41 protein-coding genes and 8 pseudogenes (1 of these 49 cut by a window edge) are annotated in these 49,257 nt (G+C 68.8%); 31 read left to right on the forward strand and 18 right to left on the reverse strand.

Going from position 1 to position 49,257, the window contains the following annotated elements; translation table 11 throughout:
* A protein-coding gene (locus ACF073_RS35620) for a helix-turn-helix domain-containing protein (protein WP_392075629.1) crosses the window boundary here: on the reverse strand, positions 1 to 560 show its 5' portion. It extends 418 nt beyond the left edge of the window; only the first 560 of its 978 coding nucleotides appear in the window; it begins with the start codon at positions 558 to 560; its stop codon lies beyond the left edge, outside the window.
* Between the two features lie 847 nt (positions 561 to 1,407).
* Between ACF073_RS35620 and ACF073_RS35625 the strand changes: the two genes are divergently transcribed.
* A complete protein-coding gene (locus tag ACF073_RS35625; RefSeq protein ID WP_392075630.1) occupies positions 1,408 to 1,905 on the forward strand; it encodes a hypothetical protein in 498 nt (165 codons plus the stop codon).
* 72 nt (positions 1,906 to 1,977) lie between these two features.
* The gene (locus ACF073_RS35630; RefSeq protein WP_392075631.1) at positions 1,978 to 2,667 is read left to right on the forward strand and encodes a hypothetical protein; all 690 of its coding nucleotides are present in this window, start codon (positions 1,978 to 1,980) and stop codon (positions 2,665 to 2,667) included.
* A 52-nt stretch (positions 2,668 to 2,719) separates the two neighbouring features.
* On the opposite strand, the gene ACF073_RS35635 is transcribed toward ACF073_RS35630, so the two are convergent.
* Positions 2,720 to 3,910, reverse strand: coding sequence for a cytochrome P450 (locus tag ACF073_RS35635; RefSeq protein WP_392075632.1), 1,191 nt, complete (start codon positions 3,908 to 3,910; stop codon positions 2,720 to 2,722).
* A gap of 335 nt (positions 3,911 to 4,245) precedes the next feature.
* Between ACF073_RS35635 and ACF073_RS35640 the strand changes: the two genes are divergently transcribed.
* From ACF073_RS35640 to ACF073_RS35665, 6 genes and pseudogenes are all read left to right on the forward strand, one after another.
* Positions 4,246 to 5,046, forward strand: a complete 801-nt coding sequence (locus tag ACF073_RS35640; protein ID WP_392075633.1) for a hypothetical protein — start codon at positions 4,246 to 4,248, stop codon at positions 5,044 to 5,046.
* A gap of 63 nt (positions 5,047 to 5,109) precedes the next feature.
* Positions 5,110 to 5,301 (forward strand): annotated as a pseudogene (locus tag ACF073_RS35645) (IS5/IS1182 family transposase); the annotation flags it as partial.
* Between the two features lie 2,211 nt (positions 5,302 to 7,512).
* Positions 7,513 to 8,793: a helix-turn-helix domain-containing protein gene (locus ACF073_RS35650; RefSeq protein ID WP_392075634.1), complete on the forward strand. Its 1,281-nt coding sequence runs from the start codon at positions 7,513 to 7,515 to the stop codon at positions 8,791 to 8,793.
* Between the two features lie 445 nt (positions 8,794 to 9,238).
* Positions 9,239 to 9,565 (forward strand): PadR family transcriptional regulator, encoded by a 327-nt coding sequence (locus ACF073_RS35655; protein ID WP_383863300.1) that lies wholly within the window; start codon positions 9,239 to 9,241, stop codon positions 9,563 to 9,565.
* Positions 9,562 to 9,918, forward strand: coding sequence for a DUF1048 domain-containing protein (locus ACF073_RS35660; protein ID WP_392075635.1), 357 nt, complete (start codon positions 9,562 to 9,564; stop codon positions 9,916 to 9,918). Before ACF073_RS35655 ends, ACF073_RS35660 begins: the two co-directional genes overlap by 4 nt.
* Position 9,919: 1 nt before the next feature.
* Positions 9,920 to 10,246 (forward strand): DUF1048 domain-containing protein, encoded by a 327-nt coding sequence (locus ACF073_RS35665; RefSeq protein WP_392075636.1) that lies wholly within the window; start codon positions 9,920 to 9,922, stop codon positions 10,244 to 10,246.
* 138 nt (positions 10,247 to 10,384) lie between these two features.
* Here the strand turns inward: ACF073_RS35665 and ACF073_RS35670 are convergent, their stop codons facing one another.
* Positions 10,385 to 10,945, reverse strand: a complete 561-nt coding sequence (locus tag ACF073_RS35670; protein ID WP_392075637.1) for a DUF6924 domain-containing protein — start codon at positions 10,943 to 10,945, stop codon at positions 10,385 to 10,387.
* 719 nt (positions 10,946 to 11,664) lie between these two features.
* On the opposite strand from ACF073_RS35670, the gene ACF073_RS35675 reads away from it, so the two are divergent.
* The 11 genes and pseudogenes from ACF073_RS35675 to ACF073_RS35725 form a co-directional block, all read left to right on the forward strand.
* Positions 11,665 to 12,930 (forward strand): ParA family protein, encoded by a 1,266-nt coding sequence (locus ACF073_RS35675; protein WP_392075638.1) that lies wholly within the window; start codon positions 11,665 to 11,667, stop codon positions 12,928 to 12,930.
* Positions 12,927 to 14,213 carry a ParB/RepB/Spo0J family partition protein gene (locus tag ACF073_RS35680; protein WP_392075639.1) on the forward strand — a complete coding sequence of 429 codons (1,287 nt, stop codon included), beginning with the start codon at positions 12,927 to 12,929 and terminating at the stop codon, positions 14,211 to 14,213. The genes ACF073_RS35675 and ACF073_RS35680 overlap by 4 nt, the downstream gene beginning before the upstream one ends.
* A 1,560-nt stretch (positions 14,214 to 15,773) precedes the next feature.
* A complete protein-coding gene (locus ACF073_RS35685) occupies positions 15,774 to 16,805 on the forward strand; it encodes a bifunctional DNA primase/polymerase (protein WP_392075668.1) in 1,032 nt (343 codons plus the stop codon).
* Positions 16,802 to 18,343 carry a phage/plasmid primase, P4 family gene (locus tag ACF073_RS35690; protein ID WP_392075640.1) on the forward strand — a complete coding sequence of 514 codons (1,542 nt, stop codon included), beginning with the start codon at positions 16,802 to 16,804 and terminating at the stop codon, positions 18,341 to 18,343. The genes ACF073_RS35685 and ACF073_RS35690 overlap by 4 nt, the downstream gene beginning before the upstream one ends.
* Before the next feature lie 199 nt (positions 18,344 to 18,542).
* Positions 18,543 to 18,920: a DUF6009 family protein gene (locus ACF073_RS35695; protein ID WP_392075641.1), complete on the forward strand. Its 378-nt coding sequence runs from the start codon at positions 18,543 to 18,545 to the stop codon at positions 18,918 to 18,920.
* Positions 18,921 to 19,010: 90 nt separating this feature from the next.
* Entirely contained in the window at positions 19,011 to 21,278 is a 2,268-nt protein-coding gene (gene tap / locus ACF073_RS35700; protein WP_392075642.1) for a telomere-associated protein Tap, read from the forward strand.
* A gap of 3 nt (positions 21,279 to 21,281) precedes the next feature.
* Positions 21,282 to 21,839 carry a telomere-protecting terminal protein Tpg gene (gene tpg, locus ACF073_RS35705; protein WP_392075643.1) on the forward strand — a complete coding sequence of 186 codons (558 nt, stop codon included), beginning with the start codon at positions 21,282 to 21,284 and terminating at the stop codon, positions 21,837 to 21,839.
* Between the two features lie 656 nt (positions 21,840 to 22,495).
* The gene (locus ACF073_RS35710) at positions 22,496 to 22,834 is read left to right on the forward strand and encodes a hypothetical protein (protein WP_392075644.1); all 339 of its coding nucleotides are present in this window, start codon (positions 22,496 to 22,498) and stop codon (positions 22,832 to 22,834) included.
* Between the two features lie 837 nt (positions 22,835 to 23,671).
* Positions 23,672 to 24,196, forward strand: coding sequence for a hypothetical protein (locus tag ACF073_RS35715; protein ID WP_392075645.1), 525 nt, complete (start codon positions 23,672 to 23,674; stop codon positions 24,194 to 24,196).
* Between the two features lie 801 nt (positions 24,197 to 24,997).
* A pseudogene (locus ACF073_RS35720) lies at positions 24,998 to 25,171 on the forward strand (hypothetical protein); the annotation flags it as partial.
* 46 nt (positions 25,172 to 25,217) lie between these two features.
* Positions 25,218 to 25,495 (forward strand): annotated as a pseudogene (locus ACF073_RS35725) (IS5/IS1182 family transposase); the annotation flags it as partial.
* On the opposite strand, the pseudogene ACF073_RS35730 reads toward ACF073_RS35725, so the two are convergent.
* From ACF073_RS35730 to ACF073_RS35780, 11 genes and pseudogenes are all read right to left on the reverse strand, one after another.
* A pseudogene (locus ACF073_RS35730) lies at positions 25,434 to 25,811 on the reverse strand (hypothetical protein); the annotation flags it as partial. The pseudogenes ACF073_RS35725 and ACF073_RS35730 sit on opposite strands and share 62 nt — an antisense overlap.
* Positions 25,812 to 26,173: 362 nt before the next feature.
* A complete protein-coding gene (locus ACF073_RS35735; protein ID WP_392075646.1) occupies positions 26,174 to 27,412 on the reverse strand; it encodes an MFS transporter in 1,239 nt (412 codons plus the stop codon).
* Positions 27,413 to 27,432: 20 nt separating this feature from the next.
* Complete coding sequence (locus ACF073_RS35740; protein ID WP_392075647.1) at positions 27,433 to 27,876, reverse strand: hypothetical protein; 444 nt, start codon at positions 27,874 to 27,876, stop codon at positions 27,433 to 27,435.
* A 512-nt stretch (positions 27,877 to 28,388) separates the two neighbouring features.
* Positions 28,389 to 29,047: pseudogene (locus tag ACF073_RS35745) on the reverse strand (M15 family metallopeptidase).
* Positions 29,044 to 29,529, reverse strand: a complete 486-nt coding sequence (locus ACF073_RS35750; RefSeq protein ID WP_392075648.1) for an NUDIX domain-containing protein — start codon at positions 29,527 to 29,529, stop codon at positions 29,044 to 29,046. The pseudogene ACF073_RS35745 and the gene ACF073_RS35750 overlap by 4 nt, the downstream one beginning before the upstream one ends.
* Positions 29,530 to 30,090 carry a GNAT family N-acetyltransferase gene (locus tag ACF073_RS35755; protein WP_392075649.1) on the reverse strand — a complete coding sequence of 187 codons (561 nt, stop codon included), beginning with the start codon at positions 30,088 to 30,090 and terminating at the stop codon, positions 29,530 to 29,532.
* Positions 30,087 to 31,796, reverse strand: coding sequence for a phosphotransferase (locus tag ACF073_RS35760; protein WP_392075650.1), 1,710 nt, complete (start codon positions 31,794 to 31,796; stop codon positions 30,087 to 30,089). Before ACF073_RS35760 ends, ACF073_RS35755 begins: the two co-directional genes overlap by 4 nt.
* Positions 31,793 to 33,277 (reverse strand): NUDIX domain-containing protein, encoded by a 1,485-nt coding sequence (locus tag ACF073_RS35765; protein ID WP_392075651.1) that lies wholly within the window; start codon positions 33,275 to 33,277, stop codon positions 31,793 to 31,795. The genes ACF073_RS35760 and ACF073_RS35765 overlap by 4 nt, the downstream gene beginning before the upstream one ends.
* Before the next feature lie 95 nt (positions 33,278 to 33,372).
* Positions 33,373 to 35,235 (reverse strand): ABC transporter ATP-binding protein, encoded by a 1,863-nt coding sequence (locus tag ACF073_RS35770; RefSeq protein ID WP_392075669.1) that lies wholly within the window; start codon positions 35,233 to 35,235, stop codon positions 33,373 to 33,375.
* A 513-nt stretch (positions 35,236 to 35,748) separates the two neighbouring features.
* A complete protein-coding gene (locus ACF073_RS35775; protein ID WP_392075652.1) occupies positions 35,749 to 36,876 on the reverse strand; it encodes a hypothetical protein in 1,128 nt (375 codons plus the stop codon).
* Positions 36,877 to 37,044: 168 nt separating this feature from the next.
* Complete coding sequence (locus ACF073_RS35780; protein ID WP_392075653.1) at positions 37,045 to 37,803, reverse strand: TauD/TfdA dioxygenase family protein; 759 nt, start codon at positions 37,801 to 37,803, stop codon at positions 37,045 to 37,047.
* Positions 37,804 to 38,537: 734 nt separating this feature from the next.
* On the opposite strand from ACF073_RS35780, the pseudogene ACF073_RS35785 reads away from it, so the two are divergent.
* The 4 genes and pseudogenes from ACF073_RS35785 to ACF073_RS35800 form a co-directional block, all read left to right on the forward strand.
* Positions 38,538 to 38,846 (forward strand): annotated as a pseudogene (locus ACF073_RS35785) (fatty acid desaturase); the annotation flags it as partial.
* Between the two features lie 130 nt (positions 38,847 to 38,976).
* A pseudogene (locus ACF073_RS35790) lies at positions 38,977 to 39,237 on the forward strand (fatty acid desaturase); the annotation flags it as partial.
* 307 nt (positions 39,238 to 39,544) lie between these two features.
* The gene (locus ACF073_RS35795; RefSeq protein ID WP_392075654.1) at positions 39,545 to 39,802 is read left to right on the forward strand and encodes an acyl carrier protein; all 258 of its coding nucleotides are present in this window, start codon (positions 39,545 to 39,547) and stop codon (positions 39,800 to 39,802) included.
* Positions 39,803 to 39,815: 13 nt separating this feature from the next.
* Complete coding sequence (locus ACF073_RS35800; protein WP_392075655.1) at positions 39,816 to 40,565, forward strand: thioesterase II family protein; 750 nt, start codon at positions 39,816 to 39,818, stop codon at positions 40,563 to 40,565.
* Here the strand turns inward: ACF073_RS35800 and ACF073_RS35805 are convergent.
* Positions 40,479 to 41,141 carry a TetR/AcrR family transcriptional regulator gene (locus ACF073_RS35805; RefSeq protein WP_392075656.1) on the reverse strand — a complete coding sequence of 221 codons (663 nt, stop codon included), beginning with the start codon at positions 41,139 to 41,141 and terminating at the stop codon, positions 40,479 to 40,481. The two genes, ACF073_RS35800 and ACF073_RS35805, sit on opposite strands and share 87 nt — an antisense overlap.
* Before the next feature lie 186 nt (positions 41,142 to 41,327).
* Between ACF073_RS35805 and ACF073_RS35810 the strand changes: the two genes are divergently transcribed.
* On the forward strand, positions 41,328 to 42,836 hold the full coding sequence (locus ACF073_RS35810) for an MFS transporter (RefSeq protein ID WP_392075657.1): 1,509 nt from the start codon (positions 41,328 to 41,330) through the stop codon (positions 42,834 to 42,836).
* 92 nt (positions 42,837 to 42,928) lie between these two features.
* Here ACF073_RS35810 and ACF073_RS35815 read toward each other — a convergent pair whose 3' ends face one another.
* Positions 42,929 to 43,528 carry a beta-ketoacyl reductase gene (locus ACF073_RS35815; protein ID WP_392075658.1) on the reverse strand — a complete coding sequence of 200 codons (600 nt, stop codon included), beginning with the start codon at positions 43,526 to 43,528 and terminating at the stop codon, positions 42,929 to 42,931.
* A gap of 255 nt (positions 43,529 to 43,783) precedes the next feature.
* Here ACF073_RS35815 and ACF073_RS35820 point away from each other — a divergent pair, with 255 nt between their 5' ends.
* Positions 43,784 to 44,290: a hypothetical protein gene (locus ACF073_RS35820; RefSeq protein ID WP_392075660.1), complete on the forward strand. Its 507-nt coding sequence runs from the start codon at positions 43,784 to 43,786 to the stop codon at positions 44,288 to 44,290.
* An 81-nt stretch (positions 44,291 to 44,371) separates the two neighbouring features.
* Positions 44,372 to 45,013 carry a DUF6461 domain-containing protein gene (locus ACF073_RS35825; protein WP_392075661.1) on the forward strand — a complete coding sequence of 214 codons (642 nt, stop codon included), beginning with the start codon at positions 44,372 to 44,374 and terminating at the stop codon, positions 45,011 to 45,013.
* A 135-nt stretch (positions 45,014 to 45,148) separates the two neighbouring features.
* On the opposite strand, the pseudogene ACF073_RS35830 reads toward ACF073_RS35825, so the two are convergent.
* Positions 45,149 to 45,499, reverse strand: a pseudogene (locus tag ACF073_RS35830) (hypothetical protein).
* Positions 45,496 to 46,005, reverse strand: a complete 510-nt coding sequence (locus ACF073_RS35835) for a hypothetical protein (protein ID WP_392075662.1) — start codon at positions 46,003 to 46,005, stop codon at positions 45,496 to 45,498. Before ACF073_RS35835 ends, ACF073_RS35830 begins: the two are co-directional and overlap by 4 nt.
* A 440-nt stretch (positions 46,006 to 46,445) precedes the next feature.
* On the opposite strand from ACF073_RS35835, the gene ACF073_RS35840 reads away from it, so the two are divergent.
* The 5 genes from ACF073_RS35840 to ACF073_RS35860 all read left to right on the forward strand — a co-directional run.
* Positions 46,446 to 46,796, forward strand: coding sequence for a hypothetical protein (locus tag ACF073_RS35840; protein ID WP_392075670.1), 351 nt, complete (start codon positions 46,446 to 46,448; stop codon positions 46,794 to 46,796).
* A gap of 171 nt (positions 46,797 to 46,967) precedes the next feature.
* Positions 46,968 to 47,630 (forward strand): hypothetical protein, encoded by a 663-nt coding sequence (locus tag ACF073_RS35845; RefSeq protein WP_392075663.1) that lies wholly within the window; start codon positions 46,968 to 46,970, stop codon positions 47,628 to 47,630.
* 95 nt (positions 47,631 to 47,725) lie between these two features.
* Complete coding sequence (locus ACF073_RS35850) at positions 47,726 to 48,025, forward strand: YrhB domain-containing protein (RefSeq protein ID WP_392075664.1); 300 nt, start codon at positions 47,726 to 47,728, stop codon at positions 48,023 to 48,025.
* 62 nt (positions 48,026 to 48,087) lie between these two features.
* Positions 48,088 to 48,972 carry an HNH endonuclease signature motif containing protein gene (locus ACF073_RS35855; protein WP_392075665.1) on the forward strand — a complete coding sequence of 295 codons (885 nt, stop codon included), beginning with the start codon at positions 48,088 to 48,090 and terminating at the stop codon, positions 48,970 to 48,972.
* On the forward strand, positions 48,957 to 49,257 hold a 301-nt coding region (locus ACF073_RS35860; RefSeq protein WP_392075666.1), incomplete at its 3' end, for a transposase. The genes ACF073_RS35855 and ACF073_RS35860, both read left to right, overlap by 16 nt.

Consider the following 49,257-nt stretch of genomic DNA (forward strand, 5'->3'; position numbering starts at 1 on the left):
AGGTGATCGGTCAGCACGGAAGGGGCATCTGGATGGAACAGGCCGAATCGCAGGAAGTTGCACGCGGGCATCGCAGTGGGATGAGGCCGGACGTCTCGGAACAGATCTTGGTAGGCGGCGTTCGCCATCTTGACGTCCCAGCGCTGGTCGATGACCAAGGTGGGCAGTGACAGCGCGTCCAACATGACGGTGTAGTCACCGACGAAGGCATCCACGGATGGATCTTGCGGTTCGGGCCGCCGGAACCTGGCCCGCACATCAGGCTGCGGCGCTCGACCGACGGCATACAGAAACAGGCGGGCACTGTGGTACTCGGACATTTCGAGAGCCTCGGCGAGCGCGTACAGCTTCTCGTCCGTCCACTCCTTGACGTGACCCCGCTCCCAGTTGCCGTAGGCGCGTTCACTGATGCCCAATCGCTCGGCGACCTGGACCTGGCGGAGGCCGAGGTGCTCGCGCCGGCCCCTGAGGAAGCTCTGCAGACGATGCGCCTGCATCTCCGCCGCCGCGCCCTCTTCGGTCCTCTCCCTGTATAGGGCACGGTTTGTTTTCCCGTGCATGTATATTCTCCCCCTCGTTGAATGCGGGCTCGTATTGGCCAAGGCGGGCCCGGCCTTGGCGACCCCACCGTCCAAGAGGAGCTCGAATCCCGGGCCGCGCGCAGCGCCGGATCCGCGACTGGCCCGGTCGACCAGGCGCAGGAGATCGACCGTGAGTGCCGCGTTCCCTCGGTACGACCAGACCGCCCAGCAACGTCCTGCTGCCCTCGCCAGAAGAGTGCGGACAGATGACCGCCAAGCGCGTTGGCCTCAGACCGTGTTGACTCGCGATCCGCTGGGCACGGAGCATGGCTGAGAACCTCGACTGGATGTGAGGAGACTATGCAGCGGGCTGTTTCTCGCTCACCGGTGCTACTGCCCACGAGGTCATGCACGAGTCCTTCGAAGACGCGTCGGCAGATGCGGTCCGGTTCGGTTGCACACCGGCCCGCCCTCGTACGGGCGCTGCGCTGCGCCGTCAACCACCCCCGCTCCCCCTGACCGATGTCCCGTCTGCGCACCTGTCGGGGCTGCGACGAAGCATCGGCCATGCAGTCCCTCCGGCAATCGCTTCCAGAAGTGGGAGGTTGCCGCGTGGCGGCTCCCGAGAGATCGTTCCCCCTGCGGCTTCGCAGGCGTTCCTCACTCCACGCGCACAATGCGGAGCGCAGGGTTGCGATCGCGCTTGCGATCCTGCCCGGCGCTCCCCAGCGTGTCAACTAAAGTACACACAGCATGCTGCGGTCAGACCGAAAGACGAGGTTGTGAACAGACACGAGGTGGACCACGTCCGGGTCATGCCCGGTTGCCGTGGCCTGCGGTGAGTCGCGGCGGCCGTCCCTCCCTGGCGGAGAAGCTCAAGGCCCTCATGACCTCGCGTCTGGACGCCAGGGGCCGCGGGCACACATCGCGATCTCTCTCCGCGGCCGTCGAGGCACTCCCGGGCGACCACGTATCTGTCTCATATGCTGCGGTCAACAAGCTGGCCAACGGCACCCATGACAACCCGACAGTCCACACCGTCCTGGCGCTGAGCAAGGCTCTCGGCGGCATCCCGCCGGCCCACCTCCTTCCCCACGACGCCTACAGCGACCTCGCGGCGCTGCAGGTTTTCGAAGACCCGCGTGCGCGTCGCCTCCTGGCACTCCTCAAAGGCATGCCCCACGGCGCCGTCGACGACGTGATCACGGAGTTGGAACGCCGACGCTCGGCCCTGGGGCTCGAGGCCGTACCGCCGTGCGGCGAAGCGACGGACGAAGACCGCGTTCCCTCGGGGGAGCCACCGGAGGCACCTAAGCGCGGGCGCCGCCGACGCAGCAGCACAGAAGCCGCAGAGTACGCGGCAGACTCTTTGGAAGGGCTTTAAGTGGACGGCATAGTCTTCGGGACGTGCACGGTGGCCGGGTTACTGGTCACCTCGCTCTGCGTGCGGAGAGCCGTGGGCAATCCACGTGTCTCCACCTGGTCCATCGCATCGGCCTTCGGTGTGTGCACGCTGGGAGTCCTCCTCGCGGTGCCTGCTGTAGCGCATGTGGTTCAGAGCGCCACGGGGATCGAGAACATAGCCAAGCTGTCCGCGCACATCTGCGCGATCCTGTGGTGCGCGTTCCTTCAGGTCGCCATGGTCGACCTGGCATACCGGCCTGAGTATCTGCGCCCGGCGGTCTTCCAGCGCGGCTTCGCGGCCTTCGTCTATCTGACGGTCATGGTGGTGCTCTTCCTGGCCACCAACGGGCCGCATGTCGCTTTCACCACCGCGTACGCCGCCGATGACAAGGTCGCCGCGTATCTGCTGATCTACCTCTCGTACGTGCTGATCACCTGCGGTGAGCTGGCGTTCATGTGCGGCCGCACCGCCCTGCGGAACTGGGGCATCCGTCCGTGGAGCGGGGCGGGGTTCGCGCTGTCCTCCGTGGCCGCCGCCCTCGGCATGGCGTACACGATCTCCAAGGGCAGCTACATCCTCTGCGACGCCCTGCATGTTCCCTGGTCGCTGAGGGTGGAAGAGGTTCTGAGCCCGGCCTTGGCCGGGCTGGCCGTTCTGTGTCTCTTCTCGGGGCTGACTCTTCCTATGATCGGCGTCCTGCGCGAACGTCTGAGGCAGAAGAAGGCCCGCGCCGTCGGCTGAACATGGCTGTGGCCCCGCTCGACGGGCGGGGCCGCAGGCGTTTCCCCGCTCGTCAGGCAGGCTGTCCGGCGCGAAAGCGCACCCGCAGACTCTTCAGTCCGCGGGCTCGGAGGGAGCGCCGCCACTGCGCCGCGTCATCACCGTCGGGTTCGAGGACCGTGAAGCGTTCAAGCAGCGCGGTCAGCGCGATCTCGGTCTCCGCTCGGGCCAGGGGTGCACCCAGGCAGTAGTGGATGCCGTGGCCGAGCGCGAGGTGCCCCGCGGTGTCCCGGTCGATGTCCAGGCGATCGGGGTCGGCAAACCGGCCGGGGTCGCGGTTGGCAGCGGACAGTGACAGCAGGACGGTCTCCCCCGCCGGCACGGTCACGTCGCCGATCGTCAGGTCCTCGGTGGCGAATCGGCGGATCGCCAGCAGGGCGGGCCCCTCGAAACGGGACAGTTCCTCCACGGCTGCCGGGATCTTCGACATGTCCTCGCGCAGCGCGGCGAGTTGGGCGGGGTGCTTCAGCAGCGCCCATACGGCATTGCCGATCAACTGCACGGTGTTCTCGAACCCGGCAAAAAGGATCAGGAAGACCAGGCTCAAGAGTTCATCCTCGGACAGCCGGTCGTCCTCGGCGTCTCGGACCGAGATCAGGTCGGACAGCAGGTCGTCCGCCGGGGTCTGCCGCTTGTGCTCGATGAGCCCCGTGAAGAACCGCATCATGGCCTTGACGGCTTCCTTGGCGGCATGCGGCTGGTTCGGGTCCGGAGCAATCAGTGCCTGAGTCCATCCGCGGAAGTCACCACGCCGCTCGCGGGGTATGCCCAGGAGTTCACAGATCACGGTGATCGGCAGCGGCGCGGCATACGCCCCGATCAGCTCTGCGCTCCCGTCCGTGCCCAGCGCGTCCAGGAGCTGGTCCGCGACGGCTCGGATCGGTGCACGCAGCTGTTCCACACGTCCCGCGGTGAACGCCTTGCCGACGAGGCGCCGGATCCGGGTATGGTCCGGCGGATCCATGTTCAGCAGATTGGCATCGAGCGCAGGCGGCAGCTGTAAGCCCTGGTAGTTGCCGGTCCGCGCATGCCTCTTGTCCAGTGACAGGCGAGGGTCGGCAAGTCCGGCCCGTACCTCCTCGTAACGGGTCACGATCCAGGCCGGCTGGCCGTCGGTCCCTTGGATTCGGTGCACCGGCGACGTGGTCCGCAACCGCTCGTAGACGCCGTACGGGTCAGTGGCCAAGTTGTCAGCAAGATCCATGGCATTACCCTAGGCCGCCTCGCGGAGCCACTGCCGCCGGGCTCGTGCCGGCGAAGTCCCCGCAGGCGGTAGGCGCGCCCGCCGGAACCACTCCCGCTGCAGCACCGTAAAGGTTTCGCCACATTTTTACCGAGAGTAACAAGGAAGAACAGGACAACCATGCGTCTTTTCGGGCATCCCGGAATCCCTTCCTCGCAGCCCGTCGCAGGAAGGCCCTCTTCCGGAAGGGGGTCTTCCTGGTCAACCGCGCCCGCAGCCCGATAGAGATCAAGGCACAGAGCAACGTCGCCGAACCTATCGGCAGCAGGCAGAGTTGAAGGCAAGCAGGAGGAACCATGGAAATCGGACGCCGTACTTCGCATCGGCGTCAGGAGCACCGCACCAACGCGGTACTTCACGCTCTGCTACAACTGGGCCCGGGTCCGCACAAGTTCCGCGAGGTCGTCGCCCGCACGGCGATGGACAAGCATGAGGTCCACCGGCGGCTCCTCCAGCTCTTCAACGCCCAGTTGTGCGACAGGCCCCGCTACGGCTATTGGGAGCTGCGCCCCGCTGCGGCAACCCCGGACCTGCCCGGGCTCGTCCATCCTGCCCCCGTCCCCCCGTTGAACGTCACCCCTCTCCTGGAGTCCATCCACAGCCGCACCCGGCAGGTGGCGCTCCTGCACACCCACTCACCCCTCACCGGCGAGCGCCTGTGCATCGCCGCCGCCGGCGTCCAGGACACGCGATTCCGCCGCGAACTGGCTCTCACCCCCGAGGCCGTCGACCGCCTGCGCCAGGCTCCGCTCGACTCCGACGCACCCGGCCTGGCCATGCTCGCCAACCTGGCCAGCAGTGACGCCCCACTGCGCAAAGATCTGCGGGAGATCCGGGCCAGCCAGGTGGCAGTCACCGTGTCGCCGCTGCCCGGCTGGATCCTTTGCTCCGTCCCGATGCACCGCCTGCCGGGCGCACCGGCGATGCCCGGCGCAGAGCCACGGGTAGTGGCCGCGGTCAGCGTTCTGGCACCGGATCGTCAGCAAGGCGACCCGGTGGTGGCCTATGGGCGGCTGGTACGCAACGCCGTCCACAGGGCTGCCGGGTCCAGCGTCGTCGTCCCCCGGCCTCGCGCTGCGACAGCTCCGGCTGCGTGATCCGGCTCAGGCCGGGAGGTCCGTCGACGACAAACAAGGCGACGGCCGCATCGGCGCCCGAACAGCGGCTGTGCGTGGCGGACGCTGCCGCCCTGCTTCGGCATATCGAAGCCGACGGCACATCGCCGGTTCGTGATCCGGTCCAGGGCGGGTGTCTGAGGTCGTCTGTGCGAAGCCATGCTGCACCGGCTCGACGACGCCGGCCTCGTCGACGTCACCCGCATCGTCCTCGATACCGCCCGCGTCAGGGCCAGAATCCCCCGAAACCAGGTCGATCGGCCTGTTCTTCCGCCCGCCCTCCACCCGGCAGAACTCGGCCATCACGGCCTCGGGATCCGCGGGCCGTTGGATGCGCCGGGCTGCGTACTCGCCCAGCTCTGCGAGGAGTGCCCTCCTTCCCTGCTGCTCATCAGCCATGGCCCTCTGCAGGGGGATGACCGACTTGACGATCCGTGATCTCGAAGTGGACGGCAAGCCCATGAAGTGGCTGCGAGTTCGGTGCCTTTTCGCCGCGGATCACGCTGCTGCCCAAGGGCGAGAGAGACCAAGAGCTTCCATAATCTACGCGGATCCACCTCGGGAAGAACGATCGTTACTACTTCCAGAAACGATCGTTGACACAAGCGGTCATCGCGTAGAAGGATCTCGCTGCGGAAGCGACTCATCCAGCAAATGCGCAATTGCAAAATGGAGTTGAAGTGGCAACGACATGCCCGACCGGGTTCTGGCGCCGGCCTCCTGCACCACGAAGGCGCGGTCCGCGCGGTGCGCCATCCCGATGCGCGCCTGGGCCGGCGGGGATGCCGACTGGTCGAGGAGTCCCCGCGACCCCTGAGGGCTAGCAGGCGGCGGCCTGTCGACCGCTTCGGCCCGGGCTCAGTGTGAACGCGGCCTCACCCGCTGTGACTTCCGAAGGGTACCGTTGGCGCAGAAGGCGCCAGTAGTGCCGTATATCTGGCGGCTTCTCTTCATACCTGCCCAGGTTCAGCCACAGGATGGGAGGCTTTCGGAAGGGGGTGTTCCTGGTCAATCCGCGTTCATCCAGATAGAGATCACGTGGACGGCCGACTGTGCCAGCAACCGGGCTGGCGTTCTGATGTGGCGCATCGAGGAGGAATTGTGGACGTCGGGTTACGTAGTTCGCATCAGCGCAAAGAGCGCGACTGCACGAAAGCCGTGCTCCACGTACTGCTGCGGCTCGGCCCGGTGCCGCACAGATCGCGCGACACCGCCGCCCTGCGCATCGCCGCCTCCGGGGTCGACGGCCCGGGCCTCCGGCGTGAACTGGCCTTCGCCGCACGGGCCGTGGACCGACTCCGCCGCGCACCCCTCGCCTCTGACGCACCGGGCTCGACCCGGCCGGCCAGTACCGCAGGCCGCGACATCGCGCTGCGCGAAGACCTGCGCCGGATCCGCTCCACCCAGATGGCGCCCACCGACTCGCCGCTGTCCGGCTGGACCTCGTCCCCATCCCGGTCCGGGGCATACCCGGCCGCCCTCCACCCCCGGCACGGAGCTGCGCGCCGCCGCCTCCTTCAGCATCCCGGCCCCGGTCACGTACGCGGCAACCCTCACGCCGCATACCGTCGGCTGATGCACGACGCCGTACAAGCCGCCATCGGGAGCAGCGCCGTCATCGCGGAGTCTCCGCCCCGCGGCCGCCCCGGGCCGCATGCCCCGGCTCCGGGGCGCACGCCCACTACGAGTAGCGCACCGGCCCCTCAGGCGCCCGGACGGAGTTCCACGCAGCCGGGCGCGGGCACGCTTGGGGAACCTGAGACCGGCTGCCCCCCAACCCAGGAGGACAACATGTCCTTCAAGAGCAGCAGAAGACTCCGCAGGGAGCATCCGATGATCTAACCCGCCGGCGGCCCGGTGCGGTTCACCAACTCACACCCGGGCCCGGCCTCGCGCACGATGCGGTGAGCCACCACCACACCAACCGCAGGCCCCTCGTCCTCGCCCGACCTGCCAGTCGGGCGAGTCCCGGCTCCTCCTTGCCGAAGCAGCCGGGTGAAATCACTCCCATGCCGGAGCTCGCGGCCCTGCCAGGGGCCTTGACGTTCCACTACACCAGGAACGGATCACGTTCATGATGCAGCAGACGGCTGCTGTTTGTCACCCACTCCTGCCCCCAGTGTCCTGCTCCGGCCGCCCGGGTCTCCTTCTCGCCCCCGAGCGGGCCGCGACGACGACAGCGCCCCCATGCTCCTCGCACCCGCAGGGATCCTCCGCGGCTCGCACCGGATTCGCGCCGGGGGTGCTGTGCTTATGACCACCGCGATCGCCGGCTCCCTTGCCACCAGGCCACAGACAATCTCCCCGCCACGCCATTCCGCCGATCACCGCAGAAACCGGGCGCACGGGCCGCAGACGACGCTTCCCCCTGGCTCCACCGTTGGGGTGCGGCCGCGGCCTCAACAGCGCACAGGACTCCTGGCCGCGCTGCCACCGCTGTCCACGCGGATGCACAAGCTCCTGGTCCTCGGCGACCGAGACGCCGCGTACGCAGCCGGCAACCTCCAGCGAGGCGGGAAGAACACAGCGGCATCCGACCACGCCTGGGCGATGACCCGCGCCCTGGCCGCCGACGCCGTCCGCGCGGGATGGAGTCTGCCCTCCTTCCTCCAGGTGATGCTCGACGGCCCCTACAAGGCAGGCCAGCACGCCCGGACCCTCCAGCACCGCCACGGCTACGACAAGGCAGCCGCGTGGCTTCGGCGGGCCTGGGACGGCGCGCAGCAGTACGTGCGGTCTACCGACCCCATCAGCACCCGCCAGGACTTCCACGCCGCCCTGGCCGCCTTGCGCGCCCGCATCGAATGCACTCCCTGGAAGGGCGTCGCGGGCAAGACCGACATGCGCAACCTCATCGCACGCATGGAGATCTGCGCCCGGGCCGGAAGTTGGGACCACGCCGTCTCCGAACGCGACCTCGCCGAACGGATGGGCTGCAGCCGCACCACCGCCCACAACTCCAACCAGCGCCTTCTCCAGGGCAAGTTCCTGCGTCGGCTCGACAGCGGTTCCCCCACCGACGGCGCCCGCTGGATGCTCATCTCCCGTCCGCCTTCCACCGCGTCTCACCACTGGGCCACCCCCGAAGGGCCGGAGGCTGGGGGGGCCATGAGTGGCCCAGGCGTGAGACAACCCGGCACCAGCGCCGACATCGACTCGCGGACGGCGGCTCAGCTGATGCACCTCGACGCTTTCGCCCACCACGGCCTCGGAGGCAGCGGACTCACCGTCCTCGCCGCCCTGGCCGAACGAGACGGGCAGAGCCGCGCCGAGATCCAGGCGAGCGCCTCCGTCTCCCGCGCGACCGCGTACCGGCAGCTCGAAAAGCTCAAGACCCTCGGCCTCGTCCACCACGAAGGGGAGCTCTACCACCTCTCCCCCACCGCCCTCGAAGGGATCGGGACACCCACCCAGGACTGCGACAACCCCGTCGCCGGGTGGCCCGAGACCGCCAAGCGCCTCGGCACCGCAGGAACAGGGCAGCGGCGACGCCGACGCCACGAGGCGCAGCGCAGCCACTGGCGCCGCGAGCAGGTACGCCTCGCCGAGCGCCGCCGCGCCCCGCAGCAGGCCCCCCTCCCCCATCCCGCCGTGGCGCCGGCCCGCTACGTCCGCGCCGACGGCTGCGCCATCGACCCGACCACGGGCGAGGTCGTCATAGGGCTCTACGTGGCTTCGGACGGCCGGTGGATCTGGGATGGGCCGGGCGGGGCACTTCCCGCGGCATAACCGGTGAACACCTCATCAGACTGCTGGGGAGACACCAGCTGCGCACCTCTGGGCGGCTGTTCTCAAGAAGCCCTGCCGTCGCAGAGCCGCTTGGTCGCGAGTTCCGGGCCGGTTCGTCCACTCGTGGGTATGACCGCCCTGCCCGCAGACGCCGGTGACGTGGTACGAGCGGCCGGATCGCCGGCCCCTGTACAGCTCGGGCATGAGCGGTGGGCTGTGATGCGGGAGCTGCCGCCGGCGCCGGGATGGCCGGCGGCTCGCGTCGGCCGGCCGGAGGACCACGGCCACCGGCAGACGGATGACCGACGCGGTGCGCCGTCCCGTCGACAACGGCATCAAATGGCGGGCGACGCCTTCCAGCCCCCAACACTCCTCCACTACTCAGTGGTACTGTATAGCGGTACTCGGTACTACGCAGTACCGGCAGGGCTGAGGAGCACCCGCGATGGACGACCTGACGGAGATGTTGAAGGGCACGCTCGAAGGGTGCGTGCTCGAAATCATCGGCAGCGAGGAAACCTACGGGTACGCCATCACTCGCCAGTTGAACGAGCTCGGCTTCGCCGACGTCGTCGAGGGGACGGTGTACACGATCTTGCTTCGGCTGGAGAGGAACGGGCTCGTCCAGGTGACGAAGCGTCCATCCGGAGTCGGTCCGCCGCGCAAGTTCTACGCGCTCAACGACGCCGGGCGCGAGGAACTCGCAAAGTTCTGGGCGAAATGGCAGTACGTCTCATCACGCATCGACAGGCTCAAGGAGGGCGGGAGATGAACTTCTGGGAGAAGGTCACAGGCAGCGATCTCACCAGGGACTGGAAGGCGTTCGGAGCCCGGGTCGAGGCCCTGCCGGACGACTACCGGGAGGCATGGGGCCAGCTCGTCGCTCACCTCTTCCCTTACGGCGACTTCACCGGCCGCAACCTGACACCGATCCTCGACTCTGCCCTGGGGCTGCTCGAAGTGTCGGCAGCGGACGGGCAGAGCGTCCAGGAAGTCCTAGGCGACGACATGCGAGGCTTCTGCGCTGCGCTGGCCGGTGGAGAAGGCGCTCGAACCTACCGCGACCGGTGGCGCGAGCAATTGAACAGCAACGTCGCAAGGAAATTGAGCCGGCTGGGAGACTGACATGGGCATCCAGGACATCATCGAGGGCAAGAAGCAGTGGCGGGCGCACGTGGCTCGGGTCAAGGCTCTCCCGCCGGACTACCAGATCGTCTACAAGGAGATGCAGAAGTACCTGTTCAAGGTCGGACCGATCGACCTGCCGGACGGGCCCCTGCTCCCCGGGATCGTCGACTTCTTCGAGGAGGGCGTCGCCGCAGGCAAGGGAGTCTTGGAACTCATCGGCAACGACATCGCCGCCTTCTGCGACAACCTGATCAAGGGCTCCCCCACCTACGCGGACGCCTACCAGGAGTCCATCAGCGGGGAACCTGGTACGGCCCAGAAGTAGCGTCCGTCTCCTCATCCCAGCGGGTCTAGTAGCCCGCACGTGCGATTCGTTCGCCTCGGCCCAGCGCGAATTCGCTGGTACTGCCGCTATTCGTTGCCGCGTGCCGGTTCGTGCGCGGCCTCGCGGTGTCCTCGGTGCTCAATCCGCTTCGTTCAAGCGCTGGTATTCGTTCCAGACAGCTGTGCCGGGCCCAGCGATGACCAGGCCGGACTCAGCATGCTCGGCCCCCAGTTCGTCGTGGAACTCGAAGAAGTACATGTTCCCCAGGTCGAGGTTGTTCTCGATGCCGGCGACGTTCAGGACGGAGACGCGGAAAGGCGTGGCTCGTTCGCCCTCGGCGTCGATGTCGATGCCGAGCAGGGGCATGGAGGTGTCGGTGAGAGTCCGGGCGTCCGCGAGGTAGAGGTGGTCGTACTCAAGGGCGTGTCCGGTCGGTGCGAGCTGGATGACGTCCTCGGCCTGGAGCCCCTCGAACCGGCGGTCGCTGACGGGCGTGACGTGAAGGTCGGCCGCAGTGAAGAAGTCGATGTCCTCAGCGTTGTCCGCATCCGGTTCCCCTCCTGCCGTAGCGATCAGGTCCTTCAGAGCCACGGGCGTCCGGAGGACTTGGAGGAGGCGTTGCCAAGCCGCGTCGTCGGAGAAGTCGGTGCGGATGACGGGCACCGCGAGGTCGTCGCCCGAGGGGAGGGGAACCGGCATATTTTGGCCTTTCTGGGGCGTCTGCGCCGGATACCTGCGAGTGCCCGACACGGATAGTCAGATGCTCACGTAGAAGCCGTCGCGGTCCAGGACACGGTAGCTCTTGCGGAAGGAGGACATGAGGCTGCCTTAGGTGTTCTGCTCGTCCGGGGTTGCCCACGTGGGGCCTCGGCGGCGCCGAACCAGTCGTGACCGCGCTCGGGCAGTGGGTCGGCCTGGAGCACGACCTCGGTGCTATCGCCACCCTGATCGGCATCCACGAGGGTCGCGGCCCGGGGTCGGTGATTACGGCGTAATCACCGACCTGCGCGGTCCTCGGTGGTCGCGCACTGGATCTGGATTCGGTGGCACGCTTTGCCCTCCGCTGGCAGTTGAGCCGAGTACTGCACACGACGTTGCTCCGGTCAACGGGTGCACCTGGCACCGCGGGGTCGGCGCTTCTTGTCCTTGTCCTGGTGATCGCTACTCAAGGTGGGAGCACGCGAGGAGCCGGCAGGGTGATTACGCCGTAATCACCGGACGCTTGTGTGGCTTCTCCGCGACGCGCTGTGGGAGGAGTAGGAGGCACTGGGCGGTGAAGCGGGCGGCGTTCGGGAGGGCGTGCGCGAGGGTGGGGTGATTACGGCGTAATCACCCCACCGCTGATCCGGTACGCCAACAAGGTGCTTAGCTAACGTGTCGATCCACCAAATGATCACTCACGTTAGTATGGTGTCCCCATGAGTTCTCCAGCCTCCTCCAGCGACCGCGAGAAGGTCGTCTCCAAACTGCCGGGATGGCTCCGGCAGAACCTCAAAGTTCGAGCCGCACAGCACGGCGTCGAGATCCAGGCCGCGGTAGAACAGGGCATCAAGGACTGGTGCAGCCTGGCCTCGACGGCCCCGAACATCGACACCGCCGGCGCTGATTCGTTCTCCACCTTCCTGCCTCCTGGGCAGTGGGAAGAGTTCCGGCAGATCGCAGCCGACCGGCGGGTCTCTCTCATCCAAGGTCTCGCACAGTCCGTCCAGCTCTGGCTGGACGCCAACCCCGCCCCTGACGTGCAGCGGCCGGAGATCACCCGCCGCATCATCGTCTGCAACCAGAAGGGCGGCGTCGGCAAGACGGCAATCACCGCTGGTCTCGGCGAGGCACTGGCTGAGGACTCCAACACCCTGCACCCCGTACGGGTGGCCAAGGCCCTCACCAAAGCTCTGCGTGAGAGTGAGACACATGGCAACACGGAAGCACCGGCAGATGACCCGCTCGACATCGAGAACCTGCCCGGCCCCGGCCTGAAGGTGCTGCTCGTCGACTTCGATCCGCAGTGCCACCTCACCAACCAACTCGGGGCCACTCCCCTGCCGATGAACGGCGACAGCCTCACCAACCACATGGCGGGCGACCCCAAGGGCGAACTTCGCGACCTCATCGTGTCCGTCGATGACGACGCCTTCGACGGCAGGCTCCACCTCCTGCCCGCCTGCAACGACGCCTTCCTGCTCGACGTCCGCCTCTCCGCGGTGCGGGCCAGGGAGGCCGCCCTGGAGAGGGCGCTCGCCCCGCTCGAAGGTGATTACGACGTAATCATCGTCGACTGCCCGCCCAGCCTCGGGCTCAGCATGGACGCCGCGGCCTACTACGGACGCCGACGCGACGGAGAACGCCCCGGACAATCCGGCGCACTGATCGTCGTGCAGGCCGAGGACAGCTCGGCGGACGCCTACGAACTGCTGACCACGCAGATCGACGACCTGCGCGGTGACCTCCAGATCGACATCGACTACCTCGGCATTGTCGTCAACCTGTACGACTCCCGCCGCGGCTACATCGCCACCTCCTCCCTTCAGGGATGGGTCGACATAAAGGATCCGCGAGTCGTCGGACTCATCGGCGATCTCAAGGAACAGAAGGAGGCAGTACGAGTGAAGCAGCCTCTGCTGTCCTACGCGCCCAAGTCACAGCAGGCAGTGGGCATGCGTGCTCTGGCCCGGGAGGTGCAGTGAGCAAGGCCGACCAGCTCGGAGCAGGTCGCTTCGGCAGCAGCGTGCGCCCGGTCAGCGCACGGCGCCAGGCCGTGGCAGCCGCAACCGGCGTCCCCACCGAAGGCGTCGCGGCCCCCACGGAACTCCCCGTCGACCGCATCAGCCTCAACCCGGACAACCCCCGCTCCGCCCTCGGCGACCTAGCGGATCTGGCCGGCAGTCTCAAGACCCACGGCCAGAAGCAGGCAATCACGATCATGAATCGTGACGCCTACATCAAAGCCAACCCGTCCCTCGAGAACGACATCGAACCGAACACCACCCACGTAGTGGTCGACGGCAGCAGCCGGCTCGCCGCCGCCCGCGAAGCCGGACTCGCCACCATCAAGGTCATGGTCAGCGACGACCAGGGAGCCACCTCCGAGGAACTCCTCGAGTCCGCCCTCGTCGCCAACATCCACCGGCAAGACCTCGACGAGATGGACGAAGCCCGCGCCCTGCAACGGCTCATGGCCATCCACGGCAGCCAGCGGGCCCTGGCCAAGCGCCTGCACCGCTCCCAGGGCTGGGTGTCACAACGCATGGCCCTCCTCAACCTCATCCCCCAACTGCAATCACGCATCGGTGCGGAACCCATCGAGCTGCTGCGCGCAGTCGCCAACAAGCCGGCCGAACAGCAAGAGGCGGCTCTCGCGGAACTCAAGACCCAACGGGCCCGCAAGGAGCAACCAAGGTCCCCTGCGTTTCCGCACCTGAACGAACAGACCGGGGGAGTAGGCGAGGACGCCGCACAGTCCGGTCGTCCTGCGGAGAGCCGCGCTGGAACGGCCGACGACACCTCAACGCCTCCATCTCAGACCGGACCTGAGGCAGGCTCTGCCGGTGACGGCGCAGACACCGACGGCGGCACTGAGGCCATCGCGAAGACCCTCCATTCGCCGGCACCTGCAACCGATGCCAGCAGCCGTGGTGATTACGGCGTAATCACCACGGGGCAGGATGGCGTCGCGGGAACCCGTGAATCTACGGCGACCACAACAGCGGAGGCGATCCCCGAACCGCGTGCGCACGCGTCATCCCCAGAACCGCACGGCGACACCGCATGCCAGGATTCCCAGCCCCGAAGGGTGCCGTACGACGAGCCCGGCTCGCTCGCCATGCTTCTCGACACCAAGATTCCCTCGAACGATCAGTTCTTCGATCTTCTTCGCTTCCTTGGCGCAAGGGGCCTTGAGCGAGACTCGGCACGGCTCGGCGAGCTGGCGCGGTCCCTTGCCGAGCAGGCAGCGACCCGAAGCGACTGACGCATACGGCCATCCCGTTTCAGGAGCAGAAGGACGACGACGGCAGCTGCCGGACGAGGGCCGGTCTCCAGGGAGACCGGCCCTCGTCGTTCCCTGCGTGCCTCTCACGAGGCGGTTCTGATGCAGTCGGTGCCAGCCAGCGCCACACCGTCATTGCCTCCGCCTCAACGAGGTCGTGATCGGCGGGACGACGATCTATCTGCCGAATGAGCGGCGGAGGATGCCGTGTTCCCCCTGGTGCTGGCCGCGTGGTGGATGGGAGATGACACGGCTATCGGTGGGTGGTCCGGCACGTAGCTGAGCGCCGTACTCGTCGTTCGTATGCAGGAGCCGGGGTGGGCCGGGCTGGCCGGGCCAGCATTGGAGCAGGTAATGCTCGGTGATGGTGTCAGAGGCGAGGTCGCGGCCGCGGGCGTGGACGCGCAGCCGGTAGGGGCCGGGACCAGCCGCGGCGACCGAGGGCAGATCTTCTTCCAGATCGGTCATATGGATGGTGACGTCGCCTTACAGGTGTAGGAGCTGGCTGTTCAGAGCCAGACCAACTTCGGTGTTCTGCCCGGCGTTGGCCATCCGCCAGCTGTCCTTGCCCCGGCCGTTGCCGTTGGCGATCTCGCAGGCGTACCAAGCTACGGAGCGCTGGAGGGCAGCGCCCGGTCATCGGCATTGAACTGAGCCCAGGTAACAGCAATCAATCGCCGTAGGACCCGGTGACAGCGGACCTGTCACCTCGTGCCGGGCACGCTGCCGCTGGCACCGGCCGGGCTCAGGACGCGGCGCGCCTGATGCTCCAGGAGCCAGGGACCAGTCCCTGCGTGCAGGCTCTGGGAAACGACCGTCAGTCCCAAAGATGAGGGACCCACTTGAGTCCCTCATCGGTCCCTGAGTGTTCCCCCTGGTCAGAGGCTTAGCAGCACCTGTCATAGGGACTGAAGGGACTCAACTTCCCTATTATGACGAAGCTGTGATGGATTGCTCGTACGCGCCCGCGCATATGCACCCCCAACCTTGGTTGGCTCATAATTAGGAGTTTCAGTCCCTTGAGTCCCTTCCTCCCGGTGCATGGCGCCTCTGACCTGCACAAACATGCAGGGACTGAAGGGGAGTGAGCTGACAGCCCCCTTCAGTCCCTCAGTCCTCCGCCGGCCCTGCCCGACCGTCGGAGGCCGCAGTGCCCAGGCCGGGGAGGGTCCCGACGCACGCGCCCCGCCTCCGGGCAGGGACTCTGTGATCCCTGCCCGGAGGCGGCGTGAGGCACTAACGGTCCCTCTCAAAACCCCCATACATGCCCATCACGCCCGAAAACTTGCCCTCGCGTCCCCTACCGGAAGGGACTCAAGGGACTGGCGCAACTGATAGAACGGCACGCGGGCCAAGTACCAGGGCATCGGAAGTCTTTGCCTCTAGACTCTTCCCGGACTACAGTCCCTTCAGTCCCTAGAATGAGATCACCAAGGCCCGCGACCTGGCGTTTTCCCCTCAGGGACTGAACACGAGACGACGAGGACGATAAGCGTGCAGCCCGGTGAGACCCGCTCGCCTGCCGCCCCTGCCAGGGCAGCAATGCCGCACGCTGTGGCCCGCTGGTGCGCCGCCCAGGGCTGGCCCGTCCATCCGCTTGCCCCGGGACGCAAGACACCTGCGGCCAACTGCGCAGCCTGTAGGGACCGACACGACGCGAAGTCGTGCCCCTGCCTCCCCGCAGGGCGTCCCTGCCACGGCTTCCACTCGGCCACGACAGACGCGCGACGTATCGACGCTTGGTGGACAGCGACCCCGGCAGCGGGTGTAGGAATTGCCTGCGGCCCGGCCGACCTGGTCGTCATCGACGTGGACGCACACTCTGCTTCAGTCCCTGACCGCAGCCGCCTGCTGCCGGGCATCGCCATCCCGGACCCTGTGAACCTGACCGGACTGGCTTCGGGCTTCGACACCCTGGCCCTTCTGGCGGCGTACCGCCGCCAGCCGGATCCCTCTCAGGACGAGAGCACCCTGCGGGTCCGTACCCCGTCCGGTGGCCTGCACATCTGGTACCGCAATCCGCGTCCGGAGATCCGCCTGCGCTGTTCGACGGGGTCAAGCCGCAAGGTCGCCCTCGCTTGGCAGGTGGACGTACGAGCCGACGGCGGATACATCATCGCGCCCACCACGCGCACCAGCCAGGGCCGTTACGAGGCGCAAGGCCCCGCCCGGCTGCCGGCCCCGCTGCCGGACTGGCTGTACGCCGAACTCCTGCGAACGGGGCATGCTGTCGCACCCCTGCCCAAGAGCCGCACAGCCGCCCCTGCGCCGCAGCGGCGGCTCTCGCGGCGTCCTGCTGCCGCCAGCAGGGTCCTGGACCCGCTGCTCAGAGAGGTCGAGGAATGCGCCTCCGCGCCGGAAGGCACCTCCTTCACCGAGAAATTGAACCGCGCCGCCTACACCGCCGGCGGTCTTGCCGCCGCCGGACATGTGGAGCGGGAACTCGTCCGTGAGCAGCTGCTTCAGGCGGCCAACGCGGCAAGGCCGTGGCAGACAGGCCGCAACGAGCAGATCACCGATGACGCCCTGGCTGCAGGGGCCGCCCGACCGTTCCACCTCGAAGGACGTTCATGAGCAGCGCCGAGAGTATGCCCCGGTTCGACCCCCAGGCCGCCGCTCAGCAGATGCTCGACCTCCAGGAGGCCGAGCCGACGCTCCTGCTGCCCGCCCAGGCCCTGGCACCCGGTTCGCCCGCCCCGTCCGGAACCTGGGCGACGACTCCTCCCGCGATGCTGCCTCCCTCCCTCAGCGACCGCGGGAACGCCCGTCTGTTCGTCCAGCTCTACCGCGACCAGTTCCGCCACGTAGAGGGACTGGGCTGGTTCGCCTGGGACGGCTACCGCTGGAAGCGCTCCGGCGGGGAGAAGGCCGCGCTGTGGGCCGCCGGTGAGATGGCCGAAGACCTGCCTGATGTGGACCCCCGGAGCATCTTCAGCGACCGGGAACTCGCCCATCACAAGAGGAAGACCCTCTCCACTGCGGGGCTGAAGGCCCTCCTCACCCAGGCGAAAGCCTCTCCGCTGCTGTCCGTCGACCCGGACACGCTCGACGGCGACCCCTACGCCCTGTGCACTCCGGGCGGTGTCGTCGACCTCCAGACCGGTCAGCTGCGCAAAGCGGATCCCGCACGCGACTTCCACTCCCGGGCCACCAGCGTCGCCCCCCAGCCGATGGACACACCCCGCTGGCACACCTTCCTGGCCGACACCTTCGGCGACGACGCCGAAGGACGGGAGATGATCGACTTCCTGCACCTCCTGCTGGGCTACTCCATCACCGGCGACGTCGGCGCCCAGGTCCTGCCCTTCCTGCACGGTGAGGGAAAGAACGGCAAGTCCGTACTGCTCGACACCATGATCCAGATCCTGGGCGACTACGCGGACGCGGCCCCGCCCGGCTTCCTCATGGACCGCGGGGCCTTCTCCGAGCACTCCACCGAACTCACCGAACTGCACGGCCGCCGGCTGATCGTGTGCAGCGAGCTGAAGCCGAACGACAAGTTCGACGAGGCCCGCGTCCGCCTGCTCACCGGCGGCGACAAGATCAAGGCACGCCGGATGCGGCAGGACTACTTCTCCTTCACCCCGACCCACCACCTGTGGCTGCTCGGCAACCACCGCCCCGAGGTCTCCACGGGCGGCTTCGCGTTCTGGCGCCGCATCCGGCTGATCCCGTTCACCCGGATCGTCCCCGCCGAGCGGCGCATCGACAACCTCGCCTTCGAACTCGTCCGGGACGAGGGACCCGGCATCCTGCAGTGGCTCATCGAGGGCGCCCGCCGCTACCTCGCCACCCGCGACCCCCTCGAAGGACCCGACCGCGTCCGCATCGCCACCAGCGCCTACGCCACCACCGAGGACCACATCGGCCGTTTCCTGGCCGAGTGCTGCACCCGCCACACCGACACAGGCGCCGACCTCCGTGTGGAACAGGGCCTCCTCTACACCGAGTACACCGCCTGGTGCAACGCCGGCGAAGGCGTGCGCGCCGCCACCGCCCGGGTCTTCGCCACCCGGGTCCGCCAGGAACTGAACCTCGGCTCACCCGCGGACATGATCAAGTCCAACGGCCGCAAGTACTACCCGGGCATCGCCCTCCTGGAAGCCGAATGACCACGTCCGCCGCCGCGCGTACCGCACCACGCGCCCTACACCGCACCCCCCGGCCGCTCTACGATGAGTGCGGGGTCCCGTGCGCGGCGGCCTCTGCACAGCTCCCTGCCGCCCTCCGGTGCGCACGGCGAGAGACAACAGGCACACGCAAGGCCACGCCTCCCGCAGGCAGCCGGCCGACGAAGGAGGGGCTCCAGCCATGAGCTCGCTGTTGACCGCAGGCGACCTCGCCCACGAGCAGGAGGTGGTGTGGCTGGAGGACCCCGGACGCCTCGACTACGTCCGCCAGGCGCTGGACAAGACGAAGCGCCGCAACACCAAGCCCCCCTACGCCAGGGACGGGCGCATGGTCGGCTATGCGGTCCTCGATGCCGCCGCCGAGCCCGATCCGGACAGCGGCCTGTACAAGCGACGCGTCCTCTTCGTCCTCCCGCATGACCGCGACAGCCACCCCGACGGCGTCTACCGCGAAGGTGCCCCCGGCGAAGCCGTCGACCCGCGGACGATCGAACCCGGGAAGCCGGGCGCGAAGACCCCTCGTTCCCAGCACGGTCCGGCCGCCATAACACCGGCGTGACTCCGCCGCCCATGCCGAGTGATCCATGAGCGATTGAATGCGCGTTCCAGCAGGTGGTCGGTGATACGTTGGTCATCGGAGGTGAACTCTGTGACCACCGAGGACCAGCTGTTCAGTGCTGTCGACGCGCTACTGGAGCAAGTCGCCCAGGACGATCTGCCGGCCCCCGCCGAGCGAAAGAGGCTCCGGGAAGCAGCAGGACTGAGCCAGGACCAGGTCGCCAGAGTCCTCCAGACCCGCCGTGAGGCAGTAGGGAACTGGGAGTCGGGCAAGACCGAGCCGCGCCCGCCGAAGCGCGCCGCCTACACCCGGCTGCTCGAGGGCCTTGCCGCTCGCTTCCCTTCCCCGGAAACGCCGCCTGAAGTGCTTCCGGAAGTGCTCCCGGCGGCCGCGCAGCGAGGCGTGCCGGCCCCGGCGGCGGCACCCGAGGTGCCCGCCGGCCCTGAGCCCGCCCCCACCGCCCAGGACACCGCAGCGACGGCGGCCCCCGCTGCCCCGGCTCGTCCCGCCCCTTCCGTCCGGGCGGCCTCGCCGTCTCGCCGTCCGGCCGCACAGCCGGCAGCGAGGACGGCGGACAGGACGGCAGGGGGAGCGGAGAAGAAGCCCGCCGGTCCGGTGGCGGCCGCGGACCCGCGGTTCGAGAACGGCCCGCTCGCCGTGCTCGGTATCGAGGACGGCAAGATGCTCGCGTACTGCGTCGGCGGGCTCATCCTGGATGTACCCGCGAAGTCCCTCCCCGCACTGGTCGAGTGGACGCTTGCCGAGGCAAGGCTCGGGCAGCCCCGACTGCACCGCAACGGCCGTGACGCCGACCCCCTTCTCGTCCTCACCCCCGCCGTGCTGGAGCGCTGCGGTCTTCCGGCCGTCCTGCCGGAGGCGGAGCAGCGCGCCGGAAGGCTCCCGGACAGCCACAAGGTGGTCAAGCAGCTCGCCCGTGCCGACTGGAAGCTGACCCAGCGCGGACTCGGCCCCTGGGCGAGGATCTACCGCCCGGCCGACGGAGCCAGGCGTAAATGCGTCCAACTGTGCGTCCCTTCGTGGAACGCCCTGGACGCCCGTGAGTGGGACAGAAGAAATGACCCGCAGATCCCGGCCATGCACCCGGCGGACCTGGCCAGGTACCTGGGCACCTACGCGGAGCGGGTGATGACACCGCGCGGCACCACGGCCGTCACCGGCCTGGAACTGATGACCGCCCTGCGTCCGCCCACCCGCGCGGAGAAGGACGAGCAAAGCGGCGAATTCAAGCAGGCGTTCAACGCCGACGCGCTCACCGCCGTCTACGACGTGGTGGAGTGCGAGGTCCCGGACGAGCACCCGATGCTGAAGGGCCGGTTCGCCCGGCACCACCTGCGGACCGCGGCCGAGATGCTGATGGAGGAGCCGTACGACTGGTGCCGGCCGCTGACCGACGAAGAGTGCATGCGGCCGTACCTTGTCGCGGTCGACGTCAACATGGCGTTCGCCGCAGCCGCGAACGGGCTCACGGTCGGTCTGAACGGACCGACTCACCTCACCGGCAACCCGAGGTTCGACCCGGCACTGCCCGGCTCGTGGCTGGTCGATCTCTCCCACGTCGACCTCTCGCGTGTGGACGTCGACGGCCGCACCGTCGACGGCGACCGGCTGCCCTCGCCCTTCACCCCGAAGGGAGACCGGCCCGAAGGCCCGGCCTGGTACGCCACCCCCACGGTGGCCTACGCGGTGGAACTCGGCTTCGAGGTCGCGCCGGTCGAGGCGTACGTGCGCACCCGGACGGGCCGCTACCTGGATCCCTGGTACAAGCGGCTGCGCGACGCGTACGTGGCGACGATGGCTGACCTCGGTGTCACCACCGGCATGTCCGGTCAGGAGTTCCTGGACGCGATGAACCGCTCCAAGCAGGTCGACCCGACGATGGCGCTGCTGGTCAACGCCGTCAAGTCGACGGCGAAGGGCGGTATCGGCAAACTGCGCCAGCGCAGCCGGGGCCAAGTGCCGTACTACGAGCCTTGGCCGGCCCTCGCCAGGGAGACGTGGCGCCCCGACATCCGGGCGGCAGTCCTGGCGAACGTACGGGTCGGTATGCACCGCAAGCTGATGAAGACCGCTGCCGCGGCCGGCCTCTACCCGGTCGCGATCGGCACCGACGCCATCGTCTACCCCTCGCCCGGGCCGAGCCCGCTCGACCTGCTACCGCTGACACCGCAGGGCAAGCCCGTGCCCGGAACCTTCCGCCTGGGTGTCTCGCCCGGGATGGTCAAGCACCAGGGCACCGAGACCGTGCTGTGGGCCGAGCAGCAGTTCGAGGAACAGGGGGGCGTGTTCAACATCGCCAACCTCATCAAGACCGACCAGACGGCGGGCGCGGGGGAGTAGGCCATGACGGATTCTGTCGGCGACAGCCTGGACCGCGCTCTGGAGAGCGCGTTCACCCGCCCTATCCCCAAGAGTGCCCAAGCGCAGATGAAGTACCTGGTCAAGCAGCTCAAGGGGACCAGACCGGTCGCGGAGCTGCTCGGGGTCACCCAGCGGACCGTCGAGCGGTACGTCGTCGGCAAGCTCAAACGGCCCCGCCAGGAACTCCGTGACCGTATGGAGCGTGAGGTCAAGAAGCGGTGGCAGCCGCAGATCCGGGCGAGGGCCCGGAAGAAGGCGGAGTCCACAGACGGCCTGGTCGTCGCGACGCGGGCCCGCTTCGGATTCACCGCGGCTCCGGGGACGACGGACGACGCCCGCGTCCGCGACATCACTCAGGCTCTCCCTCCCGCATACGCGGACCGCCTGTTCACCGCCCGTGAACGCGGCGCCACCGAGCAGCAGCTCCAGCGGATCGCGGCCGAGGGCCTGGCGGAGATGTACTTCCGCGCCAGCAACACCCGCGCCCACGGTCTCGGGGTGGAGTTCACCGACGTGCAGCAGATCGAGATCTCGCTGTAGCCCGGTCATCGGGGACCGCCGCGCCCCCACGCCACAGGTTGTCGTGCCGCTACGTCGTAGCCCAACGCAGGACGATCACGGTTGCGTCGTCGCGGTGGCAGCCCGAACAGCCTGTTGCGGGGGCACGTTGCCTTCTTCAGCCAGTCGGCCAGCTCCTGCTTGCCAGCCTCGTCCCGGTCCGTCTCGGCCCACGCCCTGCGGCCGTTTCCGGTGACCGCATCGACGCGGAACGTGCGGGCGGCGCCGTCGGCGGCGGCCACCTCGGGCGTCCACCGGGGCGGGTCGGCCGGCCCCTTGTGGCTGATCGGGACCAGTTCGGACTGCGGCCACGGGAGTTTGCGCCTTCTTCACCGTTCACAGGGCGACGCACGCCCCTTTCCAGGTCGCGGAGGCATGCCTGACGGCGCCAGTTCGTCCAGGGTGACGCCCAGGACACGGCGTCGAAGGGCGCGTGCGCGAGCACCGTCGTACGACGACACCTGTGACCTGGCCTCCAGCAGACAGGAAGCGACGAAATGGGCTCGCGGGCTGACGCTACGCGGTGCCTACGGCCGGAAGCCCTCTGGCCGGAACGGCACTTCTGTGAGTGCCGGCCGCGGCTTAGATGAGTACGTGTACTCATGTCGTCGCCTGATCGTTGGCCGCAGGCTCGGCAGGTGAACACCCCTCGGAGCATCAAACACCGCGATCTGGCTGACTGGCCGGTCTGGCGGTACCTGGCCCTGTTCTCCTGGAGTTGCACGGCAGCGATCACGTTCGGTCCCAGCCTCCTCCTCGCCGTGCTGTCCGCTGCCTGGGCACAGCCTCTGGCGCTGGTGATCCCGTCGGCGAAGGTGACGCTGATCCAGGTCGGCCTCGCTGCGGCCGTGCTGACCCCGCTCTACTTCGCTCCCGGTGTCCGCCGCCTCGCACGCTCCGCCCGCTGCGCGCTGCTGGGCCTGCTGGCGGCGGCCATCGTTCTGGGGGTGTTCGTGTTCAGCGGTCCTGACGTCTGACAGGAGACGCCCTTGAGGCGGTGTCACCCGGTCATGCGGTCGAGCAGGTGGCCAGGAGCACGAGCGAGAGGCGGAGCTCGTCGCCACCATCGTCCTTGAGTGGGCCTCGGTACTGAACCGGATCACGCCGCCGCAGTCAACGGAACCATCTATACGGCGAGTCAAAGCCGCGCTGGGCGACCGACAGGGGTAGCTGTGATCATCTTGTCTTAGCTGTCGTTTTCTCCCGGTGTTCCATCTCAGAATTGGTTGTCTAATGGCTTCTCTCAGATCGCGCCAAGAGATGATTGCTTCGCCGTTGAAGCGGCGGCCCACCCCTGTCTCGCGTCGCGATGACCTAGGTGTGCGGCGAAGGGATCTTTCTGGCGGGCAGTGGTCCGTGCTGGAGCCGTCGTTGCCGGTCGCGGTGTTGGGGCGGCCGCCCGTTGGCCGGCGGAAGCGGATCCTGGAGAAGATGAAAGGCGTCAATATCATTTGAAGAAAGGCTAGTTGTCCGCACACTGCCTAGGACTGCGCCCGCGTACACGAAGGAAGATCGCCCGCCAGGGTGCCGCTCCAGACGGCCCGGTCCACCGTGGTGGGGCCGACCGCGCCGGGGCGACCCCTGACCGTTGGCAGCGCGGTCGCCAGATAGGTGCTCAGAGCCTCAGAGGGGTCATGAGGACTATCCGGGCACTCTGGCCTTTTTGAGTATGAGACTGAGTACGGCGACGGTGTCGTCGGCCCGGGTGACGGTGTTCGGATGGCTTCATGAGGCTTACTCCTTCCGCCGCTCCCGCGGCGTCCGCTTTCCGCCGCCGGTTCAGGGCCACGGGGGTGTCCGTTGCCGGGGCCGTCGTGGTGTTCCTGCTCGTGGGGTCCGTCACGGGTTGCACCGCCGTGGCGGGTGGTCCCATCCGTTCCGAGGCACAGTTTCTGGAGCACGTACGCGACATGCAGGCCGCCGGCGAGGACACAGTTCGCTTCCTGGGATCGGATCCGGATTCCGTGATCCTGGGAAAGTCCACGGCCAGCGCATCCTGCGTGGACGACCTCGGTGTCGACCGAGATGACACCCGCCGGGATCAGCCATCCGTCTCTTGGGCCCCGGATGTCAAGGACGGCGACGCCGGGTATCGCGCGGCGGTTGCCAACCTTCGCAGGCAGTGGTCCGAGCGGGGATGGAAGGTGACGACGGAGCCGGGGACCGACCCGGGCAGCGGCAATGGGACCGGTCTGCCAGAGATCCACACGACTGACGACCACGGTGTCGCGCTGTCGCTGAGCCCCGGCCGACGTGCTGGCGAGGGACTGGTCGTCGCCGACGCCGGATGCGTCCGCCACGAGGGCTACTGGGACGCCGACGCCTGGAGCAGTTCCTGATGGGCCGACCACTCCATGTGGAGGCCTTGCTGTCAGCTGCGGCGGGTTGTACCGGAAGCAGCTCACAGTCCGGTAAGTAGGTGTTTTTGATCCCTGGCCGAGAGGTGGGTACGGCTGGATGATCTGAGTTGTGGGGGTTGGTGGGACGACTCGGCGGTACTGCCGGGAGTGCGGTGATCCGCTGCCGCGGACGATGGGGACGGAGGCGGTGTTCTGCTCGGGTCGGTGCAGGTCACACGGCAGTGGCGCAGGCTTCAGCGAACCCGTCAGCGGGTGGCCGCGAGGCAGCGGGGTGAGCGGACGGAGTGCCCGGTGTGCGGGCGGTCGTGGACGGTGGGGGTGGAGCGGTCGAGGGCGGCGGTGTACTGCTCGGACCGTTGCCGGGTGCGGGCCTGCCGTCAGCGGCGGGCGTCGCGGAACGGCGTTACGGAAACGCTGTAGCCGAACGCCTCGCGGGCTCCTCGAACACCCCAAGTTTTGCAGGGTAGTTCGGAGTCAGGCCCGTGCGCTTCGAGCGCCCCTGGCTCACACCCTGCCCCGGCGTGTCGCGCCCGTCACGGCGGATGGTGACCGGGGCCGGCGCCCCTTTGACCGGTCACGTCGTGGTGACCGGGACGGATCCGGGCGAGGGCGGTGGTCATTATGACCGACGTGGCCGACCGGATCGGGAACGTCACCCGGCAGCGTTACGAACAGCTCGTCACCCGGGCGAATGAGTTGATCGCGCAGGTCGCAAGGGCGCAGTTTGCTTTCGGTGACATGGCGTGGGAGATCGAGCCGATGAGGTCGGTGGGCGGGTCGATGCCGAACGGCACGGACGACCTGTTCACGGTGACGGAGTCGTTGCAGCTGTTCGCGGATGACATAGGCGTCGAACGTCGGACGGTGGAGGACTGGCGCTACACAGCCAATCGGTGGCCCGAGGGGCGCCGAAAGGAGGGTGTGTCGTTCACCGTTCACCGCATCCTCGCGTCGGTCGCGGACGAGGACGAGCGGTGGGCGGCGATCGAGGACGCGCCGTGTCGACTGGGCCCGCGACCGCCTCTGGCTCACCCTGCGCATCGTCTCCCGGCCCAAGGGCACCAAGGGCTTCGTCGTCCTGCCCCGCCGCTGGAAAGTCGACGCACGATCGGCTGGTGCATGAACGCCCGCCGCAATGCACGCGACTACGAACGGCTGCCCCAACACTCCGAAGCCCACCTGAACTGGGCACTCATCACCAGGATGACCAGGCGCCTCACCCGAAAAGGCCCCCGCACCAGCCAGTGGACCAAGAAACCTCCGGCAGCCCGCGCCTGATCAATCCGATGTCGCACGGTCCTCGGACGGGGTGGCAGATGCTGACGGGATGGCGAAGAAACCCAGTGCGGCGAGGACCGACCGCCACGCTCGCTGCGAGGGCCAAGGCACCTGGAAGGGACCAGGTCGCCATGGGCCCGGCAACCGCCGCCCCCAGGGCGAATCCGGTGATCTTCAAGCTGGCGCCTGTGGTGAAGATCTGGCCGCGCAGGGGTTCTGGAGCCTCCCGGTGACGGATGGCGGACAAGGCGGCCAGTTGGGGACCTTCACCGGCCCCCGCTATGAGTACGGCCACGATCAGCACCACAGGGGAGCCATGGAGAGGGATCCCGGACAGCCGGGAAGCTTCGCGCTGGCCGTGGCCATGACGTCCCGGGTGCCTTCCCTGAAGATCTCCCGGGCCGTCGCCCCGGGCTCAGGACACATGTGCTGAGTCCAGCGTTCGGCCAGGTATTCGGTCAACCGTTGAACGGCCCGCGCCGCCGGAACCGCGCGACGGCGGCACCAGTCGAACAGCGCGCGGGCCTCTTCCCCCGCGAGCAGCACGGTGTGTGTCGCGCGGTCCGCGAGCCTTGCGATCGGTCTCTGAGCGGTGGTCCGGGGGAAGGACCAGCTGCCATCCGGTCTGTGAGGCCCCTTCTGCGCTGTCCGCGTGTTCCGCGACTGAGACAGAGCTGTTCACGACGCTTCCTCCTGCTGCATGGTGGCGTTTCGCAGCGGAGCGGATGCCAGGGCCATCAAGCCCGCGCCGGCCAGCACGGCCGCGCACACCACCGCTGTGGTGAAGGCATCAACAGCATCGGCCAGTTGGCCGAGAAGGTTCAGGGTAACCACCAGGACCAGGCTCTGCACCAAGGTGATGAGCGACTGAACCCGGGCGAGGTGAGTATCCGGGCTGGCTCCCAGCATCAGCGGGCCGAGATGAGTGACGAACAGGCCCAGACCGAGGCCGAACACGGTGGCCGCCCCCACGGCGATCGGGGCCTGCTCGGTCAGTGCGAGCACCCAGATGCCGAGGCCCATGGGAACCGCGCTCAGGGCTGCGATAAGGCCCGGAAGACGAAGGGCGCCTCGGCGCGCCACGAGCAGGGCCACGACGAGGGCACCTAGCGCCTGGCCGCCCAGAACCACGCCGGCGGCCTGTGCGCCCCAGCGGTTCTCCCGTGCGAGGAGAGGGACAAGGAGGGACCCGACGGGGATGGCAAAGCCTGCGACTGCGCCGGTCAGCATCAGCGCAGGGCGGAGCACCGGGTGACGCAGCGAAAAGGTCACACCCTGGCCGGCTTGACGCAGCAGGCTCGCACGCTGAGCGGGCAGGGGCACCTCGAAGCGAGGGCGAATGAGCACGGCAACGATCACAGCGAACGCGAATGTCAGGCCGTCGAAGAGAGCTGCGCCGACGAGGCCACCGGTCGACACCAAGGCACCGCCCAGCGAGCCCCCGACCAGCGAGATCATCTGGCTGCCCGTCTGGCTGAGACCGACGGCACGGTCAAGACCGTTCGGGTCAACCATTCGTCGCGGCATCGAGCCCGACACCGGGAGGTAAAAGGCGTCGATGGTCCCCATCACCACTCCGGCACCCAGCAGCAACCACAGGGTGGATCCTTGTGTGGCCGCTGTGAGCCCCACGACTATGGTCATGGCAAGCATCAGAGAGTCACCGATGATCAAGATGCGCCGGGGAGAGAACCGGTCTGCGACTGCCCCTCCGATGAGAAGGAACAGGGTTCGCGGAAGGGCAACGGCAGTGAGCACGAGCCCTCCTGCGCCGCCCCCATGCGCGGTTGCCGCCCAGCCGAGGGCGAAATACATGGCGGCGTCCCCTAGCTGGGACGTGAACGCTCCGCTGAGCCAGAGGAGATACGTTCGCGGCAGCTTTACGCGCGCCGTTATGTGATCATCAGCAATGGTCATGAAAGATCACAATATGGTGCTTACACCTCTGTGTCTGCGAGATGACCTCCGGTCTCCTCGCGCTCCTCTCGGCTGACGCCCTGGGTGACGCCGAGGTGCGCGAAAACGCGACGACGCAGCAACTCGTACTGTTCACGGCACCGGCCGGGTGGACCCGCCGGCCGCATCACAGTCGTGCCGGGGCCGATGACCTCGCTCGGCACGAACTGCTCCCTCGTCAGGTCGATCTCAAGGTCGCCGAAACGATTCCACCAGTGATAATCGGCGAACTCCCCCCTGACACGCACCTCTCCGTACACCAGATCGCCGCCGAGGAGATCGTTCACGACCATGGCGGTCACACCGCATTGGCCGCGCGCCGGATTGTCCGGGCGCCAACTGCTCACGTCCTCGGGGGCGCACGTGTCGGCGCCCCAACTGGATCGCAGAGCCTTTTCAATGTCGGACAGCGCGATCGGGTTCATGATCGAGAGTGTAGCCAGGGGCACAAGTGGCCACTGTTCGCTGCTTCATGAAGGTGCGAATGTCGAGGGCTGATCCCGTCTCGGCGGGGACTCGATCGATCAGGTCGGGGCGCCACCCGAGGACTACGTAGCGAGGACGCCTACATCCGAAGTCTGGCGTGCACCTATCGTTCCAGCTGCGCCGCCCGCCGAACATGGGGTGTGATGTCAACCACACGATCGCGCAGGGGGTAGGGACACGATGGATCACCGCAGCGACACACACGGCGGGTTCCGGCTTCACGTGAAGCGACACGACCTGCGTGAGACACGGTGTCTGCCGACACAACCGGTCCCGCAGCCCACGTCGAGCGCGCGGCCGCCCTCGGGCGCCGGTGCGTGCTCGACGAGCAAGGTCTTCTCCTCGGTCCCGAGCCGCCGGAAACCTCGCCCCTGGGTGTAGTGCTCGGACCAGTCGGCCCGGGTGATTCCCACAGATCGCCCCTAGTTCGTGAAAGGCAGGCTGGTCGGTTTCAGGGCAGTTCGACGGGGCCGTAGAAGGCGGCCGGCTGTTGGGTCTGCAGCGCCCAGTACCGGTCGCCGAACGACCAGTGCCACCACTCCGTGCCGTAGTTGATCAACCCGGCGGTGAACAGCGCGGCGCCCAGGGTGGCCCGGTTCGTGCGGGCCCGGGCGCTCAGGTTGGGGGCGTCGGTGTAGCAGGCGCCGGAAGATTCCTCCGGCGACGCATTCACCCGGGTACCCATGTCCAGTTCGCGGCCCCGATGGTCGACGAGCGTCACGTCGGCGGCCGCGCCGGCGGAGTGCGGCGCGATCTCCGGAGGCGATACGAAGCGGCTGGCGGTCTCCCGGATCGCAGCGGCCTGCCAGTCCGGATGGGCGCGCGCGAGCTCGTCGGAGTACTCCTCGAAGTACCGGCGCTGCAGGGGGACGGGGGGCGGTAGCCCTCGATGAACAGCAACCGCACACCGCCGGGGAGCAGCGTTTGCGCCTGCTGGAGCCGCGTGAGCACGCCCCGGCGGACGTGGGTCCAGGCGCCCGCAGCGTCCTGCTTGCGGTCGTCCACCATCAGGCCGTGCACCCGGGCGTCGAGGAGGGCCTCGCCGTACTCCTGGACGGGGATCGCGGCGACTCGCCGGTCGGACATCAAGACGATGCCGCTGTTGGTCATGCGTTCCCCCAGGTGTCGACGTATGCGGCCACGCCGGTGCGGCGGGCTTCCTCCACGGCGCGCAGCCGCACGAAATCACGGGCCGGCATCAATGCCTCCCACTCGGCCAGGGGCAGGACGCGGACCTCGTCGTGCTCGCGCGGATTGAGCGTGATGCCCCGGATCTGTTCGGCGGTGAGACGACCGCCGTCGAAGATCAGCTGCAGCGTGCTGTACGGACGCTGTGCCCGGGGCTGTCCGAACACGGTGGCCAGCAGCCGGGGCGGACCCGCGGCGGTTATGCCGGTCTCTTCCCGGCACTCGCGCACCACCGCGTCCCAGGGCCGCTCGCCAAGATCCATCGCGCCGCCGATCATGTGCCAGGGGTGGCCGGGGGAGTAGACGGAGTGCAGCTGGAGCGGCCGGTCGCCCTCGTCGGTGACGTAGAGGCACACGTACGCGGCCGCCCGGGGCAGGGCGTCGGCGTACTGCTGCGGCGGCAACTACGTCGAATCCGGCTGCGCAACGGGTACGGCACCCGCACGTCGACGGTGGCGGGTCATCCGCATCAGCGCCGGATTGCCGCTGAAGCCGAGCTCCCGGTACAGGGGAGCGGCCTCCGGGCTGGTGTGCAGCTCGAACAGCGTGACGTCCTCGACGTCGGCCAGGTGGTCGAGGAGCGCGGATACGACGGCTCGGGCGTAACCGCGGCGCCGGAACTCGGGCTGGGTAGCGACGATTTGCACGCGGGCGGCCCGGCCCCGGGGATAGGCCGGGGCCGGGAGCACCGGGTGGATCAGGCCGAGAGCGCAGGCGGCCATCGTGCCGTCCGGGGCGTCGATCACGAAGGCTCGGGCGTCTCCCTCTGGCATGAGCCGTGGCGCCAGCTCGTCTGTGCACTGCCGGACCCAGTCCTCGGTGAACGGTGCGGACAGGACATGTTCGGAGCGCATCCGGGTGATGGCTTGGGCGTCAGTGGGGGTTGCCGCGCGGACCGGCGGCCGTCCGGCGGCGTCGCGCGGCTCGGCCGCGGCAGTAGCAGTGGGTGCCGAGTCGGCGTTCACGTCGCATCTCCTGTCGATGAGAGGGCGGCACAGTGCTCGGCGCGCAGGCGGGCCAGGGTCCGCTGGCCGCGTTCGACCAGTTCGGGGTCACCGTGGGCGGCGCCGTACGAGATCCCGCTCACGGAATCCAGAGCTGCGTCGATGAGGAGGCGGGCCTGTTCGGCGGCGGTCAGGGACCTGCCGTACCCGGACAGGAACGCCTCGAACAGGTCGGGGCGACCGGCCCAGGCGTCGGAAAGGCGGACCAGATCCCGTACGGCCGGTCCCGGCTCACTGCGCTCGAGGTCGATCACCGCCACGAAGACGTCGGGATCGTCCAGGCCGGTCGCGGCGTCGGGGGTGTAGAGGATGTTGCGGAGCTGGAAATCTCCGTGGGTCTCCACCCACTCCAGCGGTGGCAGGTTCTCGGCCTGCCGGACGAGCTCGCGGACTAACTCCTCGTCCCCCGGGAGCAGATGAGACCGTGCCCCGGCCAGGTGCCGGTCGGCCTTGTCGACGGCCGGGCCGCTGCCGGTAGGCGCGGGCCGTGGGGGAGCTGCCTGGTGGATGCGGCGCGCCAGCGTGCCGATCCGGTGGAAGACCGCCCTCTCCCGGTCCGGGGCAAGAACGGTGCCGTGCAGCGGGCGGCCCGGTACCGCGGTGAGGACCACCGCCCGCAGGGTCTCGTCGGCGGCGACCAGCCGCGGCGCGGCCGCCCCCAGCTCTGGCGCCCACGTCCGTAGCCCCCGTACTTCCCGGCCGTGGAAACGCTGGTTCTTTACCGACCATCGAGACGTCCAGTTCGTCTGTGACCTGCGTCGGAGCGTCGCGTGGCTGTCCGGGACGTTGTCCGGGGCCACCCCGGTGTCAGACCCTGGCCTTACGTTGTCCCGATGATTCACGATGCGCTTGATCCACGGGTAGTAGAGGCCGCAGCCGCCGACGTCCGGCTGGCGAGGGGGGAGTTTGACGGCGCTGGCCAGTGGCTGGCCACCGCCCGCCAGGGGCCCTCGGAGCCGCTTGCCGCAGAGGTGTGGGTCTTCGATGAGGATCTCGCTCGGGTACTGCTTGTTCATCACCGTTGGCGGGGTTTGGTCCCACTCCCTGTTCGCCCGAGCCGCAACCGATCTGCGGCCGGAAACCCAGGTCGGCCAGCGGACCGCTGCCGCGTCGGTGAGATGCCGGTCCCGGTCGAGGGTGACCACTCCACGGTCGCCGCAGATCTCGCACGCGACCGCGGCGGTCACCCCCGCACCGGTGCCGACGTCCAGCACCCGCTGCCCGGGACACAGTTCAAGCTCCTCCAGCAGGGAGGCGGTCAGGCCCATCACCGTCGACATCGACGTGATCGAAGCTCCCGAGCGCGACCCGCCGGCCCGGCTTAGCAGCGGTTCCCCGTCGTGCTGGACGAGCACACTGCCCCTGCCGTACAGCAGCCTGAGCAACTCGGGGCGGTCCTGCGGCGCTGACCAGTCCAGCAGATCCCACCGCGGCGGATCCTCGCCCTGCGCGCTGCGTTGCACGTACGCCTGTGGCATCAGGACCTCGCGCGGCAGTGCCAGCAGCGCGTCGCGCACCGGTCCGGACCGCAGCCCGTGCCTCGCCTCCAGCTCAGCCACCATCGCCCTGCGCGCGGCAGCCGGGTCCACCGCGCCCGAGAGCGGGTCGCTGTCGCCCGGTCCGGGCGCCCGGCCGGGGGTCGCCGGGCTCGTGTCCAGGGTCGTCATCGCCTGTCCCACCCCCGCTGCGAGTACAGGCGCCCGGCGAGCACGCCTTCGATCGCCTGGCGGGTGTAGGGCACGACGGCGTCCGGGAGATTCTTCGGGTTCCAGAACCGCCACTCGACGCACCGGTCGGGCTCCCGGACGGTCGGCGTGCCGGACCAGGTGCGGGCCCGGAAGATCAGGCCGATCCGGGGGCGGGCGGACGGTGAGTCAACGAGGTGGACGAGGTGTACGAGTTCGACGTCGTCCGGCTCGATGACCAGCCCGGCCTCCTCCTCGGCTTCCCTGATCAGGCAGCTGACCGCCTCCTCGCGCTCGCAGTGCCCGGCCAGGAAGTGCCACGTGTTGCCCGCGTACGCCGAGTCGGGGTGGCGCAGGCCGAGGAGGATCCGGCCGTGGGAGTCCTCCAGGTAGAGGTGGACACCGACGATGTGGAGCTCGGTGCCCTGCGGCGCCTCGCCTTGCAGCAGCCGGGTCGGGGGCGGCGGGCTGCCGGCGGGGGGATGCTCGGCGGCGTGCCGGCGGATGAGGTCACCCAGGCCGGGGCTCAGGTTCAGCCGCCCGAGCATGTCCGGGGCGAACCACCGCAGCAGCACGCCCTCTTGCAGGTCCACCGTCTCCGGCTCGCCGCTCCAGCGGGCCTGGAAGACCTGGATCGGCACCGCGAGGCCGTCAACGCTCGTCGCCTCTTCCAGCGCGTAGGGCGCCAGATGCTCCACCTCCAGCCCTGGTGCTTCCTCGGCAAGTTCCCGCCGCAGGGTCACCTCCAGGCTGACGTCGTCCCGCGTGCGGCCGCCGCCCAGGAGCGCGAACGTGCCGGGGGCCCAGATGCCTTCACGCTGGTCGCGCAGGTGGAGGAGGTATCTGCCGTGGCCGTCGTGGATCAGCGCGGAGGCGTTGACGGGCTCCGGCCTCCCGTCGAGACCCCGCGCGCGGGCGTCCAGGAGCTTGGCGCGCAACGTCGAGGAGCGGACGTCGGCGAACTCGAGCCAGCAAGCACCGGCGATCTCCTCGTCCTGCAAGGCGAGCCGGGGGTGCTGCTCGGGCACGAGGTAGAAGACGAAGTGGAAGTCGAAGTGCTGGTGGGCGCCTTCGCCCTTGGCTGGGTTGGGGCCGATGTCGTGGACGTCGATGTCGATCGGGGCGCCGAGGAACTGCGGGGTGAGACAGAGGTCGCCCGGCCGCAGGCCGGTCTCCTCGCACACTTCCCGCAGCGCCGCGGCCAGCAGCGTCCGGTCCTTCTCAATGTGGCCTTCCGGGTTGAGGAGTAGCCCTGTGCTCCGGTGGCCGATGTGCAGCACGCGCTGTTCACGGTCGATGACCGCCGCGCTGCACGTGACGTGACCGGGGAGCGTCGCGCGGTCGGCCGGGTCGTCGGCGCCGCCCAGGAGGGACAGCAGGCCGGCGAGGGAGTCCCGCTCGTGCGGATGCCGGGCCAGGTACGCCTCGGCGGTCGTGCGGATGTAGGAGCGGGTGAGCGGCACGTCATCACCTCGGGACGGCGGAAGAAGGGCGGAGAGGTCCGCGGCGGTGGGGGTGGTCGCTTCGGCGGGGCGCCCGGGAGTGGCGCGGGGGCGGCTCACGCGGGGGTCTCGTGCTTGTCACCGTCCGGCTCAGACGTGATCTGGTAGGACAGCAACTGCTGGAAGAGACCGGACTGTTGGGAGAGCTGGGCGTAGGTGCCCTCCTGGACGATCTTGCCTTCGTCGAGGACCACGATGCGGTCGGCGATGGCGACGTTCGTGATGCGGTGGGTCACCAGCAGCACCGCCCGGTCCCGCGCGAGGGTCCGCAGCCGCTGGAAGATGCGGAATTCGGCGCGGGGGTCGAGGTTGGCCGTCGGCTCGTCGAGGACCAGCAGACCGGCAGGGCGGAAGAACGCCCTGGCCAGAGCGATGCGCTGCCACTGGCCGCCGCTCAGTTCCTCCCCGTTGAGCCACTCGCGGGCCAGAAGTGTGTCCAGGCCGGCCCCGAGCCTGTCGACGACCTCGTCGGCGTCGGCCGCCTCGCACGCCTCGCGGACCGCTTGGTCGCCGCGCGCGGTGGGCTGGCCCTGGGTGACGTTCTCGCGCACGGTCAGCGGCCAGTGCGCGTAGTCCTGCGGCACGAGGGCGACCTGCTTCCACAGGGCCTGCGGGTCGGCATCGCCGGTGGGGACGCCGTCCCACAGAACCTGCCCGTCGGTGGGCAGGTACAGGCCGCTGACCAGCTTCGACAGCGTCGATTTGCCCGAGCCGTTGAAGCCCACAAGCGCGGTGACCTCGCCGCGGCGCAGGGTGAGGGAGACGCCGGACAGGGCGTCGCGGTCCTTGCCGGCGTAGCGGTGGGTGACTGCCTTGACCTCGATCGTCTCCGGGGCCGTGGGGTGGTGCGGGCCGCGGCGCATGCGGAAGCCGCCGGCCTTGTCGAGGAAGCCGGTCCAGTCGTCCATGTACAGCCCGGTCCGCACCGCGCGGGCGCCGACGGCCACCAGGCCGCGGACCGACATACCGACGGTCTGCAGGGCGAAGACCGCCGTGCCGGCATGGCCGACGCTGATCCGGCCCGTCGCAAGCAGCCACACGACCGCCGCCCACACCACGGCCGACCCCAGGCCCCCGCACATCGCGCCGACCAGGGACATCCGGGCGCCCTGGTCGGCCGCAGCCCGGTCCTCGCGGTTGATCCGGGCGACGGTGCTGCGGTAGCGGCCGGAGAGGAAGTCGGCCATGGTGCCAGCGCGGATCTGGTCGGCGGCGTCCTTGGTGTAGATGTGCCAGCGCAGCACGGACAGCATCCGGTTGTCGCCGTTGCTGCGGAGGTTCGCCAGGTAGCGGACGCGCGCGGCGCTGACCTGGGCAACGGCCTGCGGGAGGCTGGCGGTGACGAGCAGGGGGAGAAGCACCCAGTGCACGCCGGCCAGGACGATGGCTCCGGCGAGGAAGGCGGCAGCCGAGGCGATCAGGTCCTGGCCCTCGTTGATCAGGTCGCCGGTGACCTGGGCGCCGCGATCGGCGGCCTCGCGGTCGCGGTTGAAGTCGGGGTCGTCGTACGCGCACAGCTCGACCTCGGCGCAGCCGGTGAGCAGCATCTGCTCGGCCTCGCGGGACATCAGCGGCCCCAGCCGGGAGGAGAGCCAGTTGACGGTGATGCCGAGGAGCGCGCGCACGCCGGCGGCCCCGGCGAGCAGGGCGACGGAGGGCCACGCCTGAAGGAGCCGGTGGTAGACGTCTCCGTCGCGCAGCAGGGCGGTCAGGGTGCCGGCGATGGCGACCAGGCCCAGCGCCTGCATCACGCCGGTGACCAGTTGGCACAGCAGGAGGCCGACGGTCGCCCGCCGGTCGACGCGCCAGGCCAGGGCCAGCGAGCGGCGGACCAACTGCGGCAGGCGGCGGGCCATGTCCCGCATCCGGATCGAGCGGCCGGCCGCCTCGCGGCTGCCGGTCAGGTCGACATACCGCATCTGCCCCTCGGGCGCGAGCGCGGTGGCCGCCGCCGAGAGGGCGGACGGCGAGGGCTCAGGGGACGGCGTGGTGGTGCGCGGTCCCGGAACGCTGTCGGCTGATGCATCAGTGGACTCACTCATGCCGCCCACCCCGTATCCGGGCGTTCTGAGGTGCGCGTGCCGTCAACACCGCGGGTGGGCCGGCCGGGCCGCCGTTCGATTCCGGGAGGCTGCTGCAAGGGGGCGAGGGTGGGGTGCATGGCGTCCTCCGTCTGGGCGTCGGTGTGGCACTGATGCTCTAAAAACGCAGTGGATCTGGTCCCGTCACGGCCCGATCGGAGGGCAATTGGTGAACGCGAGTTCGAATGCCGGGGTCGGGCCGTGCGAGCTCTGGGCTGTCGCCGCTCAAACTCGTTCGATCAGGTCGGGTCACTCCTTCGGGGCATTGCGGACAGCAGGGACCGGGCCACGGCGCGCGATGGCGGCGGCGCGGAGGCAGCTTCTCGGGGCTGGAAGGGCTGGAGCGCGGGGTCAGGCGTCGAGAACGGTGAAAGCGACCGCCGGGAAGCGCCGGCCGTTGACCTGGAGAGCGAGGGAGTAGGAGCCGGGGGAGACCTTCCATCGGGCGGTCGAGCGCAGCGGGTGCGCCTTGGCGAGCTTCAGCTCCTGGCCCGGCTCGGCGGTGGCGCGGCGCAGGAAGGCCACCTTCTCCCGCGGCCGGCCGCCGGGCCCCGTAGTGGCGATCACGATCATCACGTGCACAGGGGCGGTCGCGGTGGCGGTGAGCGCGGCGGAGAAGTTCAGGGTGTCGCCGGCGCGGAGTTCGGTGCGTTCCAGGGCGAGCGGAGTGAGGGAGATGGGTGCGTCGTGGGCGTAGCCGAGGAGGGCGTAGACGGGCGGCCAGCCCTCCTTCAGCCGGTTGCTCAGGGCGTTGCGGGCGAGGAAGGCGAACTGCTCGCCGGTGACCCGGCCCGAGGCCTTCCACCGCTGGAGGGTAGCCAGCGCGAGGTCGGGCTGGGTGGCGGCGATATCCCCCAGGTGGTTGGCCACGGAGGTGCGGACGTAGAGGTGCGGGTCGTCGTAGAGGGTCTCGAGGACGTGCAGGCCCGCGTCGGCGGGGAGCGCGATCCGTGGGGCCCAGGGCAGCAGGGGCCGAGTGGCCTCGCTCGCCAGCCGCCGTACCCGGAAGTCCTCGTCGCGGCTCCACGCGTCGACGGCCTTCATAGTCTCGTCGGGAAAGTCGGCGAGAAAGTGCCGCACCGGGAGCTCGGCGGAGAAGTACCCCGTCATACGGGCCAGCGCGGCGAGCGACCGCTCCAGGTGCTCGGCGGTGCGCAGGTAGCGGGAGACGTAGTCGGAGTAGGGCGAGTAGAGGTGCAGCCCGAAGTCGTTGGTCACCCCGGCGGCTGCGGGCGTCGGCGGCAGCGAGCGCAGCAGGATGTCGAGCGCGTCGGGCCCGGTGACCGGGAGGTGGTCGTGCAGGCCCTGGCTGGTCCGGGCGATCCGGGCGCGCAGCTCCAACCGGGGAAGGTCCGCCATCACCGACGCGACGAACGCGTCGGTGTTGAACTCGGGGCACGCGGCGTGGACTTCGCGGCCGATACGGGCGATGCGCTCGGCGTTGAGGGCGGTCTCTTTCAGGGGAACCTTCGCGGACATGGACAAACCCTAGGGCCGGCTACAGGGGCATCCGCGTGTTCTCGCCGCGGGTCATCCAGCGGTGTGAACGCGGGGGCTTTCGGCTTGTCGGACGGCGGCGCGGTAGAGCAGCCGGCGGTGGCGGGAGCTGCCACAGGGAGAGGCGGTGTGGAGGGTGGCGAGGTTGTCCTATACGACCAGGTCGCCCTGCTCCCAGCGATGGCTGTGGACGTACGGCGCGCTGGTCGTGTGCTCCAGCAGCTCCTCCAGCAGCGCGCGGCTCTCCCGCTCCGCGAGCGTGCTGATGCCGCTGATCACCATGGAGCCGAGCAGCAGCGAGCGGGCGCCGGTTACGGGGTGGGTCAGCACGAGCGGGTGTACGACCTCCGGACTCGCGGCCAGGCTCCCGGCCGCGATCGACGACTGCCCACCGCTGGCCTGGCTCTGTAGCGCGCCGAGCCGCTCGATGGAGTGCACCGCGCGCATCGGCTCGATCCGCTGCCGCACCGCCGGGGCGAGGCCGGCGTATGCGCGGGTCGCGTCGGCGAAGCGGGTCTCACCACCGCGTGCGGGGGTGATGACCGAGTAGAGCAGCGTCGCCGAGGTGAGCTGGGGCTTGAAGCTGTTGTCGGCGTGCCACTCCTCCTCGTTGTCCCCGTCGTAGACCCCGATGTGCTCGCCGTCCTCGACGATGTTGCTGATGACGGTCAGCCCGGGGAAGCCGCCGACGGCGTACCGGCGGTCGACGCCGATGTCCACCGTCCCGAACCAGGAGGCGACGGTCAGCAGATCGGCGTGGGTCAGGTGCTGGCGGGGCACGATCAGCAGCCGGTGCCGATGCAGGGCCGCCGCCGGCTGGGGCGCGAGCCGCTCGGCGTCGGTCGCGAGGTCGGCATCGATGACGGCGCCGAAGCCGCTCTCGTCGAGCGGGCGCAGCGACAGGTCCATCGCCACTCCTCCCGGGACAGCGATTCGGTCCGAACTGGGGCGAGGGCTGGAAGACGCTGATGTCCTTGACGCTGAGGGCGGCCATGCACAGCCGCTCGATGCCGCTGCCAAGTCCGACGCTGCTGCCCGGAACACGTCCCGTGTCGATCACCTCTCTGGCCAGGGCCTGCTCGTCGTCGTACAGGTCCACCGCGCGGGCCCGGTCGACCAACGCGGCCCCGTCGGGCTCGTCCTCGTAGCCGTGGACGACCTCGATGCCGTCGACCAGGACCTCGAAGGGGTTGAGGACGGCGGTCGTGGCGGGCGCATGGCTCGTCCCCACCGACCGGGTACTCGGTCAGGAACAGCGCGGCGCCGGTGCTCTGGGCCTCCAGCTCGTGCTCCACGTACTGCCCGAGCACCGTCTTGAACGGCACGTCCGCGTTCATGCCCAGGTGGGCGGCCATCTGAGCGGGCAGGTCGCCGAGGGGCTCGCGGTGCAGGTCGATGCCGAACTGGTCGCGGACGTGGTCGGCGACGGACACGCCCTGCGGGGCCTAGGGGAGGTGCGGGCCGATCAGCCTCTCGGCGAGCGCCAGGAGGAAGTCGAAGTCCTCGCCGGCGGCGTAGAGGTCGAGCATCTGGAACTCGGGCGCGTGCAGCGCGTCGGGCTTCTCGGGCCGGAAGCACGCGCCGACCTGGAGAAGCTCTGCGGACGCCCGACCACCGGCCTGTGGGACGTCGCCTGGGACCTCATGGCGATCGCCGCCGCAGCGATCGCCGGACACCTCATCGGCCACGTCGCCGGCCCCCTGCTCGCCGTCTGCTACATCGGGGTGCGCCAACGCCACCTGTCCAACCTCGGCCACGAGTGCGTGCACTCCAAGCTCATGGCCACCCGCCGCGCCAACCGGATCGTCGGCTACCTCCTGACGGGCCTGCTCGGCGAAGGCTTCGAGCCCTACCGCAGCAGCCACTACGTCCACCATGCCAAGCTCGGCTCCAACAACGACCCGATGTTCCAGTCCTACCGCGCCGGCAACATCCGCGCCGCGGGACAGGCGCCCAGCCGCCGCGCCTTCGTCCTACGGGTCATCGTGCGCAACGCCCTGTGGCGGCTGCCGAAGACCGCAGCGCTGACCCTGGTCACCCCGCGCGCCGGGGGAGACCTGGCGGGCCCTCGCCACCCGGGCCGTGCTGTGGGCGGGCGTCGTCACGGCGCTGTGGCCCGTGGGCGGCGTGCCGTACCTCCTGCTCTACTGGCTGCTCCCCCTCGTCCTGGTGCGGCCCGTCGTCACCTGGGTCACCCATCTCGGCAACCACGCCGGGCTGATCGAGAACGGCGACATCCTCCTGCATACCCGCGGCTGGACCTCCCACTGGCTCACCCGGCACCTGCTCGGCGGCCATCTCGACGACATGTTCCACCCCATCCACCACTGGTGCCCGCAGATCCACTGGCGGCGCCTGCCCGAGGCCCGCGCCCTCACCGCGCAGCACCTGCCACGCTTCGGTGAAGTGCCGTGGTGCTCCGGCTACTTCTTCCGGCGCCGCGCCACCCCCGACCAGCCGTGCGTGATCGAGGACATCATCACCCGGCTCGCCGCCCCCGCCGCCTGCACCTCACGTCGGCACGCCTCGGCCGCCTGGCCTCCCCCCCGCCCGACCTCGAACCCCGAACGGCACCGCCCACCCCGGCCGCGCGGCCGGAGGCAAGGGCGCGCCGTCGCACGCCGCCGAGCTGAAGGAACGGCTCGCGAACGTGCCGGACGAGGAGTGGCACGGCATCGTGCTCGACATCGTGCGGTCCGAGGCCGCCGCCGTCCTCGCGCTGCCCGGTGCCGAGGACCTCGACACACAGGCGGAACTCCTCGACCTCGGCTTCTCCTCGCTCATGGCCGTCGAACTGCGCAACCAACTGGGCGCGATCACCGGCATCTCGGTGCCGCCGACCCTGGTCTACGACTACCCCTCCACCCACGACGTCGCGACCTTCCTGTGCGACGCGCTCGCCGCCTGACAAGGGGCACCTCGTGACGACGAACACCGTGCATCATTCGCCCTGGATCCGGCGCTTCCGAGAAGCGCCACAGGCCTCGCTCCGGCTGGTCTGCCTCTCGCACGCCGGCGGCTCCGCGACCTTCTTCTTCCCGCTCGCGGAGGAGCTCACCCCGCAGGTCGAGGTGATCGCGATCCAGTACCCCGGCCGCCAGGACCGGTACAGGGAACCATGCGTGAACGACATGGCGGAACTGGTGGAACAGTCGCTGGAGGCGCTGCTGCCGTGGACCGACCGGCCGTTGGCGCTGCTGGAGCACAGCATGGGCGCGACCGTCGCCTTCGAGGTGGCCCGGCGCATGGAGGCCAAGGGCATCGTGCCGCGGGCCCTGCTGGCGTCCGGCCGCCGGGCGCCCACCTGTGCTCCGGGCACCGGTATCGCCGCACTGGACGACCACTCCCTGCTCACCGAACTCGATCTGTTGCACGGGACGGACGCGCGGCTCTTCGAGGACGAGGAGCTGCTGGGCATGGTCATGCCGGCGATCCGCAGCGACTGCGAAGCACTGGAGGGCTACCGCTATCAGCCGGGTCCCGCGCTGACCTGCCCGGTCGTCGCACTGACCGGCGACAACGACCGCAGGGTGAGCCTGGACCAGGCTCGCGCCTGGTCCGACGTGGCCGACACCGCCTTCGGCCTACGGATGTTCGGCGGCGGGCACTTCTTCCTCGGCGAGCACACCGTCGAGGTCGCCGACGTGGTCAGGGGCGTGCTCGGGTGCTGACCCCACCGGCGGATCGATCAGGGAGCAGGCGATGTTCAGCGCCGCGCTGATCAGCTCGTCCCCGCCGCCCTCCGAGCGCTCGGCCTCGTCACCCGCCATGTGCAGGGCGGCGATGGCGAGGCGTACCCGCAAGGAGGCGGCGGGGTCGCTCACGCCGCCGGTCAGCACGCCCGGACCTGTCAGCAGATCGAAGAGCGTGATGATGTGCCCGCGCACCTCGGCCGCGAGCGGCTGTTCCTGCAGCGAGGGTTCGTGCTCCTGCAGCAGCCGGGCCGCGGCCGTGATGCCGTTCGCCGTCAGATCGGCGTACCGGCGCAGCAGTTCACGCCGGGTCCCGGGTCCCTTGGGCTGCTGTTTGCCCCAGTCGATGAGCTCGGCGACCGAGGTCGAGAAGTCACCGAGGACGGCGGCGAGGATCTCTTCCTTGGACTTGTAGTGGTAGTAGAGGGCGGCCTTCGTGATGTTCAGCTTCTCCGCGATCATGCGCAGCGACGTGCCCTCGTAGCCGTACTCGGCGAAGAGTTGAAGCGCGACGCGCTGTGCGCGCTCACGCGTATCGGTACGTCGCCCAGCCATGGAAGTCCTTCCTTCGCCCTCGTTGCGCCCAAAGCCTACGGTTCGGCGTCACCGAGAATGCGTCTCACTTCATTACTTGCCGATCGGCAGGCAATGAACTGCGTTGTCGATGTCTTCAATTTTACCTGTCGACAGGTAATGAATGTGGGGTTCCGGCCCCCGATCCCGAGAAGGTGTCTTTCCGCGATGACCAAGACCGACAAGGCAGCGGGGGGCGCGGCGGCTGTCGACCCCGCCCGGCTGCATGCCCGACGGTGGTGGGGGCTGGCAGCCATCGCACTCTCCCAGTTAATGATCACCCTGGACACGACGATCGTGACCATCGCGCTGCCCTCCGCGCAGCAGGACCTCGGCATGTCCGACGCGGACCGGCAGTGGGTGGTGACGGCGTACACCCTGGCCTTCGGCGGACTGCTGCTGCTCGGCGGCCGCATCGCCGACCGCACGGGCCGCCAGCGCACACTCGTCACCGGCGTCATCGGATTCGCGATCGTGTCGGGCATCGGCGGTATGGCTCAGTCCGGCTGGATGCTGATCGGCGCACGCGCCGGGCAGGGCGTGTTCGCGGCCCTGCTCGCCCCCTCGACCCTGGCGCTGCTGGTGGCGATGTTCCCCGAGCAGGCGGAGCGCGCCAAGGCGATCGGCATCTACACCGCCGTACTGACAGCGGGCGGCGGACTCGGCCTGGTCGGCGGCGGCCTGATCACCAGTTACCTGGACTGGCGCTGGTGCATGTACGTCAACATCCCGATCGCCGTGCTCGCCGCGTTCGGCGCGGTCTCCACGCTGCCCGACCCGCCCGGCAGGGCGGACGCGAAAATGGACGTCTTCGGCGCCGTCACTGGCTGTGGCGGTATCGCGGCCCTGGTCTACGGGTTCTCCGAGGCCGGCGAGCGCGGCTGGGGCGCCGACCGGGTCGGCGTCTCGCTGGGCCTGGCCGCCGTGCTGCTCATCGCGTTCGTGGTCCTGCAGGCCCGGCTGCGCAGCCCGCTGCTCCCGCTGCGGATCATGACCGACCGCAACCGGGGCATGGCGTTCGGCACCGTCGCCCTGGCCACGCTAGGCCTGTTCGGCGTGTTCCTGTTCCTCACCTACCAGCTCCAGACCGTGATGGGCTACTCCGCGGTCAAGGCCGGCGTCGCACTGCTCCCGCTGGTTGCGATGAACGTCACCGGCGCGACCCAGATCTCCAGCCGGCTGCTGCCCAGGCTGCCGTCCCGGCTGCTGATCGTGCCCGGACTGCTCGCGGCGGCCGCCTCGCTCGCCATCCTCACCCAGCTCACCCCCGACAGCTCCTACGCCGCGGTGATCCTGCCGGCCGAGATGCTGCTCGGGCTCGGCATCGGCACCCTGTTCGTGCCGACCGTGGCGGTGGCCACCAGCGGAGTCGACCCGCAGGATGGCGGCGTCGCCTCCGCGACCGTCAACACCGCCCAGCAGGTGGGCGCTTCGATCGGCACCGCGCTGCTCAACACGATCGCGGCCAGCGCCACCGCCACCTACCTGGCCGACCACCACGGCGGCAGCACCCTGCGCGACGCCACCGTCCATGGCTACTCCGTCGCCGCGACCTGGGCTTTGGGCATCATGCTGGGCACTGCGCTGCTGGTGGCGGTCTTCATCAACGCCGACCCCCGCAAGCCCGCGGCCCCCAAGGCGCCGGCCGACCCCGCCGACGCCCTGGCGAAGAAGTAGGACCGTGGACGGATCTCAGCGCGACAGCACAGTGCCCGGCCGGGAGAACCCGGCCGGGCACTGTCCTTGTTGCCGTACCGCGACCTGGTCAGTCAGCGGTGAGCAACGCCATCTCGATCAGCTCGTCGGCGTCCATGGACTCGAAGCCGGAGGTGCCCGGGACCGATTTCCGCGGACGCCGTGCCCCGGCCCTGTGCGAGCCTGCGCAACTGCTCGAGGAGGTTCGAACTCTCCAGCTGTTCCCGTGGAATGGCCGCCAGCGGGGTGCGGATCTCCTCGTCCGGGCCGCCGGTGTCGTCCGCGCCGAACAGCTCCGTGTGCAGGAACCGGGCCACCGCCCTGGACGTGGGATGGTCGAATACCAGGGTCGTGGGCAGCCGCAGCCCGCTGATCCGGCGCAGCCGGTTGCGCAGCTCCACCGCGGTGAGCGAGTCGAAGCCGAAGTCCTTGAACGCCTGCCCCGGTGTGATCCCCTCCGGCCCCGCGTGCCCCAGCGTGGCCGCCGCCTGCACCCGTACGAGTTCCAGGAGCCTGCGCTCCCGGGCGGCCGAGGACAGCCCCGCCAGCTCGGTCCGCAGGGATGTGTCGTCGCTGTCGGCCGCGTCCAGCACCAGCCGGACCTCGTTGATGTCCTCGATGAGCGGACGCGCACGAGCCATGGTGAAGCCGGGCACGAACAGCGACCAGTCCATGTTGCTGACGGTATGCGATCGGCAAGCTCGACCACACCCGGACCGGCACGGACAACGTCGACCTGCTCGACCTGTCCACGAAGATATCGGCCTACTCGCCGGTGGCGAACCCGTCTGCAACCCGTTGGCAGGCCAACGATGCGCAGATCCGCTGCGAGACGATCTCCTCGACCACACCCGGCTGTGCCTTCTACAAGTACGTGCCCACGTGGGTCATACTTCGCCAAGACACCGTCGGCCGTGGCTCACGCGTGGATGATCCAGTCCAAGCTGGCCAACCACCCTGGCAGCAAGGCCGCCAACAAACCTATGTTCTTTCTGCCCGGCAAGGACAAGAACGCCTCTGGCCGCAACCCGGACGCCACCACCGTTCCCGAGATCAGCAGTACCGACAAAGCCTCCTGCGACGAGATCGCCTACGCCTCCAGCTACAACTCCGGCGGCATGCCCTCCACCATCGGCGGGATGATCGAAGTCGACGCCGGAAACGACTGCGTTCAGACCTACGCGACCCGCGTCAAACAGGGCGAGTGGCATCTGTACGACGACATCCGCCAGGGTGCCCCTACGTGGAAGGAAGCATGCGGACGTTCAGCCATGTCGGGCTGGATCAACTCCACCTCGATGGGCGGGGCCTTCAGCTCAGGCTTCTCGGGCAGGTACCGACTGCTGGACAAGGACCCCTACTGGGTGGACTTCCCGCAGTTCGCACACTGCGACGCGTCCAAGACGACCGTGGCCTGCACAGTGCCCAAGCCCTGATCGGCCTCTGACTACTGGTGGGGCACAGCACCGGATCTACGCTGTGCCCCACCGGCTGTACGTAGGGACGGGAGAGCAGCAGTGCCCGAAAGCCTTGCCTGGATTGCCGATGCCTGGGGTGGCGCCCATCTGAACGCCAGAGATCTCTACATCACCTGCGCCCGCGGCCTCAGTTCTGAGCAACTCGCTGGACGCATGGCCGACCACGAGCCCGTGGCGATCGGAGCCGCCCTCACCGGCCGGGAGGCATCCGCCTTGGTCGACCTCAAGCAGGTCTACTGCGCCGGGCGCCTTGGCCAGAGTGGTGATTGGTCGTTCATCGTCGAGTCCGGAGGGAGCGAGGGCTGGGCTCTGGACCCCGCAGTCTCCCAGGGCGCCGAGGTGCTGATCTTCGACCCTCGCCCCGACGATCCGCCGTCCTTCTTCGTGTACCTGGCCGACGGTGCCGTACAGCTGCATTTCGAGCTCGGCGCCGGCTACGACCCCAGTGGTGCCCAGCCTGATTTGCTGCGCCCGGCGCTGGAAGCCGCAGGTGCCATAGCGCCGCAGGACACCCTCGATGACGTGCTCGGCTACGAAGAGGACATGTCCTCGCTCGAGGCCAGCGGCAGGGCCCTGCAAGTCATCGGCGAACACTTTGGTCTCTCCCTGCCGCGTCAGGTGCTGGAGACTGGCCATCTCCCCTCAGCGATCATCCGCATGTCACCGCCCTCGTCCTGGTGACCGCCTCTCTGTTCAGAGGACGCCTTTGGGCACGAGGGATGCATGAGCGGACGGGATGTTCCCGTGGTGCTTCGGGTCGACGGATGACGCGTGGCTTCAGCGTCGACGGGGGCAGGTCCGGATAGAGCACCGATGTCATACGAGATCTCCTTGCGGGTGAAGGGAGCGGCCAGCCCAGTTCAGGCGCTGCCTGGCGTTGTCGGTGAGCAGCGCGGCGGCCTCGTGCAGGGGGCAGGAGGCGTCACCGTCGTGGTCCGGCTCGATCTGCTCCGCCCGCCGCGCGGCAGTGGTGACCAGCTGCGCGAGGGCGGGGAAGAGGCCGCCGGGGTGGTTGACGTCCTCCTGGAGCTCATGCAGGAATCGCGGCGAGCTCCGGGCCGTCGATGCCGTCGGCGCTCAGGTCGTCCTCGATTACTGGAGGGCGAGCTGGGCGATGCCCACGGAGGCGCGCACCCGGTCCAGCCGGGTACGGGTGCGGCCGGTCACCGGCTGGTGGCCTTGGTGGTGGCGACCAGCGCGGCGACGGTCTCCCAGCCGTGGTGCCAGGCACCGTCCAGGTGGAAGGCGCCATTCATGCCGAAGCCGGCGAGCTTGTAGAAGCCGCCTTTGCCGGTCTTGGTGGCGATCCGCTCCAGCAAACCCTCGCCGGGGACGCGGCGGTCCGCCGCGTAGTGGGTGCCGAACGAGATGGCGAGCGCGGCCGCTGCGGCAACGGGGTGGATCCGGATGCCGAGAGCGCGGGCGCCGGCCCCGGCGACGATGGCCTGCGTGGCGGTGTAGGTGAAGCAGTGGTGCAGGCACGCTTTGCGGCCGTCAGCCGTGCCGTGGGTGGTCTTGTCGCCGGTGGCGGGGTCCTCGTAGGTGACCGGGTGGTCGTCGGAGGCGCCCTTCACCCGGGCGCAGAAGTCGTTCTGCACCCAGAAGTCACCGAGGGTGCTGCCAGCGCGGGTCAGTCCCAGGAGGGCGGCGAAGACTGCGGGGCGATGCGTCATGTTGGGGCTTTCCTGATCTCGAAACGGTTGAGGGAGCGGGCGGCCGGCCTTTGCCGGTGCTGCGGCCGCCCGGTTGTGCGGGGCCCGTCCCGGCCTGTGCGGTCGGGGCGGGGCCTGGCTCACGCGGCCAGCCGGTGATTGGCCGGGGCCGGGAGCGTCATGAGGCTGCTGGGGTCCGCGGGCGTGCCGTCGAGGCACTCCGGGCAGCAGCCCAGCTTCTTGGATACTGGCGCAGAGCACTTGTTCCGTGGCTGTCGTATTCCTGTGATGACGCTCCTTGAAAGTGGCTCTGGCCGCAGTTCCGTGAAGATCTCGGTGCGTGGCAGCTCAGGGGACACCGAAAATTGACGGGCCGAGGGCTCTATCCATCGACACACTGGGCCACGTACTCCGCCGCCGAAGGAGATGTGTCCGTGGAGGAGCCAGGGTTCGCCGTGCTTGTGACCGAGCCCGGGAAGGGCGGACAGGAGGCTCTGCAGGCAGTCAGAGCGGTGACCGGACTGAGCCTGTGGCGTTGCAAGCTTCTACTCGACCGCGCCCCTGTGACGGTTCTGGAGGAAGCCCCGCTCGACCGGGCGAGCGTGGCGGCCCGGTGGCTGCAGGACGCCGGCATCCCTGCAGCAATCCGCTGTACCTGGTGCGACAGGACGGTGCCCCGCGACGAGGGGCTGCTTGACCCAGGCCCCTGTGCATCCCGCTTCTGGCCGACCGCCCATTGCCAGGCGAACTGTCTCACCAGCTGTGATTGCGAGTTCTGCAGCGCCTACGGGCCGACCGTCCTGACCCTGTGATTGCAGGCTCATCCCGGGACTGAATGTTCCTGCGCGCGGCTCTTGAAGGTGGGACAGAGCGGCTCGCTGAGATTCCCCACCCACCCTCGCCGTCACGTACACCCCGCATGCGGTCCTGACCGGTGCGGCACAATCACGGTCAACTGGGCAAGCAACGGTGGGGGTGGGAACGTGGGGGGGTTTGGCTCGCGAAGCCGACGTAAGGGCATTCCGAACGAGCCAGCGCTACTGGCGGCGGCTGCTGAGAATCCCGGTGGCAGCGTCGCCGAGATCGACCCGACGTATATCGACGATCCGAACGGCTACGTACCGTCCGAGGCAATCCGCGGCGCGTGGTTGGTAGACAGCAGCGGGAAACTGACGGGTGAGTACCAGAAGAATCCTCGTCACGGGGTGCCGCAGGACGACTTCAGAAGGCTCACTGTCCCTGATCACTGGCTTGGCTGGCTTGGCGATGATCCCGCGATCGCCGTCCGGAAGGGCATCGAAGAGTCCTTGCGAGCCCAGGTGGCAGATGCAGTGGTCGAGTGGGTGAAGATCCTTGAGACGCCTCGATTTCTCACGGGTGGGCGTCGACATCCTGAGGATGAACAGGTCATGTTGGTGACCCGCGCGGCACTCGCTGCACCGTTTGCGTTGTCCGTGCGCACCACGCCGCACGGGCGTTCCATTCTTCTGGGGGTGTTCTCGTGGGCGGCGGTGAACCTCTCACCGCCCGGAGTCCGCAAGGATCGGCACTGGTTTGACCTGGGTGTGGAGCTCGACTGGGCCGGTGAACGGCTTCAAGGGCGGAGCTACGAAATTGACGGTGCGGACGGCACCGCCGAGCGGTAGAGCGGGAAGTCACTCAGCACCGGCGGTCACGTACGTGGCGCTGAGCCATCCGAATTCGCTGGTCGGCAGAGGGACCGGTTCGGGATGCTGCACGCGTGATCGAGCGAGAAGCCGTCGTTCGGGCAGTCGAGGATCAACTGGAGCGCGACTACCAGCAGTGGCGGCCTGTGAGCGCGGACGCGGTGAGGATGGCTGTGATCCGTATCGAGGAGCACGAGCTGGTGTGGATCGTCTCCTGGCAGTCCGAGGAGTTCGTACGCACCCGGAACTCGAAGTACGCGCTCACTGGCGGAGCGGCGGTATTCCGAACCTGCGCTACTCCCGTGACGGGCTCCAGGGCGGCTCAGGCGTGCGATGAGGTCGCCGCTGGCCCCCGCCCCGCGAGGGGATGGTAGGTCGTTCCGGTGGGTGAGGGATTTGCAGGTCGCGTCTCTGTCGACCGCCTATCGTCGGGGCCGTGAGTCTCTTCAAGCCCACCCCGAAGCTCTGCAAGCTGCTGTTCGGCCGCGCATCCCATTGTGCTTATCCCGAGTGCGAGGAGCTTCTGATCCAAGAGCACCGGGGGCAAATCAGCGTCACTGCAGAGATCGCGCATATCCGTGCCGAGAGCGCTGGCGGCCCCCGGTACGATCCCGCGTTCGAGCCGGTGAACAAGGAGGAAAACCTGCTCTTGCTTTGCCCGAAGCATCACGGGTGGATCGACGACTACGCGGACGACTACCCCGTGGAAGAGCTGCTCGACTGGAAGCGGGAGCAGGTTGCCCAGGGCCGGAGTGTCGGCCTCACTGAGAGCCAGGCGGAGCGGATCTTCAAGGCGCTCACCACGCCGCAGGCTGAAGTCGAAGCCGTAGGTGTCCTTAGTGCTGGTGGCGAGAACATCGTCGCCAAGATCGAGAACGTCAAAGCCTTCAACCCGATCAATGGCGAATCCGTCGAGCGCCATTTTGGTGTGCGCGTTTCCAACGTGGGTGCCATCGGGTTCAGCGTCGATGGTGTCGGCGTCATGTTCGACCTCGACGGACTGCCCTCTGCCTACCTCTTCCCGGCCGCGCACCGCCTTCATCGGCCGCTGAAGCGACTGGAGCCGCATGCCAACGGGGTCTGGCTGGCAGAGCCTGACCATCTCAGTTTGATCACCAAAGAGCTTCTCCGGAAGGCGCGGGTACCTATTCGATTCCGCGCCTTCGGCGACCTTGGTTCCGGCACTCGGGTCGACGGCCCGTGGGTCTCGGGCCTGCATCTGCCGATTTGGGAGGACCATGTGACTCAAGAGTGGGTGGACGCCCTAGGCCGTGTCTCTTTGATGGGTTGGTCAGTTGATCGGATGTGTCCATCCGATTAGTGATCACCGATGCGATGTGGGACCGGATCGAGCCGCTGATGCCGGCGGATCCGGTCCGCGGGCGTCGGCGGGCCGACCACCGCCGCACCCTCGAGGCCATCGCATGGAAGTACCGCACCAACTCGCCTTGGCGGGACCTTCCTGATGAGCTCGGCTCGTTCAAGACCGCTCACAAGCGGCTGATCAGGTCGGCCGTGGACGGCACGTGGGAGAGGATCCTCGCCGCGGTCCTGACGGCGGCGGACGCTGACGACGACATCGACTGGACGGTGTCGGTGGACTCCA

It is taken from the genome of Streptomyces sp. NPDC015171, assembly GCF_043079545.1.
Lineage (GTDB): Bacteria > Actinomycetota > Actinomycetes > Streptomycetales > Streptomycetaceae > Streptomyces.

What these genes read in the sequence shown, in the direction of transcription:
- ACF073_RS35625 (WP_392075630.1), top strand. Translation starts at nt 1,408, where the DNA reads ATGACCTCGCGTCTGGACGCCAGGGGCCGCGGGCACACATCGCGATCT.
- ACF073_RS35635 (WP_392075632.1), bottom strand. Translation starts at nt 3,910, where the DNA reads ATGGATCTTGCTGACAACTTGGCCACTGACCCGTACGGCGTCTACGAG.
- ACF073_RS35640 (WP_392075633.1), top strand. Translation starts at nt 4,246, where the DNA reads ATGGAAATCGGACGCCGTACTTCGCATCGGCGTCAGGAGCACCGCACC.
- ACF073_RS35650 (WP_392075634.1), top strand. Translation starts at nt 7,513, where the DNA reads ATGCACAAGCTCCTGGTCCTCGGCGACCGAGACGCCGCGTACGCAGCC.
- ACF073_RS35655 (WP_383863300.1), top strand. Translation starts at nt 9,239, where the DNA reads ATGGACGACCTGACGGAGATGTTGAAGGGCACGCTCGAAGGGTGCGTG.
- ACF073_RS35660 (WP_392075635.1), top strand. Translation starts at nt 9,562, where the DNA reads ATGAACTTCTGGGAGAAGGTCACAGGCAGCGATCTCACCAGGGACTGG.
- ACF073_RS35665 (WP_392075636.1), top strand. Translation starts at nt 9,920, where the DNA reads ATGGGCATCCAGGACATCATCGAGGGCAAGAAGCAGTGGCGGGCGCAC.
- ACF073_RS35670 (WP_392075637.1), bottom strand. Translation starts at nt 10,945, where the DNA reads ATGCCGGTTCCCCTCCCCTCGGGCGACGACCTCGCGGTGCCCGTCATC.
- ACF073_RS35675 (WP_392075638.1), top strand. Translation starts at nt 11,665, where the DNA reads ATGAGTTCTCCAGCCTCCTCCAGCGACCGCGAGAAGGTCGTCTCCAAA.
- ACF073_RS35685 (WP_392075668.1), top strand. Translation starts at nt 15,774, where the DNA reads ATGCCGCACGCTGTGGCCCGCTGGTGCGCCGCCCAGGGCTGGCCCGTC.
- ACF073_RS35690 (WP_392075640.1), top strand. Translation starts at nt 16,802, where the DNA reads ATGAGCAGCGCCGAGAGTATGCCCCGGTTCGACCCCCAGGCCGCCGCT.
- ACF073_RS35695 (WP_392075641.1), top strand. Translation starts at nt 18,543, where the DNA reads ATGAGCTCGCTGTTGACCGCAGGCGACCTCGCCCACGAGCAGGAGGTG.
- tpg (WP_392075643.1), top strand. Translation starts at nt 21,282, where the DNA reads ATGACGGATTCTGTCGGCGACAGCCTGGACCGCGCTCTGGAGAGCGCG.
- ACF073_RS35735 (WP_392075646.1), bottom strand. Translation starts at nt 27,412, where the DNA reads ATGACCATTGCTGATGATCACATAACGGCGCGCGTAAAGCTGCCGCGA.
- ACF073_RS35740 (WP_392075647.1), bottom strand. Translation starts at nt 27,876, where the DNA reads ATGAACCCGATCGCGCTGTCCGACATTGAAAAGGCTCTGCGATCCAGT.
- ACF073_RS35760 (WP_392075650.1), bottom strand. Translation starts at nt 31,796, where the DNA reads ATGACGACCCTGGACACGAGCCCGGCGACCCCCGGCCGGGCGCCCGGA.
- ACF073_RS35770 (WP_392075669.1), bottom strand. Translation starts at nt 35,235, where the DNA reads ATGCGGTATGTCGACCTGACCGGCAGCCGCGAGGCGGCCGGCCGCTCG.
- ACF073_RS35775 (WP_392075652.1), bottom strand. Translation starts at nt 36,876, where the DNA reads ATGTCCGCGAAGGTTCCCCTGAAAGAGACCGCCCTCAACGCCGAGCGC.
- ACF073_RS35780 (WP_392075653.1), bottom strand. Translation starts at nt 37,803, where the DNA reads ATGGACCTGTCGCTGCGCCCGCTCGACGAGAGCGGCTTCGGCGCCGTC.
- ACF073_RS35805 (WP_392075656.1), bottom strand. Translation starts at nt 41,141, where the DNA reads ATGGCTGGGCGACGTACCGATACGCGTGAGCGCGCACAGCGCGTCGCG.
- ACF073_RS35810 (WP_392075657.1), top strand. Translation starts at nt 41,328, where the DNA reads ATGACCAAGACCGACAAGGCAGCGGGGGGCGCGGCGGCTGTCGACCCC.
- ACF073_RS35815 (WP_392075658.1), bottom strand. Translation starts at nt 43,528, where the DNA reads ATGGACTGGTCGCTGTTCGTGCCCGGCTTCACCATGGCTCGTGCGCGT.
- ACF073_RS35820 (WP_392075660.1), top strand. Translation starts at nt 43,784, where the DNA reads ATGATCCAGTCCAAGCTGGCCAACCACCCTGGCAGCAAGGCCGCCAAC.
- ACF073_RS35835 (WP_392075662.1), bottom strand. Translation starts at nt 46,005, where the DNA reads ATGACGCATCGCCCCGCAGTCTTCGCCGCCCTCCTGGGACTGACCCGC.